Origin of the sequence: Methylobacterium sp. Leaf99 (genome assembly GCF_001422375.1) — a bacterium.
Classification (GTDB): Bacteria; Pseudomonadota; Alphaproteobacteria; order Rhizobiales; family Beijerinckiaceae; genus Methylobacterium.
The window spans coordinates 2012531-2070201 of sequence record NZ_LMMU01000001.1 but is presented as its reverse complement, the minus strand read 5'-3'; the positions used below and the strand labels follow the sequence as shown (position 1 = coordinate 2070201).

The 57671-nt window shown below is 71.3% G+C and carries 44 protein-coding genes (2 of these 44 running past the window's edge); 21 read left to right on the top strand and 23 right to left on the bottom strand.

The annotated features are described in order from the left end of the window. A protein-coding gene (locus ASF28_RS09565; protein ID WP_056090696.1) for an NAD-glutamate dehydrogenase crosses the window boundary here: on the top strand, positions 1 to 873 show its final stretch. It extends 3969 nt beyond the left edge of the window; only the last 873 of its 4842 coding nucleotides appear in the window; its start codon lies off the left edge, out of view; its stop codon occupies positions 871 to 873. Between the two features lie 65 nt (positions 874 to 938). Then, positions 939 to 2390 (top strand): phospholipase D-like domain-containing protein, encoded by a 1452-nt coding sequence (locus ASF28_RS09560; RefSeq protein ID WP_056090693.1) that lies wholly within the window; start codon positions 939 to 941, stop codon positions 2388 to 2390. Here ASF28_RS09560 and ASF28_RS09555 read toward each other — a convergent pair. From ASF28_RS09555 to ASF28_RS09535, 5 genes are all read right to left on the bottom strand, one after another. After that, positions 2281 to 3093: an endonuclease/exonuclease/phosphatase family protein gene (locus ASF28_RS09555; protein ID WP_056090689.1), complete on the bottom strand. Its 813-nt coding sequence runs from the start codon at positions 3091 to 3093 to the stop codon at positions 2281 to 2283. The two genes, ASF28_RS09560 and ASF28_RS09555, sit on opposite strands and share 110 nt — an antisense overlap. Positions 3094 to 3168: 75 nt before the next feature. Then, positions 3169 to 4035 (bottom strand): penicillin-insensitive murein endopeptidase, encoded by an 867-nt coding sequence (gene mepA / locus ASF28_RS09550; RefSeq protein ID WP_443189720.1) that lies wholly within the window; start codon positions 4033 to 4035, stop codon positions 3169 to 3171. Between the two features lie 140 nt (positions 4036 to 4175). After that, on the bottom strand, positions 4176 to 4718 hold the full coding sequence (locus ASF28_RS09545; protein WP_082476082.1) for a hypothetical protein: 543 nt from the start codon (positions 4716 to 4718) through the stop codon (positions 4176 to 4178). A 190-nt stretch (positions 4719 to 4908) separates the two neighbouring features. Beyond that, positions 4909 to 5244, bottom strand: coding sequence for a DUF2293 domain-containing protein (locus ASF28_RS09540; RefSeq protein WP_187273103.1), 336 nt, complete (start codon positions 5242 to 5244; stop codon positions 4909 to 4911). A gap of 16 nt (positions 5245 to 5260) precedes the next feature. Next, complete coding sequence (locus tag ASF28_RS09535) at positions 5261 to 5764, bottom strand: TIGR00645 family protein (protein WP_056090682.1); 504 nt, start codon at positions 5762 to 5764, stop codon at positions 5261 to 5263. Between the two features lie 281 nt (positions 5765 to 6045). Here ASF28_RS09535 and ASF28_RS09530 point away from each other — a divergent pair, with 281 nt between their 5' ends. From ASF28_RS09530 to ASF28_RS09505, 6 genes are all read left to right on the top strand, one after another. Then, a complete protein-coding gene (locus tag ASF28_RS09530; RefSeq protein WP_056090679.1) occupies positions 6046 to 7122 on the top strand; it encodes an HD-GYP domain-containing protein in 1077 nt (358 codons plus the stop codon). A gap of 177 nt (positions 7123 to 7299) precedes the next feature. Continuing rightward, positions 7300 to 10134 (top strand): glycosyltransferase, encoded by a 2835-nt coding sequence (locus tag ASF28_RS09525; protein WP_056090677.1) that lies wholly within the window; start codon positions 7300 to 7302, stop codon positions 10132 to 10134. Positions 10135 to 10146: 12 nt separating this feature from the next. Then, positions 10147 to 11457: a UDP-glucose dehydrogenase family protein gene (locus ASF28_RS09520; protein ID WP_056090674.1), complete on the top strand. Its 1311-nt coding sequence runs from the start codon at positions 10147 to 10149 to the stop codon at positions 11455 to 11457. Between the two features lie 40 nt (positions 11458 to 11497). Continuing rightward, positions 11498 to 13429, top strand: coding sequence for an asparagine synthase (glutamine-hydrolyzing) (gene asnB / locus ASF28_RS09515; RefSeq protein ID WP_056090672.1), 1932 nt, complete (start codon positions 11498 to 11500; stop codon positions 13427 to 13429). A gap of 20 nt (positions 13430 to 13449) precedes the next feature. Further along, positions 13450 to 14355, top strand: coding sequence for an aldose 1-epimerase family protein (locus ASF28_RS09510; protein ID WP_056090669.1), 906 nt, complete (start codon positions 13450 to 13452; stop codon positions 14353 to 14355). Continuing rightward, positions 14352 to 15017: a TenA family protein gene (locus ASF28_RS09505; protein WP_056090666.1), complete on the top strand. Its 666-nt coding sequence runs from the start codon at positions 14352 to 14354 to the stop codon at positions 15015 to 15017. Before ASF28_RS09510 ends, ASF28_RS09505 begins: the two co-directional genes overlap by 4 nt. A 13-nt stretch (positions 15018 to 15030) precedes the next feature. On the opposite strand, the gene ASF28_RS09500 is transcribed toward ASF28_RS09505, so the two are convergent. Continuing rightward, positions 15031 to 15828: an SDR family NAD(P)-dependent oxidoreductase gene (locus tag ASF28_RS09500; protein ID WP_056090663.1), complete on the bottom strand. Its 798-nt coding sequence runs from the start codon at positions 15826 to 15828 to the stop codon at positions 15031 to 15033. Positions 15829 to 15975: 147 nt separating this feature from the next. Next, a complete protein-coding gene (locus ASF28_RS09495; RefSeq protein WP_056090660.1) occupies positions 15976 to 17361 on the bottom strand; it encodes an MFS transporter in 1386 nt (461 codons plus the stop codon). A 107-nt stretch (positions 17362 to 17468) separates the two neighbouring features. Between ASF28_RS09495 and ASF28_RS09490 the strand changes: the two genes are divergently transcribed. After that, complete coding sequence (locus ASF28_RS09490; protein WP_056090657.1) at positions 17469 to 18485, top strand: alpha/beta fold hydrolase; 1017 nt, start codon at positions 17469 to 17471, stop codon at positions 18483 to 18485. A gap of 47 nt (positions 18486 to 18532) precedes the next feature. Here ASF28_RS09490 and ASF28_RS09485 read toward each other — a convergent pair whose 3' ends face one another. Then, positions 18533 to 19069, bottom strand: coding sequence for a Dps family protein (locus ASF28_RS09485; protein ID WP_056090655.1), 537 nt, complete (start codon positions 19067 to 19069; stop codon positions 18533 to 18535). A gap of 122 nt (positions 19070 to 19191) precedes the next feature. After that, positions 19192 to 20106, bottom strand: a complete 915-nt coding sequence (locus ASF28_RS09480) for a L,D-transpeptidase (protein ID WP_056090653.1) — start codon at positions 20104 to 20106, stop codon at positions 19192 to 19194. Positions 20107 to 20428: 322 nt separating this feature from the next. Between ASF28_RS09480 and ASF28_RS09475 the strand changes: the two genes are divergently transcribed. From ASF28_RS09475 to ASF28_RS09455, 5 genes are all read left to right on the top strand, one after another. Beyond that, positions 20429 to 20677, top strand: a complete 249-nt coding sequence (locus ASF28_RS09475; protein ID WP_056090650.1) for a hypothetical protein — start codon at positions 20429 to 20431, stop codon at positions 20675 to 20677. 180 nt (positions 20678 to 20857) lie between these two features. Next, positions 20858 to 22123, top strand: a complete 1266-nt coding sequence (locus tag ASF28_RS09470; RefSeq protein ID WP_056090647.1) for an exonuclease SbcCD subunit D — start codon at positions 20858 to 20860, stop codon at positions 22121 to 22123. A gap of 234 nt (positions 22124 to 22357) precedes the next feature. Beyond that, the gene (locus ASF28_RS09465; protein ID WP_056091529.1) at positions 22358 to 25132 is read left to right on the top strand and encodes a PAS domain S-box protein; all 2775 of its coding nucleotides are present in this window, start codon (positions 22358 to 22360) and stop codon (positions 25130 to 25132) included. Between the two features lie 110 nt (positions 25133 to 25242). Beyond that, positions 25243 to 28998, top strand: coding sequence for an AAA family ATPase (locus ASF28_RS09460; protein ID WP_056090644.1), 3756 nt, complete (start codon positions 25243 to 25245; stop codon positions 28996 to 28998). Positions 28999 to 29263: 265 nt separating this feature from the next. After that, positions 29264 to 30520, top strand: coding sequence for a nitrate/nitrite transporter (locus ASF28_RS09455; protein ID WP_056090640.1), 1257 nt, complete (start codon positions 29264 to 29266; stop codon positions 30518 to 30520). Positions 30521 to 30586: 66 nt separating this feature from the next. Here ASF28_RS09455 and ASF28_RS09450 read toward each other — a convergent pair whose 3' ends face one another. Both ASF28_RS09450 and ASF28_RS09445 read right to left on the bottom strand, forming a co-directional pair. Then, the gene (locus ASF28_RS09450) at positions 30587 to 31351 is read right to left on the bottom strand and encodes a ComF family protein (RefSeq protein ID WP_056090639.1); all 765 of its coding nucleotides are present in this window, start codon (positions 31349 to 31351) and stop codon (positions 30587 to 30589) included. Positions 31352 to 31415: 64 nt separating this feature from the next. Then, positions 31416 to 31634 carry a hypothetical protein gene (locus tag ASF28_RS09445; RefSeq protein ID WP_056090636.1) on the bottom strand — a complete coding sequence of 73 codons (219 nt, stop codon included), beginning with the start codon at positions 31632 to 31634 and terminating at the stop codon, positions 31416 to 31418. Between the two features lie 152 nt (positions 31635 to 31786). Between ASF28_RS09445 and ASF28_RS09440 the strand changes: the two genes are divergently transcribed. Continuing rightward, positions 31787 to 32680: a methyltransferase domain-containing protein gene (locus tag ASF28_RS09440; RefSeq protein WP_056090633.1), complete on the top strand. Its 894-nt coding sequence runs from the start codon at positions 31787 to 31789 to the stop codon at positions 32678 to 32680. After that, a complete protein-coding gene (locus tag ASF28_RS09435; RefSeq protein WP_056090630.1) occupies positions 32677 to 33039 on the top strand; it encodes a DUF427 domain-containing protein in 363 nt (120 codons plus the stop codon). Before ASF28_RS09440 ends, ASF28_RS09435 begins: the two co-directional genes overlap by 4 nt. Before the next feature lie 116 nt (positions 33040 to 33155). Here ASF28_RS09435 and ASF28_RS09430 read toward each other — a convergent pair whose 3' ends face one another. The 4 genes from ASF28_RS09430 to argJ form a co-directional block, all read right to left on the bottom strand. Beyond that, positions 33156 to 34649, bottom strand: coding sequence for a DUF6880 family protein (locus ASF28_RS09430; RefSeq protein ID WP_056090627.1), 1494 nt, complete (start codon positions 34647 to 34649; stop codon positions 33156 to 33158). 70 nt (positions 34650 to 34719) lie between these two features. Beyond that, positions 34720 to 35148, bottom strand: a complete 429-nt coding sequence (locus ASF28_RS09425; RefSeq protein ID WP_056090624.1) for a (deoxy)nucleoside triphosphate pyrophosphohydrolase — start codon at positions 35146 to 35148, stop codon at positions 34720 to 34722. 32 nt (positions 35149 to 35180) lie between these two features. Then, a complete protein-coding gene (locus tag ASF28_RS09420; protein ID WP_244474939.1) occupies positions 35181 to 35918 on the bottom strand; it encodes an SIMPL domain-containing protein in 738 nt (245 codons plus the stop codon). Then, the gene (gene argJ / locus ASF28_RS09415) at positions 35915 to 37165 is read right to left on the bottom strand and encodes a bifunctional glutamate N-acetyltransferase/amino-acid acetyltransferase ArgJ (protein ID WP_056090621.1); all 1251 of its coding nucleotides are present in this window, start codon (positions 37163 to 37165) and stop codon (positions 35915 to 35917) included. The genes ASF28_RS09420 and argJ overlap by 4 nt, the downstream gene beginning before the upstream one ends. Before the next feature lie 305 nt (positions 37166 to 37470). Here argJ and ASF28_RS09410 point away from each other — a divergent pair, with 305 nt between their 5' ends. Further along, positions 37471 to 37872, top strand: a complete 402-nt coding sequence (locus ASF28_RS09410) for a hypothetical protein (RefSeq protein ID WP_056090618.1) — start codon at positions 37471 to 37473, stop codon at positions 37870 to 37872. Between the two features lie 42 nt (positions 37873 to 37914). On the opposite strand, the gene addA is transcribed toward ASF28_RS09410, so the two are convergent. The 7 genes from addA to ahcY form a co-directional block, all read right to left on the bottom strand. Beyond that, a complete protein-coding gene (addA, locus tag ASF28_RS09405) occupies positions 37915 to 41364 on the bottom strand; it encodes a double-strand break repair helicase AddA (protein WP_056090615.1) in 3450 nt (1149 codons plus the stop codon). Further along, positions 41364 to 44552, bottom strand: a complete 3189-nt coding sequence (gene addB / locus ASF28_RS09400; RefSeq protein WP_244474938.1) for a double-strand break repair protein AddB — start codon at positions 44550 to 44552, stop codon at positions 41364 to 41366. The genes addA and addB overlap by 1 nt, the downstream gene beginning before the upstream one ends. A gap of 118 nt (positions 44553 to 44670) precedes the next feature. Next, on the bottom strand, positions 44671 to 45408 hold the full coding sequence (locus tag ASF28_RS09395; RefSeq protein ID WP_056090612.1) for a nucleotidyltransferase family protein: 738 nt from the start codon (positions 45406 to 45408) through the stop codon (positions 44671 to 44673). 70 nt (positions 45409 to 45478) lie between these two features. After that, positions 45479 to 45904 (bottom strand): VOC family protein, encoded by a 426-nt coding sequence (locus ASF28_RS09390; RefSeq protein WP_056090609.1) that lies wholly within the window; start codon positions 45902 to 45904, stop codon positions 45479 to 45481. 1 nt (position 45905) lies between these two features. Then, complete coding sequence (gene tsaE / locus ASF28_RS09385; RefSeq protein ID WP_056091521.1) at positions 45906 to 47435, bottom strand: tRNA (adenosine(37)-N6)-threonylcarbamoyltransferase complex ATPase subunit type 1 TsaE; 1530 nt, start codon at positions 47433 to 47435, stop codon at positions 45906 to 45908. Between the two features lie 176 nt (positions 47436 to 47611). Next, positions 47612 to 50107: a sensor histidine kinase gene (locus tag ASF28_RS09380; RefSeq protein ID WP_056090606.1), complete on the bottom strand. Its 2496-nt coding sequence runs from the start codon at positions 50105 to 50107 to the stop codon at positions 47612 to 47614. A 321-nt stretch (positions 50108 to 50428) separates the two neighbouring features. Continuing rightward, complete coding sequence (ahcY, locus tag ASF28_RS09375; protein ID WP_056090602.1) at positions 50429 to 51829, bottom strand: adenosylhomocysteinase; 1401 nt, start codon at positions 51827 to 51829, stop codon at positions 50429 to 50431. A 290-nt stretch (positions 51830 to 52119) separates the two neighbouring features. Here ahcY and ASF28_RS21645 point away from each other — a divergent pair, with 290 nt between their 5' ends. From ASF28_RS21645 to ASF28_RS09360, 3 genes are read left to right on the top strand one after another with little or no spacing between them, the layout of a single operon-like run. Continuing rightward, entirely contained in the window at positions 52120 to 52602 is a 483-nt protein-coding gene (locus tag ASF28_RS21645) for a MerR family transcriptional regulator (RefSeq protein ID WP_082476077.1), read from the top strand. Further along, the gene (locus tag ASF28_RS09365; protein WP_056090597.1) at positions 52599 to 55094 is read left to right on the top strand and encodes a DNA methyltransferase; all 2496 of its coding nucleotides are present in this window, start codon (positions 52599 to 52601) and stop codon (positions 55092 to 55094) included. Before ASF28_RS21645 ends, ASF28_RS09365 begins: the two co-directional genes overlap by 4 nt. Then, positions 55094 to 55591 (top strand): PIN domain-containing protein, encoded by a 498-nt coding sequence (locus tag ASF28_RS09360; RefSeq protein ID WP_056090594.1) that lies wholly within the window; start codon positions 55094 to 55096, stop codon positions 55589 to 55591. Before ASF28_RS09365 ends, ASF28_RS09360 begins: the two co-directional genes overlap by 1 nt. Before the next feature lie 263 nt (positions 55592 to 55854). On the opposite strand, the gene ASF28_RS09355 is transcribed toward ASF28_RS09360, so the two are convergent. Beyond that, a complete protein-coding gene (locus ASF28_RS09355; protein ID WP_056090591.1) occupies positions 55855 to 57432 on the bottom strand; it encodes a gamma-glutamyltransferase family protein in 1578 nt (525 codons plus the stop codon). Positions 57433 to 57546: 114 nt separating this feature from the next. Here ASF28_RS09355 and ASF28_RS09350 point away from each other — a divergent pair, with 114 nt between their 5' ends. Continuing rightward, positions 57547 to 57671, top strand: partial view of a GntR family transcriptional regulator gene (locus ASF28_RS09350; protein WP_056091518.1) — the 5' portion only. The gene runs 580 nt beyond the window's last position; 125 of the gene's 705 nt are visible here — the first part of the coding sequence; its start codon is at positions 57547 to 57549; its stop codon lies off the right edge, out of view.

Below are 57671 nucleotides of genomic sequence, written 5' to 3'. Positions count from 1 at the left end.
CAGTTCCCCGACGCGGTGAAGGGCCACCGCCTGCGCCGCGAGATCATCGCCACGGCGCTGTCGAACATCATCGTCAACCGCGGCGGGCCCTCCCTCGTCACCCGCCTCGTCGACGAGACCGGAGCGGACGCCGCCACCATCGCCAAGGCCTACGCGGTGACCCGCGACGCCTTCGGCCTGATGGAGCTGAACCTGGCCATCGACAAGCTCGCCGGCGCCGTGCCGGGCCAGGCCCAGCTCGACCTCTACGCCGACGTGCAGGACCTGCTCACCGGCCGCATCGTCTGGTTCATCCGCAACCTCGACCTCTCGGGCAGCGTCGCCCCCCTGGTGGCGCGCTACCGCGAGGGCATCGCCGCCGTGATGGCGGCGCTGCCCGACATCCTGAGTCCCGAGGCGACGGGGGCCCTCGACGCCCGGCAGGCGGAGCTCACCGGACACGGCCTGCCCCCCGATGCCGCCCGGCGCCTCGCCTCCCTGGCGGCCCTGGCCGCCGGCCCCGACATCGTCCGGGTGGCCGAAGATGGCGGCCGTCCCGTGGCCGGCATCGCGGCGACGCATTTCGCCATCGCTCGCCACTTCCACCTCGACGATCTCGTCGCCGCCGCGCGAAAGGTCCCGGTGGACGATACCTTCGACCGCGTCGCCCTGGAGCGGGCGGTCTCGGGCATCTCCACCGCCCACCGCCGGCTCACGGCGGAGGTGGTGGCCGATGTCGGCGATGGCCCGGACGCCGTCGAGGCCTGGATCGCCGCGCGCGGGCCGACCCTCACCCGCATCCGGACGGCCGTCGATGCCATCACGGCCTCGGGCCTGAGCGTGTCCAAGGCCACCGTGGCGGCGAGCCTGCTGGCCGATCTCGCCCGGCCCTGACCGGGCGGTTGGTGCGGCCGCGCGTTTCCCGTATCCAACGCCCTCGCGCAGGATAAGGAACGGCGTTGGAACAGGCCCTGTTGAGATGGATCGGCGATCTGCTGTCGATCCGGTCCGAGGTGTTCGCCGCCCTCGGGCTCGGCCTGTCCCTCGTCGTGACGGTCCACGTGCTCCTGCGCAAGCGCGAGGTCGGGGGCGCCATCGGCTGGATCGGCCTCGCCTGGCTCTCGCCGGTGTTCGGGGCCGGGCTCTACGCCCTGTTCGGGGTCAACCGGGTGACGCGCCGGGCGCACAGGCTGCGCATCCGGCCGACCCAGACCGCCGGCTCCGCCGTCTCGCCCGACGACGACCTCACGCCCCCGCCCCTGCCCGAGGCCTTCCGGCCCCTCGACCACGCCGTGCGGCAGATCACGCGGCTGCCCCTGCGACCGGGCAACGCCGTCACCCTCTTTCGCAACGGCGACGCCGCCTATCCGGTGATGCTGGCCGCCATCGCGGCGGCGCGGACCTCCGTGGCCCTGTCGAGCTACATTTTTCGCGATGACGCGACGGGCCGCGCCTTCTGCGATGCGTTGGCGGCAGCCCAGGCGCGCGGGGTCGCCGTCCGGGTGATCATCGACGGCATCGGCGGCGGCTACTTCCTGCCCGGAATCACCCGGCGCCTGCACCGGGCCGGCGTGCCCGTGGGCCGGTTCATGCACTCGGCCCTGCCCTGGCGCATGCCGTTCCTCAACATGCGCTCCCACAAGAAGCTTCTCATCGTCGATGGCCGGACCGCCTTCACGGGCGGCCTGAACATCGCCGACGGGAACCGGGTGGCCGAGGCGCCGCCCCACCCCATCCGCGACACGCATTTCCGTCTCGATGGGCCGGTGGTCGACCAGCTGACGGCGGCGTTCGCCAGCGACTGGATCTTCGTCACGGGCGAGGATCTGGCCGGCGAGGCCTGGTTCCCGAGCCTCGTGCCGGCCGGCTCCATCCCGGCGCGGGTCGTGACCTCGGGGCCGGACGCGGACCTGCGCAAGATCGAGCTCGTCATCCTCCAGGCCGTGGCCTGCGCCACGCGGAGCATCCGCCTCTCGACGCCCTACTTCCTGCCCAACGAGATCCTGACCAGCGCCCTGTGCCTCGCCGCCAACCGCGGCATCCGCGTCGATGTCATCATCCCGAAAGTCAGCGACCATCGCTTCGTCGACTGGGCGACGCGGGCGCACGTGGACCCGCTCCTGCGCAACGGCGTCCGGATCTGGCTCGACGCACCGCCCTTCGACCATTCGAAGCTCCTCGTCGTCGATGGGACGTGGTGCTTCATCGGCTCGGCGAACTGGGACATGCGCAGCTTCCGCCTGAACTTCGAGGTCAACGTCGAGCTCTACGATCCGCGCCTCGCCGCGGAGCTCGACGCCGTCATGCGCGCGAAGATGGAGGTTCGCCTGACCCGCGAGCATCTGGCGGCCCGCGCCTTGCCCGTCCGGCTGCGCGACGCAGGCGTCCGACTAGCCCTGCCATACCTTTGATGGTGCGCGCCGGGGCCCGCGCCGGCACGGGGCTCGGCGCGAGGTGGACGATGATGGGGCGGTGATCCGAGGGGCCGCGCGGCAGCACAGCGGAGGCGTGGCAGGTCAGTCCGCGCACGAGGCAGCGGTCGAGGCGCAGGGGGACGAGCCGCGCCATCGCATGGGTCGGCAGGCGCGGACCGACATCGCGGAACCCGGCGAGGAGGGGCGGCCCGACGAGGTTGTAGTCGCCGATGACCGCCGCGCAGTCCGGCAGGCTTTCGGCGATCCGGCGCAGCTGGCGCCGGTTGAGCACCTGACCGTGCGAGAGGTGGACGTTGGCGACCCCGAATCCCCCGAGGTCGAGGATCTGGCAGACCCGGTCGAACATGGCGCCCGACGGCAGTTCGATGACCACCGGAGGGGCGATGAACGGCGTCGGGCTCCACAGGGCCGGCCCGTGGATGCGGCCCGGCAGGGGCGCCCAGGCGTAATCCCCGCCGAGCCTGTCCCTCAGACCGGCGATCTCCTTCGTCGCCTCCTGCATCAGCACGAGGTCGGGCTTCTCGCGCTCGATCAAGCTGGCCAGCGCCGCGACGTTGGCGCCCGTACGCCGCAGGAGGTTCCAGCTCAGGATCTTTCGCGATCCGGGCCGATCGACCACCGGATTCGGATGGTCGGGGCGGCGCAGGGCGCGCTGCGCGAGGCGGCGATCGTTGAGCATGGCGCCTTAACTGGACCGCACGTTGGGTTTGGTAAAGATGGGCTTGGAAAGACCGCTGTCCGGGCGCCCGGGGGTTCAGCGCGCCTTGAGCACCGCGCGGCACGCCGCCGGCAGGGCCGCCATGGTCATCGGCGGCCGGGGCTTGGGCGGCTTCGTCGCTTTCGGCGGATTCAGCACCGCGTCGCTGAACCAGTAGGCGAGTTCCTCACCGCAGCCGTCGCCGCCGGGGGGCGGGGCCTGGTCGCCGCACTGGTCCTGCCCCGCCGGGCAGGCGAGGCGGATATGGTAGTGGTAGTTGTGCCCGTACATGGGCCGCACCTTCGAGAGCCAGGCGCGGTCGCCGCCGGCCTCGCGGCACAGGGCCTTCTTGATCGCCGGGTTGACGAACAGCCGCGCCACCTCGGGCTGCTGCGCCGTGAGGCGGATGAGCTTCAGGTGCTCGGGCGCCCACGCCGCGGGGTCGATGTCGAGGCGGTCGGCCCGCACGACGTTGGTGGCCGAGGTCTCCTCGCGCTCGCGCCGGCTCATGCGGTGATCCGGCATCGGGGTCAGCCAGATGTCGGCGTCGAGGCCGAGCTGGTGCGAGGCGTGGCCCGTGAGCATCGGGCCGCCGCGCGGCTGCGACATGTCGCCGACGAGGAGGCCGGGCCAGCCGACGCGCGGCGCCTTGGCGGCCAGCCGTTCCAGAAAGTCCACGAGCGGCGGGGTGCCCCACATGCGGTTGCGCGACAGGCGCATCACTTGCCAGGTCGGCCCGTCGACGGCGAGGGCTTCGCCGCCGGAGAAGCAGCCCTTGGCGTAGGAGCCGTAGGCGTGGGCGGGCCCGGGCGCCGGCGACGTCGCCCGGCCGAACAGGGCCTTGGCGGGGGTGCCGGGCGCGTCCGGGTCGGCCAGCGGCGGCAGGGGCTTGGGGTCGAGGCTGCCGCGATCCTGGGCCTGCACGGCCGTGCCGAGGGCGAGGATCGCGAGGGTGGCGAGGCGGATCGGGCGGAGGGACCGGCGAAGGGACAGGGGCTTACGCTCCGGGCACGGGGGGAGAGACGAGGCTGTCCAGGCTAGCCTATCGGCGACCGCCGCGCGACCTACTCGGCCGGGGCGACGGCGATGCGGATCATGTCGGCTTTGGCCCCGCTCACCACGATGGTGATGGGCGCGGCCCCGAGCTGGAAGCGCACGCTCTTGGCGACGACCCGACAGCCCGGCCGCATGGTGTGGGCCAGGGGCGGGCGCGGAGTCCTGCCATCCTGGCTGACGTCGATCCAGGCGCCGTCGGACACGGTGACCTGATACAGCCCCGGCGTCACCGGAGCCGACACCGTCATCACGCCGCCGAAGGTGCCGGGCTTCGCCTCGCGCGTGGGCGGGAACGGCGGCGCCACCTCCGCCTGCGGCCTCAAACCGAGGAGCGCACCGGGCATGCCGTCCGGAAGGGCCCCGCCGCTCGCCACCTGGGGCAGGCCGGGGGCGGAAAACCACGCCTGCTCGCGCAGGAGCGACCAGTCGAAGCCGGTGCAGGCGGCCGGATCGGCCGAGACCCCGGACGAGGGTTCGGCGGAACGCGCCGGCTCCTGTGCCTCGGCACCGGCCGCGAGGAGAACGGCCGCGAGGGCGGCGAGGATGCGCATCCGCCTCAAGGCACCATGATCAGGATGTCGGAAGCCTCGACCACCGCGTGGGCCTCGCCCCCGGCGGCGAAGGTGAGGACGCTGCGCGCGCTGCGTGTCATGGGTTTCCGGTCCTTTGCGTGTCGCCCGCCTTCGGCCTCGCACGCCAGAGTGCCGCGAGGGCCTGCACCGCACAAGCCCGCCGCCGACCTCAGCCCTCGTCGCTGGTCTCGGGAGCCGCCCCTTCTTCGGTCTCCTCCCCGGAGATCCGTCGGCGCACGCCCCAGGCGCCGAGCGCCGCATTGAGGTCGTCGAGCACGAAATGCCGGGCGCTGTCGCGGTCGTAGCCGTCGTCCAGGAGACCATCGTACTCGGTGAAGGCGTGGCGGGCATAGGCCACGAGACAGAGCCAGGCGGCCGTCTCGGGTGCGGCGCCCCGCAGACCGGAACTCGCGAGCGCCCGGTCGAGGACTGCCCCGGCCTCGAAGTCGGGCAGGCGCGGAGCGAGCCGGAGCAGGGCGGCGGCCACCGCGTCGCGCCGGTTCACGGGGCGTTCTCCGGGTTCACCGCTCGTGGTGCCCGGCGATGATCCGGTCAGTGAGCGCCATCAGCAGGCCCGAGACCACGAAGACCATGTGGATGCCGACGAGCCAGTACAGATCGCGGTCGGTCATCGCTTTCAGGTCCATGAACGCCTTCAGCAGCGAGATCGCCGAGATGGCGACGATGGAGGAGACGAGCTTCAGCTTGAGGCCGGTGAAGTCGATGGTTCCCATCCAGGCGGGCCAGTCCTTGTGGTCCGCGTGGTCGATCTTAGAGACGAAGTTCTCGTAGCCGGAGAACATCACGATGATCAGCAGCGAGGCCGTAAGCGAGAGATCGACCATGGTCAGGACGCCCAGCACCACCTGGGATTCGGTGGCGTCCCACATGTGCAGGACGAAATGGGCGAGTTCCTGCAGGAGCTTGACCAGCAGGACTACGATGCCGATGCCGAGGGCCGCGTAGAACGGGGCGAGGAGCCACCGGCTCGCGAACAGCACACGCTCGAAGACCCGTTCCATCATCCGCGCTCATCCCTGCCACGCTTCAGCCGGGCATGTGGCATGGGCACTTGGACCGGGCAAGATGCTGGACCGGGCAAGATGCTGGACCGGGCGAGGCCCTTCCGCTGCCGGCCGAACGCGGGACGACCTCGGCTGAGCCTTGGCCCGGCCTTCGCTTGATCCGCACCAGATCCTGGCCGCGTGAAACATTTTGTAGTGAAGTGTTCGATAATGATACTCATCAAGGTGACAGTTCGCCCGCATCGGGACTGGAATGTGCGCCATTGCGAGCAGACGCACGCGTGACCCAGGAATCCTCCGTTCTCGTCATCTCGGACCGCCCGGAACAGGCCAGCCTGCTCGTGCAGGCGATCGACACCGTCGTCACCTGTCGTCAGATCACCGCCGAAGCGGGAATGCCGGCGCAGCGTCCGATCCTGGCCGTGGTGGACATCAGCCGGGACGAGACCCTGGCCAACGCATGGGTCGCGCGCCTGCACGGCCTGCGCATCCCGAGCCTCCAGCTCGCCCTCCGGGCCGTCACGTCGCGCCCGGCCCCGACCCGGTTCCTGCCCGCCGACACGGCCCGCAAGACCGTCCTGGCGGCGGTGTTCAGCCTCATGGACGCCGTCCAGGCCGCACGACAGGCCGCCCTGGCGCGCGCCTCCGATCGCCTGGTGCGCTTCACCGCGCAGGCCGACACGGCCAATCGCTCCGTGGCCGATGCCTTCGACGCCGCCCGCCGTGGCGAGCCGCTCTCCATCGCCGCCGTCGATGCCGGCACCGAGGTGATCCTCGAGGCCGTGTCCCAATGCGGCATCCGGACCTGGCTCGAGATCATCGGCGCCTACGATCAGCAGCTCTACCAGCACTCCCTGAGCGTGGCCGGCTATGCCGCCGCGTTCGGCGGCGGCCTGAAGCTCCCCCGGACCGACCAGATGCGCCTGGCCCGCGCCGCCCTGCTTCACGATGTGGGCAAGTCACGCATCCCGCTTGCGATTCTGAACAAGCCCGGCCGCCTGACCGCCGGCGAGATGGCGGTGATGCGGACCCACCCCGCCGTCGGCGCCAACCTCCTGGAAGCGCAGGGCGGGTTCGACGGACCGATGCTCGCCGTGGTGCGCCACCACCACGAGATGCTCGACGGCAGCGGCTACCCGGACGGCCTGTCGGCCCACGAGATTCCGGACCTCGTGCGCCTCGTCACCATCTGCGACATCCACTCCGCCCTGACGGAGCGGCGGGCCTATCGCGATCCGCTGCCCCACCAGGAGGCGCACGCGATCATGCGGGAGATGGGCGGAAAGCTCGACGGCGATCTCCTGCGCGCTTTCCACGATGCCGTCATCGTTCCCCTGACCCGGGTCTCGGTGTCGTGAGGCGGCGCGTCCCCCGGTCGGGTTGACCGATCCGACCGCGAACGCGTACGGAACACCCTGCCGGGGGGAGGATCTCAGTAAGCCATGAGGCAAAAAGCGTATTCTTTTTTCTCGATACGCTCGCGACGTGTTCAAAAGCTCTTCGACGCCCAATATTATACTGCCCAGTATCCCGACGTGAGCGATTACGGCGGCGGTCCCCTGGATCATTATCTCCGGCACGGATTCCGCGAAGGCCGCGACCCGTCACCGAATTTCTCGACGCTGTATTACAAGGATCGGTATCTCAAGACCGCCGGGATGGGGCGGAGCCCCCTCGAAGCCCATGTGGAGGCGGGGGCCGCGGTCCGGACCGGCCGTCCGACGAAGCCGGTGACGCCCGAGGCCTACCACGCCGTGCAGGCCGACGTGGTTCGCCCGTACTTCGATGCGCGGCACTACGGATCGCTCACGGACATCGTCGATCCCGAGACGGCGCTCCTCGACTACCTCGCCGTCGGCTGGCGACGGGGCCGCGACCCGCGCCCGGACTTCGACGGCACCGCCTATCTCCATGCGCATCCGCATGTCCGCCTGCTCGGGGTCAGCCCGTTCTATCATTACGTCTCGACCACGCCCGCGCCCACCTTCGAGCGGGCCCATGGCGACAGCACACCGCTGTCCGAGATCATCGCGGCCATCCGCCCGGACTTCGACGCCGCGCATTACCGCACCTCCTACGCCGACGTCGCGGCCACGGGGATGGACCCCGTCACCCACTATGCCAGCCATGGCTGGAAGGAGGGCCGCGACCCGACGGAACTGTTCTGGACCGCCTACTACGTCCGGACGAATCCGGACCTGGCGCTGAGCGGCACCAACCCGTTCTTCCACTACCTGCGCTTCGGCCGGGCGGAGGGGCGCAAACCCAACCCCCTCGGCAACCGCAAGTGGCCGACGACCCGGGCGCCCGACGCGGCCGAATGGGACGGGGTCACGGCCGCCGCCCCCCTCGACGCGGCCCGGGTCGTGGTGGTGGTGCCCGTCTACAAGGGCTACGACGAGACCCTGCGCGCCCTCCACGCGGTGCTGACCGAGGCGCAGTCCGCCCCCTTCGCCCTCCTCGTCCTCAACGATTGCAGCCCCGATCCGCGCCTGACGGACGATCTGCGGGCGCTCGCCGGGCGGGGCCTGTTCACCTACCACGAGAACGCAGCCAACCTCGGCTTCGTCGGCACCATCAACCGCGCCCTGGAGATGACGGGCGCGCGGGACGTGATCCTGCTCAACAGCGACACCATCGTGTTCGGCGACTGGATCGACCGCCTGCTGGCGCATGCGGCGCGCGATCCGCGCATCGGCACGATCACGCCGTTCTCCAACAATGCCACCATCTGCAGCTACCCGGATTCCGCCCGCAACAACACCGTCGCCCTCGAATGCTCGCCCCGCGCCCTCGATGCCGCGGCGGCGGCGGCCAATCCCGGCCGCTGGGTCGAGGTGCCGACGGGGGTCGGCTTCTGCTTCTACATGCGCGGATCGCTCCTTGCGGAGCTCGGCCCCCTCGACGCGGACGCCTTCGGCAAGGGCTACGGTGAGGAGAACGACTATTGCATGCGCGTCCTGAAAGCGGGCCGGCGCAACATCCTCGCAGCCGACGTGTTCGTTTACCACTCGGGCAAGATCTCGTTTTCCGAAGTCTACGATTCCGAGTACATGCAAAGCCAGACCGCGCTGCTCGCCAAGCACCCGGACTATTCCTTGCGCATTGAGCGCTTCATTGCCGCCGATCCGGCCGCCGACGTGCGGCTCAGCCTCGACCTCTACCGCCTCGCACGGGCCGCCGGTCCGCGTGCGGCTGTCTTCGTGGTCCACGCCAAGGGCGGCGGTGCCTCGGTCCATGCCGATCACCTCGCCGGGCGTCTCGCCGAGGAGGGGGTGTGCGTCGTCGCCCTCACGGTGACGGACGGGGCGGGGATCGAGATCGGCCTGTACGGCCAGGACGGCCCCTACACCCCGTCCCTGCGGGTCCTATCGGTGCTCGACGATTACCGCATCATCGCGCGGTTCCTGGCCTGGCTCGACCCGCTCTTCGTCCACGTCCACTCGTTCTACGGCCTCGACGGGACGGCTGCGGCGGCCCTGATGGACCTGATCGAGGCGGCCCCCGGCCAGACCGTCGTCACCCTGCACGACTATTCGAGCGTCTGCCTGCGCAACCATCTCGTGACCCGCGAGGGGCTCTATTGCGGCCTGCCCGACGGACGTCCCTGCGCCGATTGCGACTGTGCCGAAGCCCGGCCGGGACAGGACCGGACCGCGCGCTACGGTGCGTTCTACCGGTCCGCCGACCGTCTCATCGCGCCGTCACAGGACGTCGCGAACCGCATCGAGGCGGTCTTCGGTCCCCTGGCCATCACCGTCGCACCCCACGAGGAAGACCTGCCCGCCCCCGCCCCGCGCCGAACACCGCGCCAAGGCGCCCCGCGCCGGATCGGCGTGCTCGGTGCCATCGGTTCTCACAAGGGGTCGAGCGTGGTCCAGGCCCTGGCCCGCGATGCCGGGCGACGCGACCTCGCCCTCGCCTTCACCGTCGTCGGGTTCTCGGACATCCCCGAGAAGATGGAGGCCGTCGGCGTCACGGAAACCGGACGTTACGCCGGCAGCGACGAGGCCCTGGCTCTGCTGGCCGAGCACGACATCGATCTGATCCTGATCCCGTCGATCTGGCCGGAGACCTACTGCTACACCCTGTCCATCGCCCTGGTCTCGGGGTTGCCCGTGGCGGTGTTCGACCTCGGAGCGCCGGCCGACCGCCTGCGCGCCGCCAGCACGGGCTTTCGCATCGATCCCGGTCTCGCCAACGATCCCGCCCGTCTCAACGACCTTCTGCTGGCCCTCGACCTCGCCGATCCTTTGCCGGATGAAGACCATCCTCCAATCAATTTTGCCAGCTATCCGTCCCTGCTGCGCGACTATTATTTCGTGGCCATCGACGATAAGGCTCCCGCACCGCCGGATGCGGCGGCCTAAGGAGCTCACCGCATGAAGATCGCCATGATCGGCGCCGGATATGTCGGGCTCGTCTCCGGGGCGTGCTTCGCCGATTTCGGCCACACCGTGTGCTGCGTCGACACCGATCCGGCCAAGATCACCGCCCTCGAAGCCGGACGCATTCCGATCTTCGAGCCGGGCCTCGACGCCCTCGTGGCCGACAACGTCCGCCACCACCGGCTGACCTTCTCGACGGAGGTGGCGCCGGCCGTGGCCCAGGCCGACGTGGTGTTCATCGCCGTCGGAACGCCGTCGCGGCGCGGCGACGGCTTTGCCGACCTCTCCTACGTCTACGCCGCCGCCCGCGACATCGCCGCCTCCCTCAGCGGCTACACTGTGGTGGTGACGAAATCGACGGTGCCCGTGGGCACGGGCGACGAGGTCGAGCGCATCATCCGGGAGGCCCGGCCCGAAGCCGGGTTCGCCGTCGTGTCCAACCCGGAATTCCTGCGCGAAGGGGCTGCGATCTCGGACTTCAAGCGGCCCGACCGCATCGTCATCGGCGCCGAGGACGAGCGTGCGGCGTCGGTGATGCGCGAGGTCTACCGGCCGCTCTATCTCAATCAGGCGCCGATCCTGGTCACCGGCCGGCGCACGGCCGAGCTGACGAAGTATGCCGCCAACGCGTTTCTGGCCACCAAGATCACCTTCATCAACGAGATCGCCGACCTGTGCGAGCAGGTCGGCGCCAACGTGCAGGAGGTTGCCCGCGGCATCGGTCTCGACAACCGCATCGGCGGCAAGTTCCTGCATGCCGGACCGGGCTATGGCGGCTCCTGCTTCCCGAAGGACACCCTGGCGCTGGTGAAGACCGCCCAGGATTCCGGCACGCCGCTTCGCCTCGTCGAGGCGGTGGTGGCCGTCAACGACCAGCGCAAGCGTGCCATGGCCCGCAAGGTCGCGACCGCCTGCGGCGGGTCGGTGCGCGGCAAGACCATCGCCATCCTCGGCCTCACCTTCAAGCCGAACACCGACGACATGCGCGACGCGCCCTCGCTCGCCATCGTCGCCGGCCTGCAGGATGGGGGCGCCACGGTGCGGGCCTACGATCCGGAGGGCATGGCGGGGGCGCGCGTGCTGATGCCCGACATCGCCTATGCGGCCGATCCCTACGCCTGCGCGGACGGGGCCGATGCCCTCGTCATCGTCACCGAGTGGAACGCCTTTCGGGCCCTCGACTGGGCGGTCCTCGCCGAGCGCATGGCCGGCCGCACGGTGGTCGACCTGCGCAACGTCTACCGGCCGGAGGATGTCACCCGCCACGGCTTCCGCTACGTCGGAATCGGCGTGCCGAGCGCCTGACGCCCCTCTCGAGCGGCAACAACCCAAGCGGCAACAACCCATGTGCGGCATTGCCGGGATCGCCGATCCACGCCTCTCGCCCAATCGCCTCGCGGCGGAAGCGGGCCGCATGGCCGACGCGCTCACCCATCGCGGACCGGACGGACGCGGCGTGTGGGGCACGGACGGCGTCGCCCTCGGCCACCGCCGCCTCGCCATCCGCGATCTCAGCCCGGCCGGAGCCCAGCCCATGGGCGCGCGCGATGGGCGCTGGGTGCTGACCTACAACGGCGAACTCTACGGAACCCACGACGCGCGGGCCGCCCTGATGGCGGACGGCCATGCCTTTTCCGGACACTCCGATACCGAGATCCTCGTCGAACTCATCGCCCGGCACGGCGTCGCCGGCGCCCTCGCCCGGGTCGAGGGCATCTTCGCCTTCGCGGCCTACGACCGCTTCGAGCGCCGGCTCTGGCTCGCGCGCGACCGGATGGGCGTAAAGCCCCTGTTCTACGCGGCGACCTCCGGGCGCCTGCTGTTCGGCTCGACCCTGTCGGCCCTGACGGCCTGCGGCGCGGCGGAGTTCGCCATCGATCCCTCCGCCATCGCGAGCCTCCTGCGCCATGGTTACGTCCCGGCGCCGGGATCGATCTATGCCGGGGTGAACAAGCTGGAGCCCGGACACCTCCTGTCGTGGTCGCCCGGCGAGGCACCGGCCGTCGCGGCCTACTGGAGCCTCGATTCCGTGATCGAGGCCGGCCGGACGGATCCGTTCGCGGGTTCGGACGCGGAGGCCATCGACGCCCTGGAAACCCTGCTCACCGGGGCCGTGCGTCGGCAGATGGCGAGCGACGTGCCGCTCGGCGCCTTCCTGTCGGGCGGCATCGACTCCTCCCTCGTCGCCGCCCTCATGGTCGGGGCGGGCGGAACACCACGAACCTTCGCGGCGGGCTTCACCGACGATCCCCGGTTCGACGAGAGCGGTCACGCGGCGGCCGTCGCCCGGCATCTCGGCACGGACCACACCACCATCCCGGTGCGCGAGGCCGATGCCCTCGCCCTCGTGGCCCATCTCCCCGAGATCTACGACGAGCCCCTGGCCGACCCGTCCGGCCTGCCCACCGCCCTCCTCTGCGCCGCGACCCGGCGGGCGGGCCTCACCGTCGCCCTGTCGGGGGATGGCGGCGACGAGCTGTTCGCCGGTTACGACCGCTACACGCTGGCGACCCGCTTCGCCGAGCGGATCGAGCCGATTCCCATCCCCCTGCGCCGGCTGGCGGCCGGTGCGATGGGACGGATGCCGCACGCGGCCCTGGGGCTCGCCGCCCGCGCGCTTCCCCCGCCGTGGGGCGGCCCGGACGCGCCCGACCGCCTGCGCAAGGCCGCGGCGCAGTTGCCCGGCGACGGCTTCGATCTGTATGCCCGGCTGCTGACCCTCAACCCCGACGCCCGCGCCCTCGCCAACGGGGCCCCGGGCCTGCCGAGCCCCATGGACCGGCCCGGGGGCGGCCCGCTCCTCGACCGGATGCGCCGCCTCGACACCCTCGCCTACCTGCCCGACGACGTCCTCGCCAAGGTCGATCGCGCCAGCATGGCGGCGGGGCTGGAGGCGCGGGTGCCGCTCCTGGACCGGTCGGTGGTGGAATTCGCCTGGCGCCTGCCGCCCCACCTCCTCGTGCGCGGTGGCGAGCGCAAATGGCCCTTGCGCGAAGTGCTCGGCCGGCACGTGCCCCGCCCCCTGTTCGAGCGGCGCAAGCAGGGCTTCGCCCCGCCGCTCGCCGCCTGGCTGCGCGGCCCCCTGCGGGCCTATGCCGGAGACCTTCTGCTCAGTCCCGACCTCGGCGGCGGATTTCTCGACCGGGCACGGGTGCGCGCCCTGTTCGCTGAGCACCAGACCGGCGCCCGCAACCATGCCGTCGGCCTTTGGCCGATCCTCGCCTTCGAGGCGTGGCGGCTGGCGTCGGCCGCGCGCCCGGCCCACAAGGACGATTAGCGGAACGAGCGGGAATCGCCATGAGCGAACGGATCACCATCACGGCCGGGGACGGCACCACGGCCGTCATCGCGACGCACGGCGCCGAGCCGGTCTCGTGGCACATGGGCGGCACGGAATACCTCTGGAGCGGCGACCCGGCGCACTGGGATCGCCACGCGCCCTGGCTCTTCCCCGTGGTCGGTGCCTCGGCGAACGGAGCCGTGACGGTCGGGGGGCGGGCCTACCCGATGGCCCAGCACGGCTTTGCCCGCGACCTGCCGTTTACGGTCACCGAGCGCACGGACGACACCGTGACCCTGCGCCTGGAGGAGGGCAGCGCGACCCTGCCCCACTACCCGTTCCCGTTCCGCCTCGACATCACCGCCCGGGTCGGTCCCGGCATCCTCGATTTCGAGATCTGGATCGAGAATACCGGCCCGACGCCGCTGCCCTACGCCCTCGGCTTCCACCCCGCGTTTCCGTGGCCCTTCGCCGGGGGCGAGCGGTCGGCGGACGGTGGCTACCGTGTCGATTTCCAGAACCCCGAGCGCCCCCTGGTGCCGGAGGTCGGCGAGGGCGGCCTGCTGCTTCGGACCGAGCGGGCGATTCCCCTGGAGGGCGCGACCCTGCCCCTCGACCCGGCCTTGTTCACCGAGGCCCTGGTCCTGCGCGATGCCGCCAGCGAATGGATGCGCTTCACTGCGCCCGACGGCAGCGCCATCCGCCTGGAAGTCTCGGATTTCCCGCATCTCGCCGTCTGGACGAAGCCCACGGCGCCGTTCCTGTCCCTCGAATGCTGGACCGGCCACGCCGATTGGGCCGGCTACGCCGGGGAACTCGCCCGCCGCGATTCCCAGCGCCTCCTGGCGCCGAAGGGCCGGGCCCGCCACGGCGTCACCCTGTCCCACGAGGCCCCCGTCTCCCGAGAGGCCGCCACCGCATGAGCACCTTCTCCGCCGACGCCTGGGCCGCCAACGCGGCGGCCTACGAGACGATCCGCACCATGCCGTTCAACGCCGAACTCGCCGCCGGCACGTTGAGCCGGGCCCGGTTCACCCACTACATCGTCCAGGACGCGCATTACCTCATCGGGTTCGGCCGTGCCCTGGCGCTCGCCGCCGCCAAGGCGCCGCATCCCGACCGCATCGTCCAGTTCGCCCGAGCCGCCGAGACCGCCATCGTGGTGGAGCGCGCCCTGCACGGCGGGTTCTTTCGCGATTACGACATCGCGCCGGAGACCTTCGCGGCGACCCCGCTGTCGCCGCCCTGCGATCACTACGTCTCGTACCTTCTCGCCACGGCCCATGCCGAACCCTACGAGGTGCTGCTCGGCGCCCTGCTGCCGTGCTTCTGGATCTACGCCGAGGTCGGACGGGACATCTTCGCCCGGGCCGGGGCCGACAATCCGTACCGCGCCTGGATCGACACCTACGCGGGCGAGGAGTTCGGCGAGGCCGTGGCCGCGATGATCGCCGCCACCGACGAGGCGGCGGCCGACGCGTCCCCGAAGATCGTCGGCCGCATGCACCGTGCCTACGCCCAAGCGACCCGCCTCGAATGGATGTTCTGGGACGGGGCCTATCGCGAGGCGGCCTGGCCGGTCTGACCGGCCAGCCATCTCACGCGATGGTGCGCAACACGCCGCCATCCACCCGCAAGGCCGCGCCGCTCGTGGCGCTCGCGGCCGGACTGCAGACGTAGGCGACCATGTTGGCGACTTCGTCCACCGTGGCGAGGCGTCCGATGAGCGAGGTCGGGCGATGCTCCTTGATGAAGGCACGTCCCATGGCGTCGAGGTCCACGTCGCCGGAATCCGGCGCCATGGCCTTCATGAAGTCCGCCACCCCCTCCGACAGGGTCGGGCCGGGCAGGACGCTGTTCACGGTGACGCCGGTGCCGGACACCGTCTCGGCGAGGCCCCGCGAAATCGCGAGCTGGGCGGTCTTCGTCATCCCGTAATGGACCATCTCCACGGGGATGTTCAGGGCGGATTCGGAGGCGATGAACACCACCCGGCCCCAGCCGCGCGTCACCATGCCGGGGGTGTAGGCCCGCGACAGGCGCACGCCGCTCATGACGTTGGTCTCGAAGAAGCGCTGCCAGTCCTCGTCCGGTATCTCGAAGAACGGCTTCGGCTCGAAGATGCCGGTGTTGTTGACGAGGATGTCGACGTCCGGCAGGCCCTGCACGAGGTGGGCGGCGCCATCGGCTGTCGCGACGTCGCCCGGTGCGGCGATGAAGGCTTGGGTGCCGGTCTCGGCCTTGAGGCGCACGATGGCGGCGGCGACGCGGTCCTGCGCCCGTCCGTTGATCGCCACCGTGGCACCGAGTTCGGCGAGCGCCTTGGCGATGGCGTAGCCGATGCCGCCGGTCGAGCCGGTGACGAGGGCACGTTTGCCGGTCAGATCCATGTTCATGGGAAAAACTCCGTCGGTCGACATGATGCCGGGTCAACGCATGGGCGCGGCGGTGTTTGCGAGATCGCACGTCCACGCACGGCGGCCATGCGTGGATCGGGGACTGCCGTGTTTCATATGAAACAGTTCGTTCACCATGCTTTCGCGTCAAGTCAGGGTTGGCCGCCGCAGGACGCTGGCGAGGGAGCCGAGGGCGGCGAGCCCGGCCGCGCACCACAGGGCGGCCGTGACGCTCTGCGAAGTCCCGCCGTGGAAGACGCCGAAAATCACCGCGACGCCGGCTGCGCCCAGGGATTGCCCGGTCAGGCGGGCCGTCGACTGCATGCCGCTGGCGCCGCCGCTGCGGTGGCGTGGCGCGCTGGTGATGATGATCCGGTTGTTGGGCGACTGGAACAGGCCGAAGCCGAGGCCGCACAGGGTCAGGCGCCAGCCGATGTCGAAGGCACCCGGGCTCGCCGGCAACAGGGCGACGGCGACGAGGCCCGTGGCTAGGACCGCGAGGCCGAGGCCGCCGAGCAGGCCCGGGGCGTAGCGGTCGGACAGCCGCCCCGACAGCGGGGCCATGACGGCGATGGCGATGGGCCAGGGCGTCATGAGGAAGCCCGTCGTGGTCTCGGACAGGCGCATCACGTCCTGGAAGTAGAACGGCAGGGCGACGTAGGCCATCATCTGGGCCGCGAAGGCGCTGATGGAGGTCGCCATCGATAGGGCGAAGGCGGGAATGCGTAGGAGATCGATGGGGAGGAGGGGCGCCGGCAGGCGGAGCTGATGGCGGACGAACACGATGCCCATCGCCAGGGCGGCGCCGATCTCCGCAAGGGCGATCCCGCGTCCGGCCGGATCGCCGAGACCATCGACGCCGATAATGAGAAGCCCGAAGGTGAGCGCGTTGAGCACCGCGCTGCGACCGTCGAAGCGCGCGCCGCTGCGCGGCGTCGCCGGCAGGGTGCGGGCGCCCACCGCGAGGGCCACGAGCCCCACGGGCAGGTTGACGAGGAACAGCCAGGGCCAGCTCGCCACGGACAGGATGGCCGCCCCCACCGTGGGCCCGGCGGCGGAGGCCATCGCTACCACGAGGGCGACGTTGCCGACGCCGCGCCCGATGAGCTTGTGCGGATAGATGAACCGCACGAGAGCGATGTTGACGCTCATGATCCCGGCCGCCCCGAGCCCCTGCGCCACCCGTGCCGCTACCAGCAGGGGCAGGGACGGCGCGAAGGCGCACGCCGCGGACGCGAGGGTGAACAGCACCAGCCCCGCCAGGTAGACCCGGCGATAGCCGAGGATATCGCCGAGGGACGCCAGGGGCAGGAGGGCCACCGTCACGGCGATCTGGAAGGCGTTGACCACGAAGATCGCCGCCGACGGATCGACGGCGAGGTCCCGGGCCATCACCGGCAGGGCGACGTTGACGATGGCGCCGTCGAGTACTGCCATGGTCATGGCGAGCCCGATGGCGAGGAGCGCCAGCATCCGCTCGCGCACGGGCAGGCCGTCCTGGATCGGGGTGGGGCTGGAGGCCGGGTCGGTCATGGACGCACCCGGCGCGGTTCCCGCGACCGTGGCAAGTGTCCTATGTCACCCGTCACCGATCCGGCGCCGGATGAGAGCCGCGCCGGTTCCCCCGAGAGGTCGATCGAATGCGCGCGTCCCCCCTACTGACCATCTGCGGCCTGGCTCTGAGTCTCGGTGTGGGGTCCGCGATCCTTCCGGCACGGGCCGCCGAGGAGCCCCTGGGGATCGCCCTCGAAGGCTTCCCCTATCCCAACCCGGTCTTCTACCTTCCCCTCACCCGCGACGGCGAGGCGCAGCGCCTCGCCTACATGGACGTGCCGGCCTCCGGCTCACCCAACGGCCGCACGGCCCTGCTCCTGCACGGGCGCAACTTCCCGTCGAGCTACTGGCAGAGCGTGATCGAGGCCCTGACGGCGGCCGGCTACCGGGTGGTGGCCCCAGACCAGTTGGGTTTCGGCAAATCGTCGAAGCCCGTCGGTCCGTTCAGCTTCGACACCCTGGCGGCGGACACCGTGGCGCTGCTCGATTCCCTCGGCCTGCCCCGGGTCGATGTGGTGGCCCATTCCATGGGCGGGATGCTCGCCGTGCGCCTCGCCCGCACCGCACCCGAGCGCATCAACAGCCTCGTCCTTGAGGCGCCCATCGGGCTGGAGGATTATCGGTTCACCGTGCCGCCGGTGCCGACCGAGCGCCTGCTGCGGATCGAGGGCGACGTCACGGCGGACGTGTATCGTCGGCAACTCATGACGAGCTACAGCCTGTCCCTGCCGGACACCGCCATCGCGCCCTTCGTTTCCCTGCGCGAGCGGGTGAAGGGCTCCGGCGAATATCCGCGCTGGCTCAGGTCTTTCGTAAATTCCTACCAGATGATCTGGGGCCAGCCCGTGGTCCACGAGATTCCCCTGGTGCGGGCACCGACCTTGTTCGTCATGGGCGGGCAGGATCGCAACGCCCCGGGCCGCGCCTTCGCGCCGGAAGCCCTGCGCGCCCGCATGGGCGACAACGCCGCCCATGCCCAGGCCCTGGCCGCCCGGATGCCCGATGGCCGCACCGAGGTGTTCTCGGGCATCGGACACCTCGTCCACATGGAAGCACCGTCGCGGTTCAACGCGACGGTGCTGGAGTTCCTGAACGGGCATTGAGACCGGTCATCGGGTCGGCCCCGAGAGCGGGGCCGACGGAAAGAACCTCAGTGGCCGCCATCCGTGGCGTTGCGAGTCGACTCGTAGAGGAACCACGTGCGCTCCTCGGCCTGGTCGATCCACTCCTCCAGCAGGCTGGTGGTGGAGACGTCGTTGAGTTCGTCCGTCACCTCGTGCAGCTCGCGCATGTTGGCGGTGAGGTTCTTGTTGTCGTCCCGGAGCTCGGCGAGCATGTCGAGGGGGCCGACATACTCGGCGTCGTTGTCCTGGATGCGGGACTTGGCCTTCGCCTGACCGAGGGAGCGCAGGGTGGTGCCGCCGATCTTGCGGGCGCGCTCGGCCACCGCGTCGGTAATGGCGAAGATCTGCTCCGACTGCTCGTCGAGCATCAGGTGGTAGTCGCGAAAATTCGGGCCGCTGATGTGCCAGTGGAAATTCTTGGTCTTGATGTAGAGGGCGAACAGGTCGGAGAGGAGCACGGTGAGCCCCTCGGAGATCTTCTGCGTCGCCTCGGGCGGCAGGTCGGTGGGCGTGTTCAGGCGGTCGCCCTCGACGCGCGTGCGTCCGCTCAAGCTCTTGGCCATGATGGATCCGTCTCCGGTGGATGTCGTCTGTGGTGGACGCGACGCAGCGCATCCGACACAGGCAAAAAATCCAACGGCATGGTGGATTGTTCCCCCATGCATGGCCGTGTCGCGCTGAACTCCTACGTCAGGACCACGACGCGGCTGCCGATCTCGACGCGGCCGTAGAGGTCGATCACATCCTGGTTGATCATGCGGATGCAGCCCGACGACACGCTGCGGCCGATGGAGTCGGGCTCGAGGGTGCCGTGGATGCGGTAGAGCGTGTCCTTGTTGTCCTGCCACAGGTAATGCGCCCGGGCCCCGAGGGGATTGCGCGAGCCACCGGGAACGCCGAGTCCGCTCTGGAGCTGGCTCACCTGCCGGGCGAGCTTGGGGGTGCGGGCGATCATTTCCTTCGGGGGATACCAGTCCGGCCACATCTGCTTGGAATTCACCGTCGAGACGCCCGCCCAGGAGAAGCCCTGCTTGCCGACGCCGACGCCGTAGCGCCGGGCGCGGCCGTTGGCCTGGACCAGGGTCAGGTGATGGGCGCGCGGATCGACCACGATGGTGCCGGCGGGCTCCCGGCCCGTATAGGAGATGTCCTGGCGCAGGAAGGCCGGGTTGGCTTTCCGCCAGTTGAAGGCGTTGACCGGGAACGGCTCGTCGGTGATCGCCGCGTAGGCGCGGGCGTAGTCGATGGGACCGTTATCCACCGGGCGGGCGGCCTGGGTCGGCTGCGCAGGCTGGCCCGGGACCGGGCGGCGGCCCAGGTCGGGCTCCTCGTAGGCGGGATCGACGGCCTCGCGGCGCGCGGCGCGCGGATCGGCCCCACGTTCGGAATAGGGCTCGTAACGGCCGCCCCGGCGCCGGTAGAGGCGCCCTTCCTCATCGCGGTAGAGGCGCTCGTCATCGAAGGGGATGTCCCCGTCGATGCCGTCGTCGAAAAACCGCCCGCGCCCCTGCGCGAGGGCACCGGCTGGAGCCGACAGGAGAAGGCTCGTCGCGGCGCCCGCGAGGAGAATGCGGCGGGTCGGGGGGCATGTGCGGGACATCGGGTCGCTCGGGCCGTCTTTTTCGGGGGACGCTGGGTTGGGCTTGCGCGGCGGCAAGGCTTGAGCGTGGGCCTAGCAAGACCTGGGGCCCACGTCACGCCGCGTCGATGACTTATCAGCCCCGCGTTGTCCGCCCGTCAGTGCCCATCCGACCCGCGAATACCGGTCGCGCACCGATTTTCACCATATCCCTACAAATCACCCCGCCGGGTGATTGCCAGAACCTTGGCCATTGCGACATAGACCCGTGCAAGGCCGACATAACCCGCGATGGTCTTCCCCGGACCCCGGCGCGGCCTCCTCCCAAGATGGATCGCGTCCCGTGCCGGCCTTTGCGCGTCTCCTGCTCCCCGCCCTCGTCTTCGCCCTCGGCGCATTCCCAGGCGCCGCGCCCGCCGGGGCGGCGGGGCCCCTGCGGCGCGATCCGCCCACCGCCCCCGCCCGCCCGGACGGGCCGAGCACGGCCTGGACCTCGGCCGAGCCGGAGCCCCTCGCCTGCGCCCAGACCCGGCGCAAGCTCTGGCGACCGGGCGAGGGCTGGACGGTGAAGACCGTGACCACCTGTCGGTGAGCCTGCCATCGACCTGCGGCGAGGTGGGGACGGCATCCCCGCCGCCCCTCGAATCCGTGCGCAGGCGGCGCTACAAGGCTTCCCTCGACCACGCGGGCGGAAGCCCGCTGCCTTGAGATTATGCGGGCAAAAACCCGCTTCCTCGTGCGTGCGGGCCGAGGCCCGCCCCGGAGTTCGTGCGTGATCCGCGTCCTGCATACGGGCGACTGGCATATCGGGCAGACCCTGCGCGGCTACGGCCGCGTGCGCGAGCATGCCCGCGCCTTCGCCCATCTCGAACGGATCGTCGTCGAGCGGGAGATCGATGCCCTGGTGGTGGCCGGCGACGTGTTCGACAGCCAGAACCCGTCGGGCGAATCCCAGCGCCTGTTCTACGAGGTGCTGATGCGCCTGAACCGGGCGCGCCCGGACATGACCATCGTCATCACGGCGGGCAACCACGACGCCGCCGGGCGCCTGGAGGCGCCCCGCGCCCTCCTGGAGGCCATCGGCGTCCACGTGGTCGGCAACGTGCGCCGCCGCGACGGCGCCATCGATCTCGGCCATCACCTCGTGCCCCTGCGGCGCGGTGGCGAGATCGCCGCGCAGGTGCTCGCCGTGTCCTATCCCACGGCGGCCTGCCTGCCCCCGCTGCAGCGGATGACGGAGGGCGGCGGCTCGCCCATCGTCGGCGCCGTCCGGACCCTCTACGAACACCTGTTCGCGGCGGCCCGCCCCCACCTCTCCGGCCTGCCCCTCGTGGTCACCGGGCACCTGCACGTCGCCGGGGGCCTCGAATCGGAAGGGGCCGAGCGGCGCATCCTCGTCGGGGGCGACCATGCCGTGCCGGCCGACGTGTTTCCGGAGGCGGCGCACTACGTCGCCCTCGGGCACCTGCACAAGGCGCAGCACGTCGGGCGCGACACCGTGCGCTACTCCGGCTCGCTGATCCCCCTCTCGGCCGCCGAGCAGCCCTATGCCCACGCCGTCACCCTCGTGACCCTGGACGACGGGCCGACGCGGATCGAACTCATTCCCATTCCCCGCCCCCTGCCCTTCCTGCGCCTGCCGGCCTCCGGGGACATGCGGCTCGGCGAGCTGGGCGACCACCTGACGGTCCTCGTGCGCGACCTCGGCCTCCGCGCCACCCAGGCGCAGGACGAATGGCCCTTCGTGCAGGTGCGTCTCGCCCGCGAGGGCCTCGGCGCCGGCTACCGCGCCGAGATCGACCGGATCGCCGACGGCTTCCCCGTCCGGGTCGTCGATGTGCGGGTGGCCCCCCTGCCGGAGGGGCTGGACACCCAGGCCACGGCGGGGCCGAACCTCGTGCGCCTGGCCGAGCGCGACCCGGAGGACCTGTTCCGCCTCGCCTTCGCCCGCACCCGCGGCGAAGCGCCCGGCCCCGGACATCTCGCGGTGTTCCACCGCGCCCGGGCCGAGGCGGAAGGCGCGGCGCCCCCGGGCTGAGACAGGCGCGCCGGGTGAGACACGCGTCCGCCGGTTTGTATCCAGGACACTCCCCCGTATGCTAGTGCCCGCACCGCGTTCCCGCGTAGGAACGGGTGGCGGCAAGCCGCCATCGACGGGCGGCGAGGGGTGACCGATGCAAGTTTGTTCGCGCGCTCCGAGCATCCCGCGCGGGGCCGGTCCGTGGACGATGCCCCGTACGGGGGCGGTCTGCCGCCCGCGGATGAGCGTGCGATGAGTTCGTCCGACGACACGGTCTCGCGCGACGCCCAAACCCGCCGCAACGCCCTCGCCCACTACGACATCCTCGACACCCCCCAGGAAGCCGCCTTCGACGACCTCGTCAAAGTGGCCTCCCTGGCCCTCGGCATGCCGGTCTCCCTCATCGTCCTCGTGGAGGCCGACCGGCAATGGTTCAAGGCTGCCATCGGCTTCGACGGACCCGAGCCGCCGCTGGCCGCGTCCATCTGTGCCCATACGGTGCGCCAGCGCGACCTCTTCGTGGTTCCCGACACCACCCGCGACCCGCGCACGGCGGACAACCCCCTCGTCACCGCCGCCCCCTTCGTGCGGTTCTACGCGGGCATGCCCCTCGTCACCGCTGAGGGCGTCGCCATCGGCAGCCTGTGCGTCCTCGACACCCGGCCGCGCACCCTCGACGCGGAACAGGCCTTCGTCCTGACCACCCTGGCCCGCCAGGTCATGACCCAGCTCGAGCTGCGCCGCGCCCTTAAGGAGCGGCGCGCGCGGGAGCGCCGCAACGCGGCCATCCTCGAGAGCGCCGTGGATTACGGCATCCTCGCCACGGATCTCGACGGGCGCGTCACGAGCTGGAACGTCGGGGCGGCGCGCATCCTCGGCTGGAGCGAGGCCGAAGTGCTGGGCGAACCGGCCGACTGCATCTTCGTGCCCGAGGACAGGGCCAGCGACACGCCGGCCCGCGAGATGCGCACGGCCCGCGAAATGGGCCGGGCCAACGACGAGCGCTGGCACCTGCGCAAGGACGGCTCGCGCTTCTGGGCCATGGGCGAGATGATGCCGCTCAAGGGCGAGGGCGGCGCCCACGAGGGCTACGTCAAGATCCTGCGCGACCGCACTGCCCAGCGCCGGGCCGACGAGGCCCTGCGCCAGCAGACGGCCCTGCTCCAGACCGTCACCGACCATCTCAGCGAGGCGGTGTTCCGGCTCTCGGCCGACGACACCATCACCTTCGCCAACCCCGCCGCCGCCGCGATGCTCGGCTGGCCGGAGGGCGGCCTGATCGGGCGCAACCTCCACGAGACCGCCCATCACCACCACGCCGACGGCCGACCGTTCCCCCGCGAGGACTGCCCGGTGGTGCGGGCCCTCGAGGCGGGCACGGCCATGCGCCACCGCGAGACGGTGTTCTTCCGCCGGGACGGCACGCCCATCGACGTGGTCACCTCCAACGCGCCCATCATCGAGGACGGCGCGGTCGGCGGTGCCGTCCTAACCGTCATCGACGTCACCGAGCGCAAGGCCGACGGGGCGCGCCTGCGCCGGAGCGAGGAGCGCCTGGCGCTGGCCCTCAACGCCGCCGGCATGATCGGAACCTGGGATTGGGATCTGGCCACCGACACGGTCTATGCCGACGCCAATTTCGCGCGCATCTACGCCGTCGACGAGGACCGGGCCGCCCGGGGGGCGCCGCTCGGGGACTACGTGCGCAACTTCCACCCCGACGACCTGCCGGCATTCCAGGCGGAACTGGACCGGATGCTCGCGGGGGCCGGGACGGACGGCGACGACTTCGCCTGCGAGTACCGCATCCGCCAGGCGGACGGTTCGCATCGCTGGCTGCTGGCGCGCGGGCGTCTCGTGCGCGACGGCGACGGCACGCCGCTTCGGCTGCCCGGCGCCTCCATCGACATCACCGAGCGCAAGCGCGCCGAGGAGCGCCAATCCGCCCTCGTCGAACTCGGCGACCGCCTGCGCGACCTGCAGGACCCCGTCGCCATCGCGTTCACGGCGGCCGAGATCGCCGGCCGGACCCTCGGCCTCGCCCGGGCCGCCTACGGGGCCATCGATTCGTCCCAGGAATACCTCGATATCGGCCGCGACTGGAGCCGGCCGGGCGTCGCCGGGCGGGCGGGACGGTACCGCTTTTCCGATTACGGCACGTACCTCCGCGACCTGCAGGTCGGCCGGGACGTCGTCATCCCGGACGTGACGAAGGACCCGCGCACGGCGGGCCACACGGACGTCTTCCGCGACCTCGGCGTCCGCAGCATGATCAACATCCCGCTGATGGAGCGCGGGCGCATGGTGGCGGTGTTCTGCCTGCAGGACGACCGGGTCCGGGCCTGGACCCCGGACCTCGTCGATTTCGCCCGCAACATCGTCGACCGGACCCGCGTCGCCCTGGCGCGCCTGCGCGCGGAAGAGGCGCAGGAGCTCCTCAACCGCGAGCTCAGCCACCGGATGAAGAACCTGCTCGCGATGGTGCAGTCCATCGCGACCCAGACCATGCGCTCGGCCGCCGACGTGGACACGGCCAAGGAGGTCCTGGCCGGCCGCCTCATCGCGCTCGGACAGGCCCACGACCTCCTCATGGGCGGGGCGCTCGGCTCGACCCTCATCGGCCCCGTGGTCCGCGGCGCCCTTAAGCTGCACGAGGACCGGCCCGGGCGCTTCCGCCTCGAGGGCCCCGACCTCGAGATCGGCGCGAAGCCCGCCCTGTCCCTCGCCCTGATGCTGCACGAACTCGCCACCAATGCGGCCAAGTACGGCGCCCTCTCCCGCGAGGCCGGCCATGTGGCGATCCGCTGGTCGGTGGAGAACGCGGACGACGCAGACCACCTCACGTTCTCCTGGCAGGAGATCGGCGGCCCCACCGTGACGCCACCGGCCCGCAAGGGCTTCGGCTCGCGCTTCATCGAGCGGGGTCTCGCCGGTCAGGTCGGCGGCACCATCGCGCTCGCCTACCCAAGCACCGGCGTCACCTGCGGCATCACCGCCCCCCTGGCGGCGTTCCAGGCGGACGGGTGACCGGCTGAGCGTGTCGCGGTTATCCTCACCTGCCGGCCCCGTCGGGCGGGACAGGCGGCGCGCGGCGCCGTAGTAAAGGAGCCGTCCTTCCGCGTTTCAGGTGACAGCGTTTGCGTATCCTCGCGATCCGGGGCGAGAACCTCGCGAGCCTCGCGGCCCCCTTCGAAGTCGATCTCGCGGCCGGGCCCATCGCCGCCACGGGCATCTTCGCCATCACGGGCGAGACCGGGGCGGGCAAATCGACCATCCTCGATGCCCTGTGCCTCGCCCTCTACGGGCGCTATCCCCGCGTCAGCGCCGGGCGGCGGGAGGATACGCCGGACCCGAGCGGCGAGGTCGTCAGTTCGAGCGACGGGCGGGCCATCCTGCGGCGCGGGGCGGCACAGGGCTGGGCCGAGGTGGATTTCGTCGGCCAGGACGGCGTCGCCTACCGGGTGCGGTGGGAGACCCTCCGCGCCCGCGGCAAGGCGGACGGGCGCCTCCAAGCCGACCGGCGCACCCTGCACCGCCTGGATGACGGCAGCGCCGTGGAGGGCGGCAAGAAGACCGCCGTGACGGCCGCCGTCGAAGCGCTGACGGACCTCACCTTCGAGCAGTTCCGCCGCACCGTGCTCCTGGCGCAGGGCGAATTCGACGCTTTCCTGCTCGCGGCCGAGGGCGAGCGGGGGGAGCTCCTCGAGAAGATCACCGGCACGGGCATCTACACGGAGATCTCGAAGCGGGTCCATGCCGGCACCGAGGCCGAGCGCGCCGCCCTCAGGGTTCTGGAAACCCGCCGCGACGCCGTCGGCCTCCTCGACGCCGAGGCGCGGGCGGAAATCCTGGCCGAGCGCACCGCGATCACCGAGGCCCTCGCCGGCCTGTCGGCGCATCAGGCCAGCCTGCAGGGTGCCCTCGACGGCGCCGCACGCCTCGCCGCGGCCCGCGTCCAGGTGACCATCGCCGAAGCCCGCCTCGCCGAGGCCGAGGCCATCGCGGCGGCGGCCGGGGCGGAACGCCTGCGCCTCACCGAACTCGATGCCGTCGAGCCCCTGCGCGGGGCCTGCGATGCCGTCGCCGCAACCCGGAGCGAGGTCGAGGCAGCCGACCTCGCCCGCGCGGCGGCGCGGGCGAGCCTCGCCGAGGCCGAGCCCCGTGCCGAACTGACGGCGGAGGCCCAGCGCCAGGCCCGGGTGCAGGACGAGGCCGCCGAGGTCGCGTTCAAGGCCTTCGGACCGGTCTGGACCGAGGCGGCCAACCTCGACAGCGTCATCGGCGAAGCCCACCGCGAGGCCGAACGGTCCGAGGCCGAGGCGAAGGCCGCCGCCGACGGGGCCGAGGCCGCCGAAGCCCATCTGAGCGATCTGCGGAGGCGTCACGACGCGGCCGAGGCCGCCCGTGCGGAGGCGTCGGCCCGGCACGAGGCGGATCGGGGCGGCGCTTACCTCGCGGGCCGGGCCGACGAGGTCGCGGCCCTGTTCGGCCAGCGCGCCACCCTCCGGTCGGACCTCGCCGCCGTCACCGGGGAGCGGGAGCGGGCGCGGACCGATGCGGCCCGCGGAACCGGCATGATCGCCGAGGCGGACGTGCGGGTCCGCGAGGCGCGGGATGCGCGCGCGCGGACGCTGGCCCAACGCCTGGAGCGCATGACCGCCCTCGAAGCCCTCGGCGAGGCGGCGGCGCGCACGCGGGCGGCGACCCTCGACCGGTTCTCCGAGCCCCTGCGCGAGGCCCTGCCCCTGGTCCGGCGCCACGCCGAGGCCCGTCTCGCGGCGGCCACGGCCGACGCCGAGGCCGTGGCCGCACGGGAAGCCCTGGCCGCGGCGGACGCGGACGCGGCCTCCGCCCAGCGACGCGAGGCCGAAGCCATGGGCGCGCGCCGGGAAGTCGCCGCCATGGCCGAGCGCGCCGAGGCGAGCGTGTCCGAGCGGGCGGCCCATCTGCGCAGCCTCCTCGTCCCGGGCGAGCCCTGCCCGGTCTGCGGCGGCACCGCGCATCCGCACGCCGACGCGGACGATGCCCTGGGCCGGCAGGCCGAGGCGTTGCGCGCCCGGCGCACCGAACTCGACGCGGCCCTCGCCGAGGCCGGCGCCGCCCGCACCCGCGCGGCTGGGGCGGGCGCCGGAGCGGCGGCCCGCCACGCCGAGGCCGTGCGGGCGGGGGAGGCCGCGCGGACCGGCCTCGACCGGACCGCCCGCGCCTACGAGGCCCTGCACCCGGCCCTGGTGACCGGCGGCACCGAAGCCGGGATCGCCCCGCCGGTCTCGGCCGCCCTCACCCCGGATGCCCATGACGCCCTCACCGCCCTTGCGGAGGCGACGCGGGCGGCGAGGCAGTCGCTCACCGGCACCCTGAGCGCCGCCGAGACCCTGCGCGGCGAGATCGACAGCCTCGGCCGGGCCGCCGAAGCGGCAGGCGCCCAGATGGAAGCCGCCGAGGCCGCAACGGCCGAGGCACGCATCGCCCTGCAAGCCGCGGAACTCGCCGCCGAGCGCGCGCAGACCCGGGCCGGCGCCCTGGCCGAGCGGACCGAAACCCTCGGACACGACGCCGCCCCGGCCCTCGCCGCCGCCGGCCTGACCCTCGCCGACCTCGACCGCGACGGCACGGCGGCCGCCCGGCGCGTGATGGCGGTCGCCGCCGGGCACCGGACCTTGAGCGAGCGCCGCCTCGCCCTGGAGCACGAGGTCCGGACGCTTTCCGTCGACATGGCCGGAGCCGTGGCGGCCCTCGCCGGCGCCGTGGCGGTCCATGACACCGCGAAAACCGCTCTTCAGGCCCGGACCGCGACCCTCGCGGAAACCCGGGCCCGGCGGGCGCCCCTCCTCGGCGGCGAGGAGACATCGGCGCACCGGACCCGGATCAACAAGGGTCGCGTCGCGGCGAATCTCGGCCTGAAGGCCGCCGTGGAGGCGAATCTCGCCGCCGTGACGGCGCTGGCCGGGGCGCGCAGCACCGCCGAACACGCGACCACCCGGCGGGAAACCGCCCTCGCCCGACACGCGGCGGCTCGGTCCGCGTTCGCGACGGCGTGCGGGGCGCGGGCACCGGAGGCGGTGGCCGCCCTCCTGGCACAGGCGCCGGAGATCCGGGCCGGCCTGCGGCGGGCGGCCGATGCGCGCGCCCGGGAGATCGACGACGCCACGGCGGCGCTGGCCACCCGCCGGGCCGACCGCGACGCCTATCTCACGGGTCCCGAGATCGATGTCGTGGCAACCCAGGCCGAGGCGGAGGCGGGTGCCGAGGCCATGGCGCGGCATCAGCAGCGCCTCGGCGCCATCGCGGCGGATCTTGCCCGCGAAGAGGCGGCGCGGGCCCAGGCCGCCGGCCTGGAGGCGCAGATCGGTACGGCGCGCGCTGAATTCGAGACCTGGGATGCCGTCAACGACGCCATCGGCTCGGCGGGGGGCGACAAGTTCCGACGCTTTGCGCAAGGCGTGACCCTCGAGCACCTCGTCCACCTCGCCAACGCACAGCTCGCCGCCCTGAGCCCGCGCTACCGCCTCGCCCGCGGTGCCACCACGGATCTCGCCCTCCACGTCCTCGACCGCGATATGGGGGATCACCTGCGCGCCACCCGCAGCCTGTCGGGCGGCGAGCGCTTCCTCGTCTCCCTGGCCCTGGCGCTGGCCCTCTCGGGGCTGGAGGGCCGGGATTCCTTCGTCGACACCCTGTTCATCGACGAGGGCTTCGGGTCGCTCGACGCCGAGACCCTGGATCTCGCCGTCGATGCCCTCGAGACGCTCCAGGGCCGGGGCCGCAAGGTCGGCGTCATCACCCACGTGGCGGCGATGATCGAGCGCATCGCCGTGCAGGTCCGGGTGGAGAAGCGCGGCAACGGCCGCAGCGTGGTCAGCGTCGTGGATGCCGGAATGCCCGCGCCCTAGTCAGCCCATGTGTTGAGCGGCAACTGCACCGGTTTGCGGCAGGCGATCGGCGCGTCCGAGATGCGCGGGGCGTCCCGAGACCCGTTTCGTGGACGTCCGGCCGCCCGTGCCGTGTCTGGCACGGGCGATGCTTGCCAGTTCCCGCTGCCGTCACGGCGGCAGGCGGGGCAACGGCGCCCCGCGAGGCGGACGGCGCGAGTCCGAATCCCTTGGCATGAGCGGCCGCGCGACGCGCGGGACCCGCGAACCTCGAGACGAGCACTCCATGGCCAGTTTCAAGACCGTGATGAAATCCGGTCATCCCCCGACCCTGTTCGCCGCGTTCCTCTACTTCGATTTCTGCTTCGCGATCTGGGTCCTGAACGGCGCCATGGGCCCGTTCATCACCGAGACCTACGGGCTCAGCCCGGCCCAGACCGGCTTCATGATCTCGCTGCCGATCCTGGCCGGGGCGATCATGCGCTTTCCCCTGGGCATCCTCGCCCAGTATATCGGCCGCAAGAACGCCGCGGTGACCGAGATGTCGATCATCATGGCGTCGATGGCCTACGGGTTCTTCTTCGTTCACACCTACAACGACGTGCTCGCCATGGGCGTGCTCCTCGGCATCGCCGGCGCCTCGTTCGGCGTCGCCCTGTCGCTGGGGTCGGGCTGGTTCCCGAAGGAGCACAAGGGCCTCGCCATGGGCATCGCGGGGGCCGGCAATTCCGGCACCGTGCTCGCCGTGCTGTTCGCGCCGCCGCTGGCCCAGGCCTATGGCTGGCAGACGGTCTACGGCTTCGCCGGCTGCGTCATGGCGATCCCCCTCGTGGTGATGATCGTGCTCGCGAAGGAGCCGCCGGATGCCGAGCACCAGTCCTTCAAGGAGCACGTCTCCTGCCTGTTCCAGAAGGACGGCTGGTCGTTCAACCTCATCTACATCATCACCTTCGGCGGCTTCATCGGCCTGTCGAACTTCCTGCCGACCTTCTTCTACGAGCAGTTCGGGGTCACCAAGGTCGAGGCCGGGCGCCTGACCATGCTGGCCGCCCTGATGGGCTCGGGCATCCGGGTGGTGGGCGGATACTTCGCCGACCGTATGGGCGGCATCCTCGTCCTGTCCGTGGTGCTGCTCGCCGCCGTCGCGTCGTTCCTGCTGCTCACGGCCACGCCGTCCCTCGTCGTCACCACGGGGCTGTTCATGCTGTGCTTCGCCGCCCTCGGGGCCGGCAACGGCGCCCTGTTCCAGCTCGTCCCCCTGCGCTGGCCGGCGAACACCGCTGTGGCGGGCTCGATGATCGGCGAAGTCGGGGCCCTCGGCGGCGCGATCCTGCCCAACGTCATGGGCCTGTCGAAGCAGTACACCGGCTCCTTCGCCTACGGCTTCGTCGGCTACGCCGTGTTCGCGGCGGTGGTGCTCGGCTGCCTGCTCCTGTGGCAGCGCAAGTGGGTCGGCACCTGGGTCGGGCCCCGCGGCAAGGTGTTGGACCCGGCCCCCGTCGAAGCGGCCAAAACCGGGCGCCTCGATCCCGTGACCGTCTGAAGCCTGAGCCGGACTACGCAGCTTCGAAGCGGGGACCTCCGGGTCCCCGTTCTCGTTCGCGCGCCGTCAGAGGGTTTCGCCCGCCACCAGGGCAAAGGTGAGGACATCGACGGACGCCGCGCCGGCGCGCAGGAGCGCACGGGACGCGGCATTGGCGGTGGCCCCGGTGGTGGCGACATCGTCGATGAGGAGGACGCGCCGGCCCTGGAGCTTCGGCCGGGCCGCCTCCCGCACCCGGAACGCGCCCTGAAGGTTGCGGGCGCGGGCGGCCCGCGACAGGCCGACCTGCGAGCGGGTCGCCTTCACGCGGGCAAGCGTCCGGGTGTCGGCGGGCAGGCCCGTGAGCGCGGCGATGCCCTGGGCGAGCAGGGCCGCCTGGTTGAAGCGCCGCCGCCACAGGCGCCAACGGTGGAGCGGCACCGGCACGAGGCAATCGGCCTGCCCCAGGAGTTCGGCCCCGGCGGTGGCCATCATGCGGGCCAGGGTCGGGGCGAGATCGAGGCGGTCGCCGTACTTGAAGCGGTGAACGAGGTCGCGGGCGAGGCCATCGTAGAGCACCGCGGCCCGTGCCCGACCGAAGACCGGCGGCTCGGCCATGGCCCGGGGCGAGAGCAGCGGGCCGGCGCCGTGATCGACGGAGAACGGCGTGCCGAGGCGCTGGCAATAGGGCCGCTCGATGAAGCGCAGTTGCGCCCAGCAGGCCGGACACAGGGCGTGGGGCTGCGCCGTGGCGGCTCCGCAGCCCGGGCAGGTCGGCGGATAGACGAGGCCGAGGGCGGCACCCCACGTGAGGCGCAGGCCGGTGGCGAGCTGGCGGATCGCGGCAATCATGCCGCGAACCTTATGCGATGTTCTACTTCTGCGCGACCGCCCCGTGGGCGGTCGCGCGGTATTCTCAGCGGGCCGGGGGCTGGGCCTGCTGCTGGCGGTCGCGCTTGTTCGCCTGGTGGCGCCCGACAGCACAGCCCGCCGCCGCACCGAGGACGCCGTGGCCGGCGACATGCCCGGCCACGCCGCCGACGGCCGCGCCCTTGAGGCAGCCCTTGGCCTCGGCGCCCGTGGTGGCCACGAGGGCCGTCAGGGCGAGGGCCGTACCGAACAGAATCGACTTCATGACGTGGATGCCTTCCGATGGATTCGTGGGAGACAGAACATCCGGGGCGACACCGGCGTTCCGTCCGCGGAAGCGTTCCATCGTCGCGCGCGCTGGTCCCGCCAGGGCCCGCGCGCCATGTTAACGAATCGATCCTCGACGCCCCGGACCCGATGACGCGACCGCCGCCCCTGTTCGACACCGCCCTGGCCCGCACCCGTCTCGCCCGGGCGCGCCGCGCCGGCCATGCCGATTTCCTCGTGACGCGCGTCTGCGACGACCTCGACGACCGCCTCGGCGCGGTCCTGCGGCGGTTCCCGCAGGCCCTCGACCTCGGGACACCGACGCCGGACGCCGCCCTGCGCCTGGCGGCGGGGGGACGCTGCGACGCGGTCCTGCGCCTGTCGCCCCTGGTGGAGGCGACGCCGGGCGTGGCGGTCGCCGTGGGCGATCCCGAGGCCCTCCCCGTCGCCCCCGCCACCGTCGACCTCGCCGTGTCGCTCCTGGCCCTCCAGCACGTCAACGACCTGCCCGGGGCCCTGGCGCAACTGCGCCGTGCCCTGAAGCCGGACGGATTGTTCATCGGCTGCCTTCTGGGCGGGCGCAGCCTGACGGAGTTGCGCCAGGCCTTCGGGCAGGCCGAGAGCGAAATCGAGGGTGGCGTCAGCCCGCGCGTCGCGCCGTTTGCCGAGGTGCGCGAGATGGGCAGCCTCCTGCAGCGGGCGGGCTTCGCCCTGCCGGTGACGGATATCGAGACCGTCACCGTGCGCTACGCCGATCCCTTCGCCCTGATGCGCGACCTGCGCGCCATGGGGCTGACCAACGTGCTGACCGAGCGACGCCGCACGCCCCTGCGCCGGACCACCCTGATGCGGGCGGCGGCCATCTACGCCGAGCGCTTCGCCGATCCGGATGGGCGCCTGCGCGCCACCTTCGAGATCCTGTGGCTCTCGGGCTGGGCGCCGCACGCGAGCCAGCAGGTGCCGCTCAAGCCCGGCAGCGCCCGCACCCGCCTCGCCGCGGCGCTCGGCACCACCGAACACGACCCCATGCGGAGTCCCTCATGAAGCAGCCCGGGCCCGAGCATCCCATCACCATCACGCCCCATGCCGGCCGCGTCCGCGTGCGGGTCGGCGGCGTGACCGTGGCCGAGACCGGTGCCGCCCTGGTCCTGACCGAGGCGGCCTATCCGCCGGTGTTCTACATCCCCCGCGCCGACGCGCAGTGGCACCACTTCGTCCCGAGCGCCCGCCGGAGCCATTGCCCGTACAAGGGCGAGGCCGGCTATTTCAGCCTGTCCGTCGATGGCACCGAACGGCCCGACGCCGTGTGGAGCTACGCGGATCCCTATCCGGCGGTGGCCGCGATCCGCGATCACCTCGCCTTCTATCCCGACCGGGTCGATGCCATCGAGGTCGTGCCGTAGGCCGGACGCCTCCTACCAAATCCGGTTGATCCCTTCGGGATGGCGAATTTGGGCTTCGCTCAAGCGCCGCGCGGGCTTCGTGATCCCTCAGCCGCTTCGATCAAGCGGCCGCCGGATCACTCGCGCACCTGGGACCAGAACGCAGCCTTGCGGCCGTGGGCCTTGCGCAGGCCGGCGCGGTACTCCGCATGGTTCGGCATCAGGGTGCCGGGATCGAGGCGGGCGTCGAGGGCTTCCAGGGTCGAGAGGTGGCGCGCGCCGTGCCCGTAGGCGGCCGAGCGTCCGCGCTCGAGGATATCGTCGACGAGGAGGCGGTAGAGGCGGGCCGCGGCCAGGGGCTCGCTGGCTTCCAGGGCCTCGGCCGCCGGCACCAGGATCTCGTAGCGGCCCCCGTCCCAGGCGTGTTCGGCGACGAGGCGGGCGGCGCGATCGGGTTTCGGCCAGTGGGTGAAGAAGTGCAGGGCCCGGTACGGGTCGGGATGGGCGGCGGCATGGGCGAAGGCGCGCTCCAGGGCGTCCTCGTCCTCGAAATCCGGCAGCTTGGCGAGATGCGCCCGCAGCATCCCGGCGTCCAGGCTGCGCGCGAACTGCCCCCAGCGCAGGCCCTGCGCCTCCGACCCCCGCCCCAGGGCGTCGAGGATGCGGATCTCGAGGTCGATCCGGGCGCGGTCGGGCGCCTCCGGATCGAACTGTCCGGTGACGATCTGCTCGCGGGTGACGACGACGAGGCCGCGTTTCTGCGGGCGGCGCACCCAGTCGAGGGCCTCATCCAAGCGCCCCGCCCCGAGAAGGCGTTCGGCGATCGCCGTCCGCTCCGGGTGTTCGGGCGCGGCCTCGCACTCCAGGGCGATGAAGGCATCGACGTCACCGCGCCGGTCGGCGAGCCTCTGGCGCAGGCGTAAGGTCCGCCTGCGCTCCAGCTGCAGGGCCCAGGCCTGGGCGCCCCCGGCCTTGACCGGACGCGGCGGCAGGGCAGCGGCCAAGCCCGAATCGAGGGACGCGAGGGCGGCCTCGGGCAGGTCCGGGATCAGGGCGTAGAGCAGATCCTCGACGAGGCCGTGCTCGTCCGCCGCCAGCATCGGGACGAGGCGCTCGGCGAAGGCCGCCGCCTCGGCGGGCGCGAGGCCCTTGCCCAAGGTCGCGGCGGCCTCGGCCGCGCGGTCGAAGACGCCGTGGACCTGCCCGCTCGAATCGTCGACCCGCGCCAGCACGCCCGGCGCGGCGGCGAGGAAGCGCAGCAGCCGGTCAAGGCCGGCCCGCGCGTCGAGGGGGGCGAGTTCGGCCACGACGGTGGTGAGCGTGGCATCGAGGTCGGCCGCGAAGGCGCGGCGCTTCTGCCAGTCGATGTAGCCGCTCGCCCGCTCCAGGGCCGTGAGGCGCCGGTCGATGAGGGCCGCGACGGCATCGGGCCCCTGGAGCCCGGCCACCGCCGCCGTGACCAGCTTCCTGAAGGCCGGGTTGCGCCCGGTCTCGTCCAGCACGAGGCGGATCAGCCGCTCCAGGCCGAGTTCGGTCAGGGTCTCGGGGCTCGGCGCGGTCTTTCGCGAGGCGCGTTTGGGCTTCGAGGCCGGTTTGGCCGTCGCCTGCTTCGTTTCCGCCTTGCGCGCCATACCGCGTCGCCTCCCATCAGAGCCGAAAGGTGTCGCGGGCGGCCCGCACCATCAAGGCCCCGGGGACCCTTCAGGGTCCCAGCAGATCGATGAGGAACGGGATCAGGGGCGCGTCGGCGGGCGGCATCGGCTGATCCCTAAGGTCGCGCGGGCGCACCCATTTCAGGGCCTGCCCCTCCATGGACCGGGGAATCCCCTCCCAGCGCCGGCAGACGTAGAGCGGCATGAGAAGGTGGAAGTCGGGATAGGCGTGGCTCGCGAAGGTGAGCGGCGCGAGGCAGGCCTCCTTCACGGCGATACCGAGCTCCTCGTGGAGTTCGCGGATCAGAGTCTCCTCCGGGCGCTCGCCGGGATCGACCTTGCCGCCGGGGAACTCCCACAGGCCGGCGAGCTGCTTGCCCGGCGGGCGCTGGGCCAGGAGCACCCGTCCGTCCGTATCGACGAGGGCCACGGCGACGACGAGGAGGATGCGCAGGGGAGCGATCGCAGGCCCGCTCATATCTTGAGACGGACTCATGTCTTGAGACCGGGTCATGGGGCGATGGCGAAGGTGGCGGACACGTCGGCCGCCGTCTCGATGGTGCCGGCGACGAGAGGCACGCGGACGTCCCTGGCCTTGGAGCGCATCGCCATCGGGGCGGGCATCGGCAGATCGGGCGACGAACCGGACGCCGCCGGCGAGCGGATGGCGACGACGCGCCCGAGGGTGACGCCGGCCGCCTCGGCGAGACGCGCGGCTTGCGCGGTCGCGTCCTTCATGGCGGCGACCCGCACGGCCGCCTCGGCGGCGTCGGGATCGCGCAGGCCGAAGCTGACGCCCTCGATTCGGTTGGCCCCGGTCTCGAGGGCGCGCCGCATGAGATCGCCGAGGCGGCCCATGTCGGCGAGCCGCAGGCGGACGGTGTTGGCTGCCCGGTAGCCGTCGGCCCGCTCGGTCATGGAGCCGTCGGGCTGGCGCACGCTGCGGGTCACGGGCTGAAGGGTCACCGCCGTGGTGCCGATGTCGGCCTCCGGCACCTTGAAGGTCTCGGCGAGCGCGATGAGCCCCTTGGCGGCCGCGCTCGCCGCGTCGAGGGCGACGGCCGGGGTCGCGCCCTTGGCCTCGACGCCGATCTCCACCGAGGCGAAATCGGGCGGCGTCTCGGCCCTGGCCCGGCCGACGACGTGAATGCGGCCGTCCTTCAGAGCGGACGCGTCCTCGGCGCGGGCGGGGACGAACCAGACGGTGGCCAGGGCGGCCAGGGCCAGGGTGCCGGCGCGGGCGCTCACGAGCGGTAATCCCCGTTGATGGCGATGTACCCTTGCGTCAGATCGCAGGTCCAGACGCGGGCGGCCCCCTCGCCGAGGCCGAGTTCGACCCGGATTTCGATGTCGGACTCGCGCATGACGGCGCTGGCTGCATCCTCGCTGTAATCGGGGTCGCGGGCGCCCTCGCGGGCGACGCGGACATCGCCGAACCAGATGGCGAGGCGGTCGCGGTCGGCCGGCTCGCCGGCCTTGCCCACCGCCATCACCACCCGGCCCCAGTTGGCGTCCTCGCCGGCCACCGCCGTCTTCACCAGGGGCGAGTTGGCGATGGACATGGCGATGCGGTGAGCCGAGGCGTCGCTCGTGGCGCCCTCCACCCGCACGGTGACGAACTTGCGCGCGCCCTCGCCGTCCTTGGCCACGAGCTGGGCCAGCTCCACCAAGAGATCGTCGAGCTTGTCCCGGAAGTCGGCCAGGCGCGGGTCGGCCGCGTCGGTGACGGGCGCGTTGCCCGCCGCACCCGTGGCGAACAGCATCAGGGTGTCGGAGGTGGAGGTGTCGCCATCCACCGTCACGCAGTTGAAGCTTTTCGCAGTTCCGGCGGTGAGTAGAGCCTGCAATACGGCCTGCGGCAGGGCGGCGTCGGTGAAGGCGAAGCTCAGCATCGTCGCCATGTCGGGGGCGATCATGCCGGCGCCCTTGGCGATGCCGTTGAGGGTCACCACCGTGCCGTCGATGCTGGCCCGGCGGGTGGCGAGCTTCGGAAACGTGTCGGTGGTCATGATCGCCTGGGCCGCCGCCGCCCAGGCGGCCGCGCCGCCCTCCGTGCGGGCGGCGCAGGCGGCGAGCACGCCCTCGAATTTGGTGGCGTCCAGGGGCTCGCCGATGACGCCCGTGGAGGCGATGAACACCGCTTCGGGCGCACACTCAGCGGCCCGCGCCGCGATGGCGGCGGTCAGCTCCACGGCCTCCCGGCCCCGCGCGCCGGTGAAGGCGTTGGCATTGCCGGAATTCACCACGAGGGCCCGCGCGCCCGCGCTGCCCAGGGCGTGCCGGCACCAATCCACCGGGGCGGAGGGGCAGCGCGAGCGGGTGAACACGCCGGCGGCCTCGGTCCCTTCGGCCAGGGCGACGTAGAGCACGTCCGTGCGCCCGGAATAGCGGATGCCGGCCTGCGCCGTGGCGAGCCCGACCCCGGCGATGGCGGGGAGGTCCGGCTGGTGCCGGGGGGCGAGGGGCGAGACGGGAACGGTCTTGGCGGATGCCATCGGTGCGGGTCTCCGGCTGTCGGTCGCCTCGGGCGAGGGAGATCCCGGGCGAAGAAGGTCCCGGGCGCTGTGCCGGTTGGTGATTCCGGCGGCCGGGCGGTGTTGCCCCGGCCCCGCCCGCCCCGTCAACGGGGTCGACGACAAGGGAACGACTTCGCCGGACGAAGAATTGCCCTAGCAACAGCCGTCCGGGAAAGCGCGCGGTGGGCTTGTGTCGTGGGCCCGGCGTGGCTTAGCATGTTGCGATGCAACCCATTCGAGGTGACGATCACGGTATGGCCAGGCGCACATGGGGAGCCCCGACCATGGAACAGACCGCCTCGTCCGGTGGCGCCTACGGTGTCCAGGTTCTGATCGCAGGGCGCCAGAAGCACTGGCGTGACGATGTCGCCGCCCAGATCCGCCGCGCCGGCTACGCCACCACCACGGTCGATTGCGGGGTCGACGCCATGACCGTCCTGGCGCTCGGCCTGCCCGTGGACGTTCTCGTCACGGATCTCGGCCTCACGGGCGAACTCGGGTGCGTGAAACTCGCCCTGGAGGCCCGCGCCCTGCGTCCCGATCTGCGCATCGTCTTCGCCAGCGACGTTCCCCACGCGACCGTCGAGGCCACGGGCCTCGACACGGGAGAACTCTACGTGGTGGAGGCCGAGCGCACGGACGCCGTGGCCATCACCGTCCGCGAGGCCCTCGGCACCCGGGCCTGATTCGCCGACCCGCCCGCGCGTCGCGCGCACCGGCGGCTCTCGTCACGCCGCCAGCCCCTTGAGCGCGCGGGCGCGTTCATCTTCGGTCAAACGACGCAGGGTCGGACCCGAGGTCCAGACCAGCATCGGCACGATGCGCCGGCCCGGGAAGATCTGGGCGAGGAGGGCGGCGTAGAGCGCGATCTGCCCGGCATCCGCATCCGACAGGGGCGCATCCTCGGCCGGCGGGCGACCGGTCTTGAAGTCGGCGACCACCACCGTCTCGGGTCCGACCGCGAGGCGATCGACGCGGCCGAAGACCGGGCGCTCGGTCCCCTCGACCACGACACGGCCCGACAGGGTCACCTCCGCCCTGGCATCCCGCGCGAACAGGGGCGCGAGATCCGGCTCATCGAGGAGCCGCATCGTGGCGGCCACGATGGCTTTTCGCGCGGCGTCCTCGAGGGTCGGCGCGCGGGCGCGCACGAAGCGGGTCGCGGCTTTCCTGCGCAGTGCCGGGTCGAGGCGCGGCAGGTGCTCGATGAGCGAATGGATCAGCACGCCCCGGCGCCGGGCCTGGGCATCGCCCTGGCGCCGGCCGGGCGTGCGCTGGGAATCCGCCGCGCCGAGCGCACCGGAGGGGCTCACGGGCGGGGCGGGCTCGGTCTCGTCCGGCGCGGGTGTTTCGAGCCACGGCGGCACGGCGTCCGCCTGGGCCGGCGCGGCGGCGGCGGAGGCGGGGGCCGCGGCGGCACCGCCCTCGTGCCAGAGGGTGACGGGGCCGTAGGGCCGCTCCATCGCGGTGCCCGGACCGATATCCTCCTCGACGCCACGCCGGATCATCTCGCACCAGGCGGTCTCGCCCCCGGTCTCGTGCCCGCGATAGGGGGCGACGACGAGGCGATCGGCGGCCCGGGTCATGGCCACGTAGAGCAGGCGGTGGTGCTCCTCGCGGGCGCGGGCCTGGAGGCCGGCCCGCGCCGCGCCGATGGGTTCGCTGTCATAGGTCTTGGCGCTCGACCAGACCGGCGGCAGCCCCCCCGCCAGGGTGAAAAGCGGCGGATCGTTGCGGCCGAGGGGCTCGCTGCCGTCGATGATCACCACGAGGGGCGCCTCCAGGCCCTTGGCCCCGTGGACGGTCATCACCCGGACCTCGTCGCGGCCGGATTCGAGGTCGCGCTTGACCGTGTGCCCGGCCTCGCCGCGCCCCGGCACCGTGGCGTAGCGGGCAAGGAAGCCTCCGAGGGAGGACGCCTCGCCGGCCTGCTCGGCCTGGGCGGCGGTGGCGAGGAACACGTCGATGGCGTCCCCGGCCTCGCCGCCGAGCCGGGAGACCAGGGCGCGGCGCCCGCCATGGGCGCCGAGGATGGCGGCGTAGAACGCGAACGGGCCTTCGCAGGCGGCCAGACGGATCCACAGGCGCAGGGCGTCCCGGCCCCGGATCGCGGCGGGATCGCCGGCGGCGGCGTGGCGGGCCAGCGCATCCTCGAGGGTCTCGGACTCCTCCCGCCGGGCGGCGATGCGCACGAGGTCGTCGTCGTCGAGGCCGACGAGGGGTGTCTTCAGGGCCCCCGCGAGGGTCAGGTCGTCGGCGGGCAGGAGGCCGGCCCGCCCCACCGCCACGAGGTCGTTGACGGCGATGTGGGCGGCGATGTCGAGGCGGTCCTGGCCGGCCACGGGCACGCCCAGTCCCTTCATGGCGCGGATCACCTCCTCGAACGCCACCGAGCGCTTGCGCACCAGGATGAGGATGTCGCCCGGACGCCAGACCCGGCCGGTCTCGTCGCCCGTGGTGATCCAGGTCGCGGCCGCCTGTGCCACGCGCCGCGCGGTGACGACCGCCGGGGCGCTGGCCTCGGGCGCATCCACGGGGGCGGCCCAGGCATCGGGGTCCGCCTCGGCCTGCGGCTCGGCGACGGGCCAGAGTTCGAGGGCGCCGGGGGCGGTCGCCCGCGCGGTAGTGTGGACGGTGCCGATTCCGGTATCCTCGAACGACAGCCCCTCGTAATGCTCGGGAACCTTGAAAGTTGCATCCACCGCCCCGAGGACGCCCCGGGTCGAGCGGAACGACAGGGTGAGGTGGACGTCCTCGAACGGCAGGTCGGCGGCGGCGGCGGCCTTGATCCATTCCCGCCGGGTGGTCTCGAACTCGCGGGGCTCGGCGCCCTGGAAGCTGTAGATCGACTGCTTGGGATCGCCCACGGCAAAGCGTGTCCGCGCGACCTCGCGGGCGCCCGCGCCGGCGGCGAACTCGGCGGTGATCCGGCGCAGGATCTCCCATTGAAGCGGGTTGGTGTCCTGCGCCTCGTCGACGAGGACGTGGTCGATGCCCCGGTCGAGCTTGTACAGGACCCAGGCGGAATCGACCCGGGCCAGGAGATCGAGGGTCTTGTGGATCAAATCGTCGAAGTCGAGGGCGCCGAGGCGCGCCTTCTCGGCCTCGACCCGACGGTGGATCTCGGCCGCCAGGGTGAACAGGGCGCGGGTGCGCTCCAGGGCGAGCACGCCGCGTAAGGAATCGTCGAGGGGCGCGATCCGGTCGCGCTCGTCGGCGAGGGCCTGGCGGGCCTCTTCCGGCACCGCCTTGGTGCCGAGACTCCGGTCGGCCTTCGGGCTGCCGTCCTTGGTGAAGAACACCGCGCGATACGCCTCGACCCGTCCGGGTCCCTCGGTGGCCTCGGCCTCCAGGAGCTTGTCGGCCAGCCCCTCGTCGGTGGATTTGCCCGTGCGCAGGCGGGCGGCGAAGTCCGTGAGATCGCCGAGCCCGCCCGCGAGGATGCGGGCCTCGACGGCGGCCACCGTCTCGCCGGCCTTGAGGTCGAGGGCGCTGGCGAGGGCGGCGAACGACCGTTCGAGCCCGCCGCGCTGCGCGAACACGCCCCGCGCGCGCAGGGCCGTGCGGATCGTCCGGCGCAGGATGTCGCCCGTTGCCTCGGCGCTGACGATGGCCCAGGCCGCCGCGAGGTCCCGATCCGCGCGCGCCGAGATCGCCTCGGCGTAGACCGCGTCCACCGCCGCCGCGAAGGCCGCGTCCGCGTGGTCGTCGTCCAAGACCTCGAAGCGGGCCGGGACGTTGGCCTCGAACGGGAACATGTGCAGCAGGCGCTCGCACAGGGCGTGCAGGGTCTCAATCTTGAGCCCCCCCGGCGTCTCCACCGCCCGGGCGAACAGGCGCCGCGCCGCCCGCAGCGTCTCTCGCGAGGGCGGTGCGCCCGTGAGCGCCGTCAGTTCCTGCGTCAGGGTGGGCGCGTCGAGGGTGACCCAGCGGCCGAGCACCCGGAACACCCGGATCGACATGTTGGCGGCCGCCGCCTTGGTGAAGGTCAGGCACAGGATGCACGCCGGCGGCGCCCCGTCCAGCAGCAGGCGCACCACCCGGTCGGTGAGCACCTTGGTCTTGCCCGCCCCCGCATTGGCCGAGACCCAGGCCGAGGCGTGCGGATCGGCGGCCCGGCGCTGGGACGCCTGGGTGAGTTCGTCGACCACGAAGGCCTTCGGCGAATGGGCCGTCATCAGCCGTCTCCCTCGCCGCCGAGCGACCATTCGAGCACCCGGGCGAGGTGGTCGTAATCGCCGTAGGACTTGGCGAATTTCGGGTAGGGGCGCGACGTGTAGGCCGCCTCGCCGGTGAAGAAACGGGCGAGGAGGCCGCGCAGGCGGCCCTCGTGTTCGGAAACGATGGCGGCGACCTTGCGGTCATCGCCCTTCGGCGGCTTCACGGGGAGCGGCTCGAACGGTTTGCGCCCGCCGGACGCGTACACGTAGAGCAGGTCCGGCGTCACGGGCGTCCGGGGCAGTCCATCGAAGGCGCCGTGCAGGAGCATGGCCGCCTCCAGGGTGAGCTGCGGCGAGAAGCCGGCGAAGACCTCCTTGTTGCTCGGCGGCTGGCCGGTCTTGTAGTCGACGATGCAGGCGGTCCCGTCGCGGCCGAGCTCGATCCGGTCGGCGCGGGCGCGCAGGGTGAAGGTCTCGTTGCCCAGCGGGATCAGCCACTTGCCCGAGACTTCGCCGTGGACCCGGGTGAGACCGTCCCGGCGCGCGGTTTCCCAGTCGAGAAACCTGGAGGCGAGGCGTTCATAGCGCGGCCACCACTCGGCGTAGAGCGCAGGATACGTCCCGGAGATCGCAGCAAACTCCTTGGTGGCGATGGCCGCGAGTCGATCGTGCGCGACACCCGGCTCGGGCAGCGTCTCCGGAAAGGCCTGCGCGAACTTTCCCAAAATCTCGTGGATCAGGGTGCCGCGCTCGCTCGCGCCGGGCTGCGCCGCCACGGGCTCCAGGGGATCGAGGCCGAGCACGTGGCGGGCGAAGATCACGTAGGGGTCGCGCACCAGGGTCTCGATCTCGGTGACGCTCAGGGTGCGGGGGAACAGGGCCGGGTCCGGGCGGGGCTTGGGCTGGGAGAGGCGCGGCACCGGGCCGGCGCCCCGGTCGAGGTGGGCGGCATAGGCCGTGAACCGCCGGCCGCCCGCCACGGCCCGCTCCCAGCACGTCTCCCCGGCGAACGCGCGCAGGCGCTGGAGGAAGCGCGACGGCACCGTCGGCGCGCCCTCGCGCTTGGCCGCCCGGGTGATGACGGCGTCGCGATGGCCCAGGGCCTGGACGAAGTCGTGGGCGCTCTGGCCGATGCGGCGCTCGGGCGGGTTGAGGCCGACGCGCTCGCGCATGGGCCGGTTGAGGAAGGCGTCGGTGACCGTCTTCATCGGCCACACGCCCTCGTCGAGGCCGCCGAGGACGATGCGGTCGACGCTCATGAGCCGGGCCTCCAGGAGGCCGAGGATGCGCAGGCGCGGATGCGGGCGCCCGCCGCCGCAGGCCACGGGCCGTTCGGTGGTGAGGGCCGTGAAGAAGGCCGGGTAGTCGGAGAACTGTCCGGGAATCCGGAAGGGCGCGCCGGGCTTCATCTCGTCGGGGATTGCGGCGATGTCATCGAACAGGCTGTCGAGGACATCGAGGGAGGCGTCGTCGACGGGCTCGGATTCTCCCTCGGCCGGCGGGGCCAGCAGCGCCTCGACGGTGGCGCGGTGGCACGCGGCGTAGGCGACGAGGTTGCCGAGGCCGTCGTGGTCGGTCCGAAGGAAGCCGGCGAAGGCCGCCTCCAGGCGGGCGAGGATGTCGGCGGCGAGATCCCAGTCGTGGTCGACGAGGCGGCGCTTGGCCCGGGGCCGGCGTCCGGTGGCGCCGCGCTGATCGACCACCGCCCGGTGCAGGCCGACAAAGCCCGGCCCGGGGGCGGGACCGCGCAGGGCACCGATCTCCAGGGCGGCGGCGGCCCGGACCACCTCGCTCCGCGGCAGGCCGAGGCGCACGAACGGATGGGCCAGGAGGGTGATGATCCGGGCCGGCTGAAGGTCGGCGGCGCATTCGGCGGTGAGCCGCGCGAGGCGTCCGGCCCGGCTGCACGACAGGGCCTCGCCGGCGGAATCCTCGGCGACGATGCCCCAGCGGGCGAGCTCGGCCGCGACCCGGACGGCGAGGTTCCGGTCGGGGGTGACGAGGGCGGCGGTGGCGCCGGGCGTCTCCAGGGTTTCGCGCAGGGCGATGGCGATGCTCAGGGCCTCCTCGCGCTCGTCGGAGACCTCGACCACGGCGATCCCCGCCATGCCGGCCCCGCCGAGCAACAGGCGGGCCTCCGGGTCGAGGTCCGCCCAGGCCTCCGTGGTCTCGGCGGGCCGCAGGGCCTGCGAGAGCAGGTCCGCGCGGGCTTGGGCCGCCGCATCCGGGTCTCCGAGACCGGCGATCGCCCCGCGCGCGAGACCGAGGCCGGTCGGCCCGAGAAGCCGGTGCAGAATCGCCTGCGGGTGGCCGTGGGCGATCGTCTTGGCGCTGCCCTCGCCGGTCTCGATGGCATCCCAGCCGGCCGTGTCGAGGCGCGTGTCGAGGCCCGGCAGCACCACGGCGCCCCGGGGAAGCCCCCGCACCGCCGTGATGAGGCGGGTGGTCGCCGGGACGGAGCCCGTGGAGCCGGCCACGATCACCGGATCGGCCGGGCGCTCGCGGCGCAGGCGGTCGGCCTCCGCCACCAGCAATCGGCGCGAGCGCGCGACGGGGTCGCTCATGTGCCGCTCGGCGAGGATTCCGGGCCAGTGCTCGGCGGCGATCTTCACGAAATCCAGGGTCAGGCCGAAGTAGCGCGAGTACTCCACCTCGACGGCGCCGCCGATCTCCGCCCAGGGCAGCCCCTCGACGGTGAGGGCGTCCATGAGGCGTTCGAGGTCGGCGGCCAGCGCCACGGCGTCGGCGGGCGAGGACGGCACCAGGAAGGGCACGTCGTCGTCCATGGGCAGGAGGGTGCGGTCCACGGCCTCGGCCCATTGCTGGACGAGGCGGGCGAGGATCAGCCGGCGTTCCAGGGGCGGCATGGCGGGGGCGAGCACGTCCGGCCCGTTCTCGAGAAGCGGGGTCGTGGCGAGATCGAGTTCGGCCTCGTCGGCCTCGCCGAGGGGCACCATCCGGGGCAGGAGGGCGGCCCGGCCCAGGCGCTGGGCCAGCAGCGCCGAGAACGCCTTCGCGGCCCGGCGCGTCGGCAGGTAGAGGGTGACGGCGGCGAGGGCGAAGGGATCGTCCCCGAGGTCGCCCACGAGCCGGCCGGAGAGCAGGGCGTCGGCGAGGGTCGGCAGGAACGGTGCGCCGGGGGGGATGGTGAAGACGCGGGAGGGGCTGGCGGGCTCGTCGTCGCTCGTGTGCGTCAGCTCAGCCACCGTTGGCGTTCGTGGGACGAATTGAGGCGCCTGTCATCGCGGAAACGCGATGCTCCATCGGACCATCGGTCAGCATAAGCCCAGGGCGGGAGCTTGCAATGCGGCGCCGTGAAGCCGCCTACAGCACCTGCGCGCTGGCCTTCACGCGGGCCTCGGCCGCGACGATGGCTTCCGGCGTGCCGACGTGGAGCCACTGCCCGTCGAGGCGCAGGCCGTGGAGGCGGCCGGCGGCGATGGCGCGGTCGAACAGGAGGTTGAGGGAGAACGCACCCTCGGGCGTGTCCGCGAACAGCCCGGGCTTCAGGATGGCGACGCCCGCATAGATGAACGGCGCGACCTCGCGCTCGCCGCGCCGCTCCAGGCGCCCGTCGGACGCCATCACGAAATCGCCCGCGCCCTCGTAGCCGAGGCTGGTGGCGGTGGGGGCGACGAGGAGCAGGATGTCCATGGTCCCGGGCGACCAAGCGGCGACGAGGCGGCCGAGGTTCGAGTCCGGCCCCTCGAGCCAGAACGAATCCGCGTTGAAGACCACGAACGGATCGTCGCCGAGGAGCGGCAGGGCCTTCTTCACGCCGCCGCCGGTCTCCAGCAGTCGGTCGCGCTCGTCGGAGATCACGATCTCGGGGGCGGTCCGGCGCTTGCCGACATGCCCCTCGATGAGGTCGGCGAGGTAGTGGACGTTGACCACGGCCTCCGTGATCCCGCCCTCCGCAGCCCGGTCGAGGGCGTGGTCGAGGAGGGCGCGGCCGGCCACCTCGACGAGGGGTTTCGGCACCGTCGCGGTGATGGGGCGCATGCGCTTGCCGAGGCCGGCGGCGAGGACGAAGGCGCGGGTGATGGGGGGCGTGTCGGACATTCCGGCGGGGTCTCGCATCGCGCTTCCGGGCGCAGGTGGGATGAACGCGGGCGAGCCGGCCCGGTCGAATTCAAGCAGGCAGTCGCACGGTGCCGTCGGCCCGCGGGATCAAGTCCGGGTTCCAGGCCACCTCCCACAGGGTCCCGTCGGGATCGGCGAAGTAGCCCGAATAGCCGCCCCAGAACGCGTCCCGGGCGGGTTTCACCAGGGTGGCGCCGGCGCGCACGGCCTCCGCCAGCACCGCATCGGTCTCCGCCCGGCTCGCGGTGTTGTGGGCCAGGGCGAAGCCGCGAAAGCCGCTGCCTTCGACCGCGACGCCGGCATCCTCGGCCAGGGCCGTATGGGGATAGAGCGACAGGACGAGTCCGCCGAGCTGAAAGAAGGCCACGCCCTCGGAGGCGTAGGCCGAGCGGGTCCAGCCGAGGGCCTCGTAGAAGCGCGACGCCCGGGCGAGGTCGGCGACGCCGAGGGTCACGAGGGTCAGGCGCGGGTCCATCTCAGGCGTCCTCGGGCGCGGCGTCCGGTGCGGCCTTCGGCACGAGGTCGGGCAGGTGCTCGGCGTGCCACAGGCGCAGGCGGGTCAGGGCCGGGTGGGCGAGGTTGCGGGTGAGGTAGCCCTCGATGCGCGGCAGGTGGGCGAGGTAGCCGGGCTTGCCGTCGCGCCGGTCGAGGCGGGCGAAGATGCCGAGGATCTTGGTGGCGCGCTGCGCCGCCAGCACCGCGTAGGCGCGGGCGAAGCCCTGCATGTCGAAATCGGGCTCGCGGTTGCGGCGCTCGCGGACGTAGAGCCCGAGCAGGCGCAGCTCGAACTCGGCGGTCGCATCGACCCGCGCGTCCTGCAGCAGGGAGGCGAGGTCGTAGGCCGGGTGCCCGAGCACGGCATCCTGGAAGTCGATGAGGCCGATGCGCTCCAGGCCTTCGCGCTGGGGCAGCCAGATCAGGTTCGGCGAGTGATAGTCCCGCAGGGTCCAGGTCGGGCGCTCGGGAATGAGCCCCCCTAGAACCTCCGCCCAGAGGGCGACGAACTCCGAGCGGGCCGGGCTTGGCAGATCCGCCCCCCGGATCGCCGGGCAGTACCAGTCGGGCAGCAGCTCGGTCTCGAACACCAGGGCTTCGAGGTCGTAGGGCGGCAGGACGTGGTCGATCCCGTCGGCCACGGGCAGCACGCCGGGCAGTTCCGTGGCGTGGAGCTTGGCGAGCAGGCGCACGGCCTCGGCGTAGCGCTCGGGACGCGGGCCGCTGGCATCCACCACCGGCTCCGAGCCGAGGTCCTCGATGATGAGGAGGCCCTCGTTGAGGTCCTCGCCGTAGATGCGCGGGGCCGAGAAGCCCAGCGCCCGCAGGCCGCGATCGACGCCGACGAAGGCGTGGACGCTCTCGGCGAGCTTGACGATGGCGCTGTAGGGCTTGCCGTTGCGCACCGGCGGGCCGTCGCTGCGGGGCGGCGACACCATCAGCACGGCGCGGGCGCCGTCCGGCTTTATCAAACGCTCGTAGGCGCGCGAAGAGGCATCGCCCTGCATCGGAATGCGCGCGGCCTCGTCCCAGCCGCTGCGCACGAGGAGGATGCGCAGGGCCCTGGCCCGCTTCAGCCGGGCGTCCATGCCGCCGGACCCGTCGATGCGGGCAAAGCGCGCGCCGTCGCCGAACTCCGCCCGCAGGGAGAGATCGACGGTGAGGATGGGCCCAGCGCGGTCGCCGAGGCGCTCGGGCCATTCCACCAGGGTGATGGCCGCCTCCGTCATCTCGTCGAAGCCGAGCTCGACGAGTTCGTCGGGGCTGCGCAGGCGGTAGAGGTCGGCATGGACGATCTGGCGTCCGCCCGGCGCCTCGTAGGGCTGGATCAGGGTGAAGGTCGGGCTCGGCACGTCGAGGTCGGGCGTGGCGGTTAGTTCGCGGATCAGCGCGCGGGCGAGGGTCGTCTTGCCGCCGCCGAGGCCGCCCGACAGGGCGACGAGATCGCCCGGCTGAAGGAGCTCGGCCAGGAAGCGGCCGAGATCCTCGGTGGCGCCCTCGTCGGGGAGCATGATCTCCCAGGCCGCCCGCACGTCACGCTGGGGCGAATCCGCACCGTCCTCGTTCAACGCCCAACTCCTACCGTGGCCGCGAGCCGTCGCGGGGCCGCACGATACCCGTCATCATAGACGCGCATCCTTAACCAAAACCCCGGAACGGCCGAAGGCTCCCGAATCGGCGACGCTTCCTACTCGGCGGCGGCCCGGCGGGCCGTGCCGGCGGCGATGGGGAAGGTGCAGGTGACGCGGGTGCCGACCCCCGGGGCGGATTCGAGGGCGACCCGGCCGCCGTGCAGTTCGACGAAGGAGCGCACGATGGACAGGCCGAGGCCGACGCCGCGATGGCGGGTCCCCAGGGTGTTGCTCTCGAACCGGTCGAACACCCGGGCGGCGACCTCCTCGGGCATGCCCTGGCCGTAGTCGATGACCGCGAGGGTAAGGTCCGTGGCGCTGCGCCGGACCTCGACGCGGACCTGCTGGCCCGGTGCGGAGAAGCCCACGGCGTTGGAGAGCAGGTTGAACAGGATCTGGCGCACCCGCTTGCCGTCGGCGACGAAGCTGCCGACATCGTCGGGCACGTCGAGGTCTAGGCCGATGGCCGCCTCGGCGAAGCGATCCTCCAGGCCGCGCACGGCCGCCTCGACGGTGGCGCGGACATCCACGACCTCGCGCGACAGCTCGAGGGAGCCGGCATCGATGGAGGCGAGGTCGAGGATGTCGTTGATCATCACCAGGAGCGCGCCCGACGAGCGCATGATGTGGCCGGAATATTCGCGTTGGCGCTCGTTGAGGGCGCCGACGGTCTCGTCGCCGAGGAGCTGGGTGAAGCCGATGATGTTGGTGAGCGGCGAGCGCAGCTCGTAGGAGACGTGGTTCACGAAGGTGTCGCGCAGCTGCGAGGTCCGCTCCAGGGCGTCGTTTTTGTCGGTGAGCGCGCGCTCGACGTTCACGCTCGCGGTGACGTCGATGAGGGTGAGGAGGGTGGCGCCCTCCGGCAGGGGCTGGGCGGCGCAGTCGAGGACGGTGCCGTCGATCACCTCGAGGCGGCAGGTCAGGCCGGCCCTGCTCTCCAGACCCGTGATGGCGCCGCGGATGTCGAGCCACGGCTCCTCGTCGGGCGCGAGGGCGCGGCAGGCCGCGATCACCGCGTCGACGCGGGGGCGCTCGGACAGGGTGGCGGCGTCGAGGCGCCACAGGGTGGCGAAGGCGCGGTTGGCGAAGGTGAGGCGACCGTCGGCGCCGAACACCGCCACGGGCTCCTTGAGGGTGTCGAGGGTCTCGGCCTGCACCCGCATCAGCGCGTTGTAGCGCGATTCGAGCTTCATGTTCTCCGAGACGTCGTCGAACAGGTAGGTCAGGCCGCCCTGCGGATTGGGGTCGGCGACGACGCGCAGGGACCGCCCGTCGGGCAGGTACCACCACGCCTCGCTGGCCTCGACGGCGCGGTAGGCGGCGAGCACGTCGGCCTTCCACGACTTGAAATCGGCCTGCTCGGGCAGTTTTCGCGAGGCGCGGAGGCGATCGAGGATCTCGCCGTCGAGGGGCCGGCCCTCGAGGAAGGCCTGGTCGAGGCCCCAGAGCTGGCGGTAGGCGGCGTTGTGGAAGATGAGGCGCTGGCGGGCGTCGAACATCGCCACCGCCGTGGGCAGCTGGTCGAGGGTGCGGACGTTGGCGTCCATCTGGCGCTGGAGGTCGGCGCGCACGCTCTCCAGCTCCGAGACGTCGACGGCGATGCCGACGCGGCCGGCCTCCACGGCGCTCTCCGTCACGTCGAGGATGCGCAGGCCGCCGGCCACCACGGCGGAGAGGCGCAGGGCGGGCCGGCCGCCGGTGGGCGTCCGGGTGCCGTCGTCCCGGGCGATGAGGTCGCGGGCCTGGCGGTCGAGGAGCTCGAGGCCGAGCGCCGCCTCGCGGCTGTCGGCTTCCACGGCGGCCACGTAGGCGGTGTTGACCCAGGCGAGCGCCCCGTCGCGGTTGCGCCGCCACAGGGGCTGGGGGATCGCGTCGAGGAGTCCGCCCAGCGCCGCGAGGCCGCGCCGCGCCTCGTCGAGGGTGAGGCGCAAGTCCATGAGTTCACGGCGTTCTTCCGTGGTCTCGCGCAGGCGCAGGAGGGCGCGGCCGGCGAGCGCCTGGCCCTGGACCTCGACGAAGCGGCCGTCCTGGGTGCGCAGGCTGAGGCGGAAGCCCGTGCCGCGGGCGCGCAGGCCGTCCACGGCGGCGGTGAGATCGCGGGCGTCGGAGGGCTGGAGCCAGGCGTCGAACTGGAGGAGGTGGTCGGGATCGTCGGCCGAGAGCCGGCGTCCGTCGAGGGCGAGGCCGGTGTCGCCCTCGATGAGTCCGGAGCCGCGGCCGGTCCAGGTGACGATGACCTGGCGCTCGGAATGCAGCAGCATCTCGGCGCGGTCGTGGGCGCCGCGCAGGCGGGTGAGCTCGCGGGTGAGCTCCGCGTCGCGGTGGCTCCAGCGGGCGCGCTCGCGCATGTGCAGCAGGGCCAGGATGGTGGAGAACACCGTCAGCCCGATGAGAATCGCGAGGCCGACGGCGTTGTGGGTGTGCGGCCCGAGGCCGATGGTCCAGGCGGACGGGTCCGTTCCGGGCGCGGCGGCCCGCGCCGGTCCACCGGCCGCAGCGACGACGACAGCGCCGGCGCACACCACGGCGCGCGCCGTTCGATCGACCCTCATGATCCGGTCCGCCCCCACGAATCCCCGACGCGGCGCCGAACGCGCCGATCCCGCCTCCGGCCCCGCGGGGCCGTCGGCGGATCACTCCACCTGAGGAATCGACCCACAGTAGCGCGAGGCGGATTCGTCCCGGAAGAGGGTTGAGGCGGACTTCTCCGGTTTCCGGCACGCGGGCCGCCGGGGCCGCAGAAAAGTCACAGTGCGGTCAAGCTGGCGGGCCGGCCCGTTCATAAAAAAAGCCCGGCGGGAAGCCGGGCCTTTTCACGAGTCGGTGAGGAGCCGGGGCGCCCCCGGAGGGACGCCCCCGGAGGGGCGCCGGGCTCAGTAGCGGTAGTGGTCGGGCTTGAACGGGCCGGTCTCGGAGACGCCGATATAGGCGGCCTGCTCGGGGCTGAGCTTCGACAGCTTCACGCCGATCTTCTCGAGGTGCAGGAGGGCGACCTTCTCGTCGAGGGCCTTGGGCAGGGTGTAGACCTGCTTCTCGTACTTGCCCGGGTTGGTCCAGAGCTCGATCTGGGCGAGGGTCTGATTCGTGAACGAGGCCGACATCACGAAGGACGGGTGGCCGGTGGCGTTGCCGAGGTTCACCAGGCGCCCCTCCGACAGGAGGATGATGCGGTGGCCGTCGGCGAAGGTGATCTCGTCCACCTGCGGCTTGATGTTGGACCACTTGAGGTTCTTCAGGCCGGCGACCTGGATCTCGTTGTCGAAGTGGCCGATGTTGCACACGATGGCCCGGTCCTTCATCGCCCGCATGTGGTCGAGGGTGATGATGTCCTTGTTGCCCGTGGCGGTCACGAAGATGTCGGCGCGGGGCGCGGCGTCTTCCATGGTGACGACCTCGTAGCCTTCCATGGCGGCCTGGAGGGCGCAGATCGGATCGACCTCCGACACCAGGACGCGGCAGCCGGCGTGGCGCAGCGACGAGGCCGAACCCTTGCCGACATCGCCGAAGCCGGCGACCATGGCGACCTTGCCGGCCATCATCACGTCGGTGCCGCGGCGGATGCCGTCGACGAGGGATTCACGGCAGCCGTAGAGGTTGTCGAACTTCGACTTGGTGACGGCGTCGTTCACGTTGATGGCCGGGAAGAGCAGCTTGCCCTCCTTGGCGAGGTTGTAGAGGCGGTGCACGCCCGTGGTGGTCTCTTCCGAGACGCCCTTGATGGAATCGGCCAGACCCGCGAACCAGCCCTTGGGCTTCTCGGCGAGCTTCTTCTTGAGAAGCGCGAAGAAGATCTCCTCCTCTTCCGATTCCGGCTTGTCGAGGAAGGCGGTGTCGCCGTTCTCGGCGCGGAGCCCCAGGTGGACGAACATGGTGGCGTCGCCGCCGTCGTCCAGAATCATGTTCGGCAGGCCGCCGCCGTGCCAGTCGAACAGCTTCGAGGTGTAGTCCCAGTACTCCTCCAGGGTCTCGCCCTTGATGGCGAAGACCGGGATGCCGGCGGCCGCGATGGCGGCGGCGGCGTGGTCCTGGGTCGAGTAGATGTTGCACGAGACCCAGCGGATGTCGGCGCCGAGGGCCGCCAGGGTCTCGATGAGCACGGCCGTCTGGATCGTCATGTGCAGCGAGCCGGCGATCTTCGCGCCCTTCAGGGGCTGCGACGGACCGTACTCCTCGCGCGTCGCCATGAGGCCGGGCATCTCGGTCTCGGCGATGGAGATTTCCTTGCGGCCGTACTCGGCCAGCGCGATGTCCTTGACGATGTAATCCTGAGCCATGGGGGTTCCGTCTCTCCGCTGCGTGTTGGCCGGGGCTATAGCAGGCGACGGGATGCGAGGCAATCAAGACATAAAGATGTCTTTATGCGAGGGGTTCTAATGGAGTGGGATGGCGCGCGGCGATCACCTGTCTAGTCGCCAGCGCCCTGCCGCCAACCGGGCCCCATTCCGGAGCAGCCATACATTTTCTTGTAGGGCGCCGACGATGGTGGAGCTTGAAACGGTCGCCCTACCCGCTTAGAAACTACAAAGTGGTTAGGACACCCGCTTTGTGAAACTGAGTGGTCATTATGACCGCCTTAGGATTGGTTAAGAACTTGATTCCGGCCGGCCAAGTCCAGACGTTGACGGGGCTAACCGCGAACCAGTTGCGGGAGTGGTCACACCGACGCGACCTGATCCCACCCGACGTCAACAGCGGCGGGCCAGGTCGACCAGCTCTCTACAGCTGGCAAAATGTCTTGCTACTGCGCCTCGCCGTAGTTCTACGCAAGCGCTTCAAAATCGAACTTCAAGCTCACAAGGATCTCCTGCACGCGCTGCGCGACTTATTCGCTGGCACGCCGTTCCCAGCGCTTCGCGGTTGTGTCCTCGCGTTGCGTGCGATGGAGCGTGGCGAGCTTTTGAGCGAGGGTATGGTGCGGATTGGAGAAAGCGATCCCGACACCCTGTTCCTTCGGCTTGATCCGCATCTCGACGTGCTTGAGATCGAATTTGCGCCGCGGGATCAGTCCAGGCAATTGCCTTTGTTTCGTGCAGTGTCGGTCCGATGACGCCGCTCGTCTCGATCGAGCACGAGCTGCTTGGTCTTGGCTACGTGGCCGAGGCAATGCACCGCGACTATAGTTTTGCTGATGTGCTCAATGCTTCGGCCGACACGCGGACCGTGACCCTCGCCGCGTTCACCCAGACACCCGAATCCTTCCGCTCGGCCGCCTTTGGCGTCGTCGAGGGCGAACTCGACAGCGCTGCCGCCGTTATGGCCAACCGAGCGCTGGGCGCTCCAATTTTCTTTTCAATCGATAAAGACGAGGTCGGCGTTTGGGCCGTAGGCGCCCGTCGAGCGCCACGTTTGCTCGAGCGCGTATCTACCAGCGGACTCGCCGCACTGTTCGCGCGCTACCGAGATAGTTGGACTCCACAAGCGCTCCACCGCGCCAAGGCGCTCGGGGTCCCACGGGGGCCCGTCCAAGTAGACTTCATCGACTTGGGGCTGCTTCCCGCGATTGAGCGTGAAGTACAGCATAAGTTACACCGAGTGATGACCGACGTTCTAGCGTTGCTTGTACAATCGGACACAAGCCAGGAACGCGAGAAGGCGGCATTCAGACTGACTTTCCGGCTACTATCTGCCAAAATTCTGATTGATCGTGAGCATCCCGCCGCAACTGGATGGTTATGTGACGATGTCGCCGCCGTACTCAGTGGCATCCAAGGCTATTATGGGCTAGGTCTCTTTGGCACCGACGTTGCCGCAGTCGCACTGGATGACATCACCGCCGCTTGGGCACGGCTGCGTCGATCGATTACACTGCGCAACATCTCGTCCGACAGCCTCGCCTTCGTCTATGAGAACACGCTCGTAACCGCCGACACGCGCAAGCTGTTCGGTACGCATAGTACCCCACGTCCGGTCGCTGAATATGTCCTAGAACGGGTCGACTTATCGCGTTTCGATCCAGAGACGGTGCGCATCGCCGAGCCTTTCGCCGGCGCAGGGATCTTCCTGGTCGCAGCGCTGCGCGAGTTGCGCGAACAACTGCCTCCCGAATGGTCGGCGGACAAACGTCACCAATATCTGGTTGATCGCATGGCTGGCGCCGAGCTCGATGCGTTCGCCAGCGAGGTCGCGACGCTTTCGCTGATCCTCGCCGACTATCCCAATGCCAATGGCTGGCACATCCGCTCAACCGATCTGTTCAAGGCCGGTGTCCTCGCGAAGTTCCTCGAGAGTGCGACTGTGATCCTCTGCAACCCACCGTTCGAGGATTTTACTGCCGAGGAGCGCCTCGCCTATCCTGAAGCGTTCGCGGTCTCGCCGTCCAAAGGGATGGTAGCGCTTCACGCGGCGGTCGACACGGCACCTGAAGCAATCGGCTTCATAATGCCGCGGGGCGTTCTGCAGCAAAAGCAATATAGCCAGCTCCGTACTCGGATCGCTGCTATTTATGGGCGGGTTGAGCTTGTCTCACTCCCCGACCGCATTTTCGAGAAGGCAACCTATCCTTGCGCGCTGGTCATTGCGACTGACCGCCGGCCGGCTGACGTGGAAAAGCCCATTCGCTTAACCGTGCGCACAGTCGAGGACGCCGGCCGGGAACGGTTCTTAGCTGAAGGTACGGTAACGTCCGAACGGCATATGGTTCGGCCTGTACCAAGTGGCGACCTCTGGATTGGAGCACTGGATGCGGTTTGGTCTTATCTGGAGAAAGCGCCACGATTAGGTGACCACGCCAACATCCATCGTGGGCTGCAGTGGCGATCCCAGCGTAGCGGTGTCCTTGGCGAGCCGGGCCCCCTACGCGAGCGCGGATTCTACAAACCCTCTGATAGTCTATCGCCGTTCCAGCTGACGAATCCAGTGTGGCTTAGCACTGACCCGACGCTGAGCCATCGCCTAGGTCCGTTGGCCCGCCCATGGGATCAACCCAAGGTGCTCATCAACAACCAACGCTCATCGCGTGGCCCCTGGCGCCTAGCCGCCGCCGCCGACTATGCCGGGCTATGGGCTTCGCAGCAGTTCACTGGCATCTGGCCGACTAACAGCTACGACGCGACCATTCTTGCGGCGATTCTCAATGGCCCGCTCGCCAACGCTTATGTCACTGAGCATTCGACCGACCACGATTTCACCAATGCCATGCTCGTCAGCCTGCCGCTGCCTATCAAGCTTGATAACGCCAAGCTACGCGAGGCAGTCGGTGACTATCAGGCGTTGCTCGAAGAACGAGCGCGGTCGATCCTCCAACCAGACGACTGGGACGACCGCCTGAACAAACTACTGGTTTGGATCGACGCCATCGTGCTCAATGGCTACGGCCTGCCGCCGCGGCTCGAGCATCAATTGCTTGCCTATTTCGACGGACGCGCGCGTCCCGTTACGCATCGGTTCGGTGGCTGGCTTCCGGCTAAGCTCAAGGGATACGCGCCACTATTCGAATGGCTGACCAAGGACCATGGCGCCAACCGTGCGGCTTGGGTGCTCGACGTGTTTAAGCCAGCGCCGCCGGAGGAGAATGACGCACTCGCCAGGTTCGTTGGCTGATGGAGCAAATCCTGCTCGACACTAATTTCGTGTCGGTCCTTTTCGATCCCCGCCGCCCCAATTTCGCCGCCGTCGAGGCCCGTGCCCAAGCCTTCGATCCTGCCGATCTGGTCTATCTCTCGGTTGTTGTGCTTGCCGAGCTGCACTACGGAATGGAGGCTGCTACTCGCGTTGGGCAGGACATCTCGCACATTCGCCGAACTCTGACTCAAGCAGCTACCTATCCTCTCGCCGAGGTTGGTCGCCACACCGCGGAGGCCTACGGCGACGTTAAGGCGCGCCTAGCCGACCATTACCTCGATATGTCGCGCCGAGCGCCGCGCTGGCTTGAGGACTGGCAGGACCGTGCATCGAGCAAAACACTGCAAGTTGATGAGAACGACTTATGGATCGTTGCCCAGGCGGTCGAACGAGACTATCTTTTAGTAACTTGCGATCAGCGGCTGGCCGATCGCTTCGTCCCTGCGATCCCCGAACTTCGCTTGTCGGTGATCTGAGCAAGCCCGTTAATGCCAGGAGCCTGTTTCCAACAGCTGGAAATACTTATTCTGGAATGACAGCTATCATGATTTCTCTTCCGAATGCGGACGGAAACCTAACGGTCAGCTTTAACTGCTCGGACGATCAGTCAGCCTGACGCTTAGTGGACCTATAACGGGTCCGCTAAGGGGCAAATGCATCCCCCGAGGAGCGCCCCCCCTTATCGGACGCCCTCCGCGAAAAACCTTCTGCCGAACGCCATCGCCCCGCCGCCCCACCCCTAATACCCCAACGCGCACCCATCCTTGCGCGGATCGGACCCGGCGGCGCGGATTCCCGTGGCGGGATCGATCCAGATGATCTGGCCGCCGCCGATGGGCAGGGGGGTCGGGATCGTTATGTGGCCGCGGGCCGCGAGGGCGTCGGCGAGGCCCGGGGAGAAACCGCCCTCGAGTTCGACGCCGCCGCCGTAGGCGAAGCTGCGCGGGGCGTCGAGGGCCTCCTGCACGTCGAGGCCGCGGTCGATGAGGCCGGTGAGCAGTTCGACGTGGCCCATGGCCTGGTAGTGCCCGCCCATGACGCCGAACGGGGCCACCACGGCGCCGTCGCGCATGAGCATGCCCGGGATGATGGTGTGCAGCGGGCGTTTTGACGGGCCGATGGTGTTGGGGTGGCCGGGCTCGACCCGGAACGAGAAGCCGCGATTGTGCAGGAGCACGCCGCTCTCCGGCGCGGTGATGCCGCTGCCGAACCCCTGGAAGATCGAGTTGATGAGCGAGATGGCGTTGCCGTCGCGGTCGACGACGCAGAGGTAGACCGTGTCCGTGTGGCGGACCTCCGGCCACAGCACCGGGGCTTGCGCCCGCCCCATGTCGATGGCGCCCCGCGCCGCGGCCCGCCACGCCTCCGACAGCAGGTGCTCCACCGGCACGGCGGCGATTCCGGGATCGGCGAACAGGGCGTCGCGGTGGTGGTAGGCCTGCTTGCACGCCTCGGCGAAGAGGTGGACCCGGTCCGCCTCCGACAGGGCGCCGACATCGTACTGCGACAGCACGTTGAGCATCATCAGGGCGGCGAGGCCCTGGCCGCTCGGGGGGCACTCGTAGACGTCGTAGCCGCGGTAGCGCGTGGTGATGGGGGTGACGTATTCGGGGGCGGCGCCCGCGAAATCCGCCAGGGTGTGGAGGCCGCCCAGCGCCCGCAGGCGCCCGACCATGTCCTCGGCCACGGGCCCCTCGTAGAACCCCGCCGGGCCGTGCTCGGCGATGCGCCGCAGGGTGGCGGCGAGCTTGGGGTGGCGCATGAGGGTGCCGACCTTCGGCGCTTCGCCGTCGACGAGGTAGGCGGCGGCCGAGGCCGGATCGGCCCGGAGCTTGTCGCGGTTGCGGGCCCAGTCGAGGGCGACGCGGGGCTGCACGGCGTAGCCGTCCTCGGCGCAGGCAATCGCCGGCTGCAGCAGGTCGGCCAGGGACCGGGTGCCGTGATCGGCGAGCAGCCTCGCCCAGGCCGCCACGGCGCCCGGCACCGTGACGGCGTGGGGCGAGGTCGGCTCGATGGACAGCCCGCGTTCGAGGTACCAGGCATCGTGGGCGGCGGCCGGGCTGCGGCCGGAGCCGTTGAGGGCGACGGGCGCGCTTGCACCCTTCGGCGTGTACAGCACGAAGCAGTCGCCGCCGAGGCCGGTCATGGCCGGCTCGACCACGCCCTGCACGGCCACGGCCGCGATGGCGGCGTCGACGGCGTTGCCCCCGGCCCGCAGGGTCTCCATGGCCACCAGGGACGCGAGGGGGTGGGAGGTCGCCACCGCCCCGTTGGCGGCGTGGACGGGCGAGCGCCCCGGCTTCGCGAAATCTCTCACGGCATCGGTCCTTGTTCGGGGGCTTGGTGGTGGGAGATCTGGTCCCGCTCGTGCTTGGGCGTGTCGTGGTCCGGCGGGACAGGGGAGGACGGAAACAGGATGGGTGGAAAGGCCATGGCGGGCAACACGACCCAGCAGGGCGGTCAGGACCGGGTCGGGGCGATCTGCCGGGCCCTGCGGCGGGCCATCGTCGAGCGGGCCGTGGCCCCCGGCGACCGCCTGCCCGAGGATGCCCTCGG

Excerpts from the sequence above, each read along its gene's own strand:
- ASF28_RS09555 (WP_056090689.1), bottom strand. The coding sequence starts at position 3,093 with ATGCTCAACGATCGCCGCCTCGCGCAGCGCGCCCTGCGCCGCCCCGAC.
- ASF28_RS09545 (WP_082476082.1), bottom strand. The coding sequence starts at position 4,718 with ATGCGCATCCTCGCCGCCCTCGCGGCCGTTCTCCTCGCGGCCGGTGCC.
- ASF28_RS09535 (WP_056090682.1), bottom strand. The coding sequence starts at position 5,764 with ATGATGGAACGGGTCTTCGAGCGTGTGCTGTTCGCGAGCCGGTGGCTC.
- ASF28_RS09520 (WP_056090674.1), top strand. The coding sequence starts at position 10,147 with ATGAAGATCGCCATGATCGGCGCCGGATATGTCGGGCTCGTCTCCGGG.
- asnB (WP_056090672.1), top strand. The coding sequence starts at position 11,498 with ATGTGCGGCATTGCCGGGATCGCCGATCCACGCCTCTCGCCCAATCGC.
- ASF28_RS09510 (WP_056090669.1), top strand. The coding sequence starts at position 13,450 with ATGAGCGAACGGATCACCATCACGGCCGGGGACGGCACCACGGCCGTC.
- ASF28_RS09505 (WP_056090666.1), top strand. The coding sequence starts at position 14,352 with ATGAGCACCTTCTCCGCCGACGCCTGGGCCGCCAACGCGGCGGCCTAC.
- ASF28_RS09500 (WP_056090663.1), bottom strand. The coding sequence starts at position 15,828 with ATGAACATGGATCTGACCGGCAAACGTGCCCTCGTCACCGGCTCGACC.
- ASF28_RS09495 (WP_056090660.1), bottom strand. The coding sequence starts at position 17,361 with ATGACCGACCCGGCCTCCAGCCCCACCCCGATCCAGGACGGCCTGCCC.
- ASF28_RS09490 (WP_056090657.1), top strand. The coding sequence starts at position 17,469 with ATGCGCGCGTCCCCCCTACTGACCATCTGCGGCCTGGCTCTGAGTCTC.
- ASF28_RS09485 (WP_056090655.1), bottom strand. The coding sequence starts at position 19,069 with ATGGCCAAGAGCTTGAGCGGACGCACGCGCGTCGAGGGCGACCGCCTG.
- ASF28_RS09480 (WP_056090653.1), bottom strand. The coding sequence starts at position 20,106 with ATGTCCCGCACATGCCCCCCGACCCGCCGCATTCTCCTCGCGGGCGCC.
- ASF28_RS09465 (WP_056091529.1), top strand. The coding sequence starts at position 22,358 with ATGAGTTCGTCCGACGACACGGTCTCGCGCGACGCCCAAACCCGCCGC.
- ASF28_RS09455 (WP_056090640.1), top strand. The coding sequence starts at position 29,264 with ATGGCCAGTTTCAAGACCGTGATGAAATCCGGTCATCCCCCGACCCTG.
- ASF28_RS09450 (WP_056090639.1), bottom strand. The coding sequence starts at position 31,351 with ATGATTGCCGCGATCCGCCAGCTCGCCACCGGCCTGCGCCTCACGTGG.
- ASF28_RS09445 (WP_056090636.1), bottom strand. The coding sequence starts at position 31,634 with ATGAAGTCGATTCTGTTCGGTACGGCCCTCGCCCTGACGGCCCTCGTG.
- ASF28_RS09440 (WP_056090633.1), top strand. The coding sequence starts at position 31,787 with ATGACGCGACCGCCGCCCCTGTTCGACACCGCCCTGGCCCGCACCCGT.
- ASF28_RS09435 (WP_056090630.1), top strand. The coding sequence starts at position 32,677 with ATGAAGCAGCCCGGGCCCGAGCATCCCATCACCATCACGCCCCATGCC.
- ASF28_RS09430 (WP_056090627.1), bottom strand. The coding sequence starts at position 34,649 with ATGGCGCGCAAGGCGGAAACGAAGCAGGCGACGGCCAAACCGGCCTCG.
- ASF28_RS09425 (WP_056090624.1), bottom strand. The coding sequence starts at position 35,148 with ATGAGCGGGCCTGCGATCGCTCCCCTGCGCATCCTCCTCGTCGTCGCC.
- argJ (WP_056090621.1), bottom strand. The coding sequence starts at position 37,165 with ATGGCATCCGCCAAGACCGTTCCCGTCTCGCCCCTCGCCCCCCGGCAC.
- ASF28_RS09410 (WP_056090618.1), top strand. The coding sequence starts at position 37,471 with ATGGAACAGACCGCCTCGTCCGGTGGCGCCTACGGTGTCCAGGTTCTG.
- addA (WP_056090615.1), bottom strand. The coding sequence starts at position 41,364 with ATGACGGCCCATTCGCCGAAGGCCTTCGTGGTCGACGAACTCACCCAG.
- ASF28_RS09395 (WP_056090612.1), bottom strand. The coding sequence starts at position 45,408 with ATGTCCGACACGCCCCCCATCACCCGCGCCTTCGTCCTCGCCGCCGGC.
- ASF28_RS09390 (WP_056090609.1), bottom strand. The coding sequence starts at position 45,904 with ATGGACCCGCGCCTGACCCTCGTGACCCTCGGCGTCGCCGACCTCGCC.
- tsaE (WP_056091521.1), bottom strand. The coding sequence starts at position 47,435 with ATGCTCCCCGACGAGGGCGCCACCGAGGATCTCGGCCGCTTCCTGGCC.
- ASF28_RS09380 (WP_056090606.1), bottom strand. The coding sequence starts at position 50,107 with ATGAGGGTCGATCGAACGGCGCGCGCCGTGGTGTGCGCCGGCGCTGTC.
- ahcY (WP_056090602.1), bottom strand. The coding sequence starts at position 51,829 with ATGGCTCAGGATTACATCGTCAAGGACATCGCGCTGGCCGAGTACGGC.
- ASF28_RS21645 (WP_082476077.1), top strand. The coding sequence starts at position 52,120 with ATGACCGCCTTAGGATTGGTTAAGAACTTGATTCCGGCCGGCCAAGTC.
- ASF28_RS09365 (WP_056090597.1), top strand. The coding sequence starts at position 52,599 with ATGACGCCGCTCGTCTCGATCGAGCACGAGCTGCTTGGTCTTGGCTAC.
- ASF28_RS09360 (WP_056090594.1), top strand. The coding sequence starts at position 55,094 with ATGGAGCAAATCCTGCTCGACACTAATTTCGTGTCGGTCCTTTTCGAT.